The organism is Amycolatopsis sp. cmx-4-61, from assembly GCF_046548775.1.
GTDB lineage: Bacteria > Actinomycetota > Actinomycetes > Mycobacteriales > Pseudonocardiaceae > Amycolatopsis.
On sequence record NZ_JAEBEI010000006.1, the window covers coordinates 56,209 to 111,799 of the forward strand.

At 71.8% G+C, this 55,591-nt stretch carries 58 protein-coding genes (2 of these 58 running past the window's edge); 30 read left to right on the top strand and 28 right to left on the bottom strand.

All coding sequences use genetic code 11. The features are described from left to right. From corA to ACLJOU_RS19190, 3 genes are all read left to right on the top strand, one after another. Window positions 1–136: the 3' portion of a magnesium/cobalt transporter CorA gene (gene corA, locus ACLJOU_RS19180; protein ID WP_410569009.1), read on the top strand. It extends 950 nt beyond the left edge of the window; the window shows 136 of its 1,086 coding nt (coding positions 951–1,086); its start codon lies beyond the left edge, outside the window; it ends in the stop codon at window positions 134–136. Window positions 137–317: 181 nt separating this feature from the next. Further along, complete coding sequence (locus ACLJOU_RS19185; protein ID WP_410569010.1) at window positions 318–965, top strand: metallophosphoesterase family protein; 648 nt, start codon at window positions 318–320, stop codon at window positions 963–965. Continuing rightward, entirely contained in the window at window positions 965–1,804 is an 840-nt protein-coding gene (locus ACLJOU_RS19190) for a chromosome partitioning protein ParB (RefSeq protein ID WP_410569011.1), read from the top strand. Before ACLJOU_RS19185 ends, ACLJOU_RS19190 begins: the two co-directional genes overlap by 1 nt. On the opposite strand, the gene ACLJOU_RS19195 is transcribed toward ACLJOU_RS19190, so the two are convergent. Next, a complete protein-coding gene (locus ACLJOU_RS19195; protein ID WP_410569012.1) occupies window positions 1,773–2,555 on the bottom strand; it encodes a helix-turn-helix transcriptional regulator in 783 nt (260 codons plus the stop codon). The two genes, ACLJOU_RS19190 and ACLJOU_RS19195, sit on opposite strands and share 32 nt — an antisense overlap. Window positions 2,556–2,638: 83 nt before the next feature. On the opposite strand from ACLJOU_RS19195, the gene ACLJOU_RS19200 reads away from it, so the two are divergent. Next, window positions 2,639–3,676: a zinc-binding dehydrogenase gene (locus ACLJOU_RS19200; protein ID WP_410569013.1), complete on the top strand. Its 1,038-nt coding sequence runs from the start codon at window positions 2,639–2,641 to the stop codon at window positions 3,674–3,676. A gap of 183 nt (window positions 3,677–3,859) precedes the next feature. Here ACLJOU_RS19200 and ACLJOU_RS19205 read toward each other — a convergent pair whose 3' ends face one another. Beyond that, complete coding sequence (locus ACLJOU_RS19205) at window positions 3,860–4,600, bottom strand: hypothetical protein (protein ID WP_410569014.1); 741 nt, start codon at window positions 4,598–4,600, stop codon at window positions 3,860–3,862. Beyond that, entirely contained in the window at window positions 4,600–5,088 is a 489-nt protein-coding gene (locus ACLJOU_RS19210; protein ID WP_410569015.1) for a SigE family RNA polymerase sigma factor, read from the bottom strand. Before ACLJOU_RS19210 ends, ACLJOU_RS19205 begins: the two co-directional genes overlap by 1 nt. A 158-nt stretch (window positions 5,089–5,246) precedes the next feature. On the opposite strand from ACLJOU_RS19210, the gene ACLJOU_RS19215 reads away from it, so the two are divergent. From ACLJOU_RS19215 to ACLJOU_RS19225, 3 genes are read left to right on the top strand one after another with little or no spacing between them, the layout of a single operon-like run. After that, window positions 5,247–6,080: a CPBP family intramembrane glutamic endopeptidase gene (locus ACLJOU_RS19215; protein WP_410569016.1), complete on the top strand. Its 834-nt coding sequence runs from the start codon at window positions 5,247–5,249 to the stop codon at window positions 6,078–6,080. Further along, complete coding sequence (locus ACLJOU_RS19220) at window positions 6,077–7,213, top strand: sensor histidine kinase (protein WP_410569017.1); 1,137 nt, start codon at window positions 6,077–6,079, stop codon at window positions 7,211–7,213. Before ACLJOU_RS19215 ends, ACLJOU_RS19220 begins: the two co-directional genes overlap by 4 nt. After that, the gene (locus ACLJOU_RS19225) at window positions 7,210–7,869 is read left to right on the top strand and encodes a response regulator (protein WP_410569018.1); all 660 of its coding nucleotides are present in this window, start codon (window positions 7,210–7,212) and stop codon (window positions 7,867–7,869) included. Before ACLJOU_RS19220 ends, ACLJOU_RS19225 begins: the two co-directional genes overlap by 4 nt. Before the next feature lie 39 nt (window positions 7,870–7,908). Here ACLJOU_RS19225 and ACLJOU_RS19230 read toward each other — a convergent pair whose 3' ends face one another. Then, on the bottom strand, window positions 7,909–9,417 hold the full coding sequence (locus ACLJOU_RS19230; protein ID WP_410569019.1) for an MFS transporter: 1,509 nt from the start codon (window positions 9,415–9,417) through the stop codon (window positions 7,909–7,911). 119 nt (window positions 9,418–9,536) lie between these two features. On the opposite strand from ACLJOU_RS19230, the gene ACLJOU_RS19235 reads away from it, so the two are divergent. Then, window positions 9,537–10,202 carry a TetR/AcrR family transcriptional regulator gene (locus ACLJOU_RS19235; RefSeq protein WP_410569020.1) on the top strand — a complete coding sequence of 222 codons (666 nt, stop codon included), beginning with the start codon at window positions 9,537–9,539 and terminating at the stop codon, window positions 10,200–10,202. Window positions 10,203–10,266: 64 nt separating this feature from the next. On the opposite strand, the gene ACLJOU_RS19240 is transcribed toward ACLJOU_RS19235, so the two are convergent. Then, window positions 10,267–10,464 carry a PspC domain-containing protein gene (locus ACLJOU_RS19240; protein WP_410569021.1) on the bottom strand — a complete coding sequence of 66 codons (198 nt, stop codon included), beginning with the start codon at window positions 10,462–10,464 and terminating at the stop codon, window positions 10,267–10,269. A 277-nt stretch (window positions 10,465–10,741) separates the two neighbouring features. Between ACLJOU_RS19240 and ACLJOU_RS19245 the strand changes: the two genes are divergently transcribed. Continuing rightward, window positions 10,742–11,608 (top strand): hypothetical protein, encoded by an 867-nt coding sequence (locus ACLJOU_RS19245; RefSeq protein WP_410569321.1) that lies wholly within the window; start codon window positions 10,742–10,744, stop codon window positions 11,606–11,608. Between the two features lie 69 nt (window positions 11,609–11,677). On the opposite strand, the gene ACLJOU_RS19250 is transcribed toward ACLJOU_RS19245, so the two are convergent. The 6 genes from ACLJOU_RS19250 to ACLJOU_RS19275 all read right to left on the bottom strand — a co-directional run bounded on the left by ACLJOU_RS19250 (window position 11,678) and on the right by ACLJOU_RS19275 (window position 18,056). After that, window positions 11,678–12,847, bottom strand: coding sequence for an ABC transporter ATP-binding protein (locus ACLJOU_RS19250; RefSeq protein ID WP_410569022.1), 1,170 nt, complete (start codon window positions 12,845–12,847; stop codon window positions 11,678–11,680). Window positions 12,848–12,851: 4 nt separating this feature from the next. After that, window positions 12,852–13,691, bottom strand: coding sequence for a carbohydrate ABC transporter permease (locus tag ACLJOU_RS19255; RefSeq protein WP_410569023.1), 840 nt, complete (start codon window positions 13,689–13,691; stop codon window positions 12,852–12,854). Next, entirely contained in the window at window positions 13,691–14,653 is a 963-nt protein-coding gene (locus ACLJOU_RS19260) for a carbohydrate ABC transporter permease (RefSeq protein WP_410569024.1), read from the bottom strand. The genes ACLJOU_RS19255 and ACLJOU_RS19260 overlap by 1 nt, the downstream gene beginning before the upstream one ends. Next, complete coding sequence (locus tag ACLJOU_RS19265; RefSeq protein WP_410569025.1) at window positions 14,650–15,972, bottom strand: ABC transporter substrate-binding protein; 1,323 nt, start codon at window positions 15,970–15,972, stop codon at window positions 14,650–14,652. The genes ACLJOU_RS19260 and ACLJOU_RS19265 overlap by 4 nt, the downstream gene beginning before the upstream one ends. Before the next feature lie 243 nt (window positions 15,973–16,215). Then, a complete protein-coding gene (locus ACLJOU_RS19270) occupies window positions 16,216–16,737 on the bottom strand; it encodes a general stress protein (RefSeq protein WP_410569026.1) in 522 nt (173 codons plus the stop codon). Between the two features lie 116 nt (window positions 16,738–16,853). Continuing rightward, window positions 16,854–18,056 (bottom strand): acyl-CoA dehydrogenase family protein, encoded by a 1,203-nt coding sequence (locus tag ACLJOU_RS19275; RefSeq protein WP_410569027.1) that lies wholly within the window; start codon window positions 18,054–18,056, stop codon window positions 16,854–16,856. Window positions 18,057–18,196: 140 nt separating this feature from the next. Between ACLJOU_RS19275 and ACLJOU_RS19280 the strand changes: the two genes are divergently transcribed. Both ACLJOU_RS19280 and ACLJOU_RS19285 read left to right on the top strand, forming a co-directional pair. Then, entirely contained in the window at window positions 18,197–18,610 is a 414-nt protein-coding gene (locus ACLJOU_RS19280) for a DUF4190 domain-containing protein (protein WP_410569028.1), read from the top strand. Window positions 18,611–18,719: 109 nt separating this feature from the next. Further along, the gene (locus ACLJOU_RS19285; RefSeq protein ID WP_410569029.1) at window positions 18,720–19,442 is read left to right on the top strand and encodes a DUF4190 domain-containing protein; all 723 of its coding nucleotides are present in this window, start codon (window positions 18,720–18,722) and stop codon (window positions 19,440–19,442) included. On the opposite strand, the gene ACLJOU_RS19290 is transcribed toward ACLJOU_RS19285, so the two are convergent. Then, window positions 19,439–20,347: an SPFH domain-containing protein gene (locus ACLJOU_RS19290; protein ID WP_410569030.1), complete on the bottom strand. Its 909-nt coding sequence runs from the start codon at window positions 20,345–20,347 to the stop codon at window positions 19,439–19,441. The two genes, ACLJOU_RS19285 and ACLJOU_RS19290, sit on opposite strands and share 4 nt — an antisense overlap. 59 nt (window positions 20,348–20,406) lie before the next feature. On the opposite strand from ACLJOU_RS19290, the gene ACLJOU_RS19295 reads away from it, so the two are divergent. From ACLJOU_RS19295 to ACLJOU_RS19310, 4 genes are read left to right on the top strand one after another with little or no spacing between them, the layout of a single operon-like run. Further along, entirely contained in the window at window positions 20,407–21,354 is a 948-nt protein-coding gene (locus ACLJOU_RS19295; RefSeq protein WP_410569031.1) for an aminoglycoside phosphotransferase family protein, read from the top strand. A 10-nt stretch (window positions 21,355–21,364) separates the two neighbouring features. Continuing rightward, entirely contained in the window at window positions 21,365–22,642 is a 1,278-nt protein-coding gene (locus ACLJOU_RS19300; protein WP_410569032.1) for a magnesium transporter MgtE N-terminal domain-containing protein, read from the top strand. After that, window positions 22,635–23,135: a DUF1003 domain-containing protein gene (locus tag ACLJOU_RS19305; protein ID WP_410569033.1), complete on the top strand. Its 501-nt coding sequence runs from the start codon at window positions 22,635–22,637 to the stop codon at window positions 23,133–23,135. Before ACLJOU_RS19300 ends, ACLJOU_RS19305 begins: the two co-directional genes overlap by 8 nt. A gap of 10 nt (window positions 23,136–23,145) precedes the next feature. Further along, the gene (locus ACLJOU_RS19310; protein ID WP_410569034.1) at window positions 23,146–24,291 is read left to right on the top strand and encodes an Mrp/NBP35 family ATP-binding protein; all 1,146 of its coding nucleotides are present in this window, start codon (window positions 23,146–23,148) and stop codon (window positions 24,289–24,291) included. A gap of 479 nt (window positions 24,292–24,770) precedes the next feature. Here ACLJOU_RS19310 and ACLJOU_RS19315 read toward each other — a convergent pair whose 3' ends face one another. The 5 genes from ACLJOU_RS19315 to sigE form a co-directional block, all read right to left on the bottom strand. Further along, the gene (locus tag ACLJOU_RS19315; protein ID WP_410569035.1) at window positions 24,771–25,184 is read right to left on the bottom strand and encodes a GNAT family N-acetyltransferase; all 414 of its coding nucleotides are present in this window, start codon (window positions 25,182–25,184) and stop codon (window positions 24,771–24,773) included. 44 nt (window positions 25,185–25,228) lie between these two features. Then, complete coding sequence (tatB, locus tag ACLJOU_RS19320; protein ID WP_410569036.1) at window positions 25,229–25,639, bottom strand: Sec-independent protein translocase protein TatB; 411 nt, start codon at window positions 25,637–25,639, stop codon at window positions 25,229–25,231. A gap of 78 nt (window positions 25,640–25,717) precedes the next feature. Continuing rightward, a complete protein-coding gene (locus ACLJOU_RS19325; RefSeq protein ID WP_410569037.1) occupies window positions 25,718–27,235 on the bottom strand; it encodes a S1C family serine protease in 1,518 nt (505 codons plus the stop codon). Window positions 27,236–27,810: 575 nt separating this feature from the next. After that, the gene (locus ACLJOU_RS19330) at window positions 27,811–28,464 is read right to left on the bottom strand and encodes an anti-sigma factor family protein (protein WP_410569038.1); all 654 of its coding nucleotides are present in this window, start codon (window positions 28,462–28,464) and stop codon (window positions 27,811–27,813) included. Beyond that, on the bottom strand, window positions 28,461–29,072 hold the full coding sequence (gene sigE, locus ACLJOU_RS19335; RefSeq protein WP_410569039.1) for an RNA polymerase sigma factor SigE: 612 nt from the start codon (window positions 29,070–29,072) through the stop codon (window positions 28,461–28,463). Before sigE ends, ACLJOU_RS19330 begins: the two co-directional genes overlap by 4 nt. A gap of 190 nt (window positions 29,073–29,262) precedes the next feature. Here sigE and ACLJOU_RS19340 point away from each other — a divergent pair, with 190 nt between their 5' ends. Continuing rightward, a complete protein-coding gene (locus ACLJOU_RS19340) occupies window positions 29,263–29,907 on the top strand; it encodes an O-methyltransferase (protein ID WP_308670016.1) in 645 nt (214 codons plus the stop codon). Between the two features lie 6 nt (window positions 29,908–29,913). On the opposite strand, the gene ACLJOU_RS19345 is transcribed toward ACLJOU_RS19340, so the two are convergent. Further along, entirely contained in the window at window positions 29,914–31,101 is a 1,188-nt protein-coding gene (locus tag ACLJOU_RS19345) for an MFS transporter (RefSeq protein ID WP_410569040.1), read from the bottom strand. 62 nt (window positions 31,102–31,163) lie between these two features. Here ACLJOU_RS19345 and ACLJOU_RS19350 point away from each other — a divergent pair, with 62 nt between their 5' ends. Further along, window positions 31,164–32,057, top strand: coding sequence for a LysR family transcriptional regulator (locus tag ACLJOU_RS19350; protein WP_410569041.1), 894 nt, complete (start codon window positions 31,164–31,166; stop codon window positions 32,055–32,057). A 362-nt stretch (window positions 32,058–32,419) separates the two neighbouring features. Here the strand turns inward: ACLJOU_RS19350 and ACLJOU_RS19355 are convergent, their stop codons facing one another. Both ACLJOU_RS19355 and ACLJOU_RS19360 read right to left on the bottom strand, forming a co-directional pair. After that, entirely contained in the window at window positions 32,420–33,883 is a 1,464-nt protein-coding gene (locus tag ACLJOU_RS19355; RefSeq protein ID WP_410569042.1) for a leucyl aminopeptidase family protein, read from the bottom strand. A 90-nt stretch (window positions 33,884–33,973) separates the two neighbouring features. Then, on the bottom strand, window positions 33,974–34,141 hold the full coding sequence (locus ACLJOU_RS19360; protein WP_013222969.1) for a DUF3117 domain-containing protein: 168 nt from the start codon (window positions 34,139–34,141) through the stop codon (window positions 33,974–33,976). A 199-nt stretch (window positions 34,142–34,340) separates the two neighbouring features. On the opposite strand from ACLJOU_RS19360, the gene ACLJOU_RS19365 reads away from it, so the two are divergent. Further along, the gene (locus ACLJOU_RS19365) at window positions 34,341–35,135 is read left to right on the top strand and encodes an enoyl-CoA hydratase-related protein (protein WP_410569043.1); all 795 of its coding nucleotides are present in this window, start codon (window positions 34,341–34,343) and stop codon (window positions 35,133–35,135) included. A gap of 19 nt (window positions 35,136–35,154) precedes the next feature. On the opposite strand, the gene ACLJOU_RS19370 is transcribed toward ACLJOU_RS19365, so the two are convergent. The 5 genes from ACLJOU_RS19370 to ACLJOU_RS19390 are packed head-to-tail and all read right to left on the bottom strand — an operon-like array spanning window position 35,155 to window position 37,468. Then, window positions 35,155–35,718 (bottom strand): DNA-3-methyladenine glycosylase I, encoded by a 564-nt coding sequence (locus ACLJOU_RS19370; protein ID WP_410569044.1) that lies wholly within the window; start codon window positions 35,716–35,718, stop codon window positions 35,155–35,157. Then, complete coding sequence (locus tag ACLJOU_RS19375) at window positions 35,711–36,169, bottom strand: SRPBCC family protein (protein WP_410569045.1); 459 nt, start codon at window positions 36,167–36,169, stop codon at window positions 35,711–35,713. Before ACLJOU_RS19375 ends, ACLJOU_RS19370 begins: the two co-directional genes overlap by 8 nt. Next, complete coding sequence (locus ACLJOU_RS19380; RefSeq protein WP_410569046.1) at window positions 36,166–36,489, bottom strand: DivIVA domain-containing protein; 324 nt, start codon at window positions 36,487–36,489, stop codon at window positions 36,166–36,168. The genes ACLJOU_RS19375 and ACLJOU_RS19380 overlap by 4 nt, the downstream gene beginning before the upstream one ends. Next, window positions 36,486–37,154 carry a permease prefix domain 1-containing protein gene (locus tag ACLJOU_RS19385; RefSeq protein WP_410569047.1) on the bottom strand — a complete coding sequence of 223 codons (669 nt, stop codon included), beginning with the start codon at window positions 37,152–37,154 and terminating at the stop codon, window positions 36,486–36,488. Before ACLJOU_RS19385 ends, ACLJOU_RS19380 begins: the two co-directional genes overlap by 4 nt. Continuing rightward, entirely contained in the window at window positions 37,151–37,468 is a 318-nt protein-coding gene (locus ACLJOU_RS19390) for a helix-turn-helix transcriptional regulator (RefSeq protein WP_410569048.1), read from the bottom strand. The genes ACLJOU_RS19385 and ACLJOU_RS19390 overlap by 4 nt, the downstream gene beginning before the upstream one ends. Window positions 37,469–37,528: 60 nt before the next feature. Between ACLJOU_RS19390 and ACLJOU_RS19395 the strand changes: the two genes are divergently transcribed. The 4 genes from ACLJOU_RS19395 to cydC all read left to right on the top strand — a co-directional run bounded on the left by ACLJOU_RS19395 (window position 37,529) and on the right by cydC (window position 43,231). Next, a complete protein-coding gene (locus ACLJOU_RS19395; RefSeq protein WP_410569049.1) occupies window positions 37,529–38,689 on the top strand; it encodes a cytochrome ubiquinol oxidase subunit I in 1,161 nt (386 codons plus the stop codon). 3 nt (window positions 38,690–38,692) lie between these two features. Next, window positions 38,693–39,661, top strand: a complete 969-nt coding sequence (locus ACLJOU_RS19400; protein ID WP_410569050.1) for a cytochrome d ubiquinol oxidase subunit II — start codon at window positions 38,693–38,695, stop codon at window positions 39,659–39,661. Between the two features lie 9 nt (window positions 39,662–39,670). Continuing rightward, on the top strand, window positions 39,671–41,224 hold the full coding sequence (cydD, locus tag ACLJOU_RS19405; RefSeq protein WP_410569051.1) for a thiol reductant ABC exporter subunit CydD: 1,554 nt from the start codon (window positions 39,671–39,673) through the stop codon (window positions 41,222–41,224). A gap of 414 nt (window positions 41,225–41,638) precedes the next feature. Next, entirely contained in the window at window positions 41,639–43,231 is a 1,593-nt protein-coding gene (cydC, locus tag ACLJOU_RS19410; protein WP_410569052.1) for a thiol reductant ABC exporter subunit CydC, read from the top strand. Here the strand turns inward: cydC and ACLJOU_RS19415 are convergent. Next, window positions 43,167–44,069 (bottom strand): glucosyl-3-phosphoglycerate synthase, encoded by a 903-nt coding sequence (locus ACLJOU_RS19415; protein WP_410569053.1) that lies wholly within the window; start codon window positions 44,067–44,069, stop codon window positions 43,167–43,169. The two genes, cydC and ACLJOU_RS19415, sit on opposite strands and share 65 nt — an antisense overlap. A gap of 51 nt (window positions 44,070–44,120) precedes the next feature. Between ACLJOU_RS19415 and ACLJOU_RS19420 the strand changes: the two genes are divergently transcribed. Next, window positions 44,121–44,795, top strand: a complete 675-nt coding sequence (locus ACLJOU_RS19420; protein ID WP_410569054.1) for a lysophospholipid acyltransferase family protein — start codon at window positions 44,121–44,123, stop codon at window positions 44,793–44,795. A gap of 43 nt (window positions 44,796–44,838) precedes the next feature. On the opposite strand, the gene ACLJOU_RS19425 is transcribed toward ACLJOU_RS19420, so the two are convergent. Together ACLJOU_RS19425 and ACLJOU_RS19430 are read right to left on the bottom strand one after the other, a co-directional pair. Beyond that, window positions 44,839–45,423: a TIGR00730 family Rossman fold protein gene (locus tag ACLJOU_RS19425; protein ID WP_410569322.1), complete on the bottom strand. Its 585-nt coding sequence runs from the start codon at window positions 45,421–45,423 to the stop codon at window positions 44,839–44,841. Further along, window positions 45,423–46,208 (bottom strand): TIGR00730 family Rossman fold protein, encoded by a 786-nt coding sequence (locus ACLJOU_RS19430; RefSeq protein WP_410569055.1) that lies wholly within the window; start codon window positions 46,206–46,208, stop codon window positions 45,423–45,425. The genes ACLJOU_RS19425 and ACLJOU_RS19430 overlap by 1 nt, the downstream gene beginning before the upstream one ends. Window positions 46,209–46,377: 169 nt before the next feature. Between ACLJOU_RS19430 and ACLJOU_RS19435 the strand changes: the two genes are divergently transcribed. The 7 genes from ACLJOU_RS19435 to ACLJOU_RS19465 all read left to right on the top strand — a co-directional run. Next, window positions 46,378–47,346: an alpha/beta hydrolase gene (locus ACLJOU_RS19435; RefSeq protein ID WP_410569056.1), complete on the top strand. Its 969-nt coding sequence runs from the start codon at window positions 46,378–46,380 to the stop codon at window positions 47,344–47,346. Window positions 47,347–47,372: 26 nt separating this feature from the next. Further along, window positions 47,373–47,825, top strand: a complete 453-nt coding sequence (locus tag ACLJOU_RS19440; protein WP_410569057.1) for a GbsR/MarR family transcriptional regulator — start codon at window positions 47,373–47,375, stop codon at window positions 47,823–47,825. A gap of 7 nt (window positions 47,826–47,832) precedes the next feature. Continuing rightward, a complete protein-coding gene (locus ACLJOU_RS19445) occupies window positions 47,833–48,654 on the top strand; it encodes a class I SAM-dependent methyltransferase (protein ID WP_410569058.1) in 822 nt (273 codons plus the stop codon). 127 nt (window positions 48,655–48,781) lie between these two features. Then, a complete protein-coding gene (locus ACLJOU_RS19450; RefSeq protein ID WP_410569059.1) occupies window positions 48,782–50,062 on the top strand; it encodes a tetratricopeptide repeat protein in 1,281 nt (426 codons plus the stop codon). Window positions 50,063–50,313: 251 nt separating this feature from the next. Beyond that, entirely contained in the window at window positions 50,314–52,341 is a 2,028-nt protein-coding gene (locus ACLJOU_RS19455; RefSeq protein WP_410569060.1) for a M4 family metallopeptidase, read from the top strand. Window positions 52,342–52,418: 77 nt separating this feature from the next. Then, window positions 52,419–53,684: a helix-turn-helix domain-containing protein gene (locus tag ACLJOU_RS19460; RefSeq protein WP_410569061.1), complete on the top strand. Its 1,266-nt coding sequence runs from the start codon at window positions 52,419–52,421 to the stop codon at window positions 53,682–53,684. Window positions 53,685–53,994: 310 nt separating this feature from the next. After that, window positions 53,995–55,591 carry the 5' portion of a M4 family metallopeptidase gene (locus ACLJOU_RS19465; RefSeq protein WP_410569062.1) on the top strand. It continues 677 nt past the right edge of the window, so only the first 1,597 of its 2,274 coding nucleotides appear in the window; the start codon lies at window positions 53,995–53,997; its stop codon lies beyond the right edge, outside the window.

Consider the following 55,591-nt stretch of genomic DNA (forward strand, 5'->3'; position numbering starts at 1 on the left):
CGCGGGCATCTACGGGATGAACTTCGACTACCTCCCCGAACTGCACTGGAAGTTCGGGTACCCGCTGGTGATCACGGTGATCCTGGCGATCTGCCTGTTGCTGTACCGAATATTCCGGAAGAACGGCTGGCTGTAGGTCCCCTTCCTTTCCACCGGATTCCTTCGGAGAACTGTCATGTCCAGACTGCTTTCCAACCTCAAGTTCTGGGCGCTCGCGCTCAGCGTGCTGTGGATCGTCGTCATCACGTTCGTCATCGTCGCCGACCCCGGGTTCGCGCACGGCATGAAATAGCGCCGGGGCGTCGTACCCTGGGCGCATGCCGAAAGCGCTGGTCGTCTCCGACGAGGTCGACGAGCGGTTGTGGACCGACGCGGTCCGCGCCGTCTCCGTCGACCTCGTCATCGGCGCCGGCGACCTCCCCTACGACTACCTGGCCTTCCTGGCCGGCGCGCTCGACGTGCCGTGCGTGTTCGTGCCGGGCAACCACGACCCCGACCTGAGCGGCTACACGCGCTACGGCGGGCTGTCCATGAAGGACGGTTTCCCGACGGTCTGGCCCGGACCGGCGGGCGGCATCAACGCCGACGGCCGGGTCGTCGACGTCGCCGGCCTGCGGTTCGCCGGGCTCGGCGGCTCGATCCGCTACAACGAGGGGCCGAACCAGTGGACGCAGCGCCAGCAGGCGCGGCGGGCCCGCGGGCTGGTCCGGCGCGCCCGGTGGCGGCGGTGGCGCGACGGGCGGGACGTCGACATCCTGCTGACGCACTCGCCGCCGCTGCACCTGGGCGACCGCGCGGACCCGCCGCACCGCGGGTTCGCGTGCCTGCACCGGACGATCGAAGCGCTGCGCCCGAAGTGGCTGCTGCACGGGCACATCCACCCCCACGGCGAGCCGGTCCCGGACCGCGTCGCCGGCACGACCCGCATCCGCAACGTGGTGGGCCACCGGATCATGGAGTTCTGATGAAGGAAACGGGATTCCCCCGCGCCGACGCGGAAAACGACTTCCTCCGCGCGCGCCGCGGCCAGGTGCTCTCGCGGCTGTCGACGTGGCTGCGGCGCGAGCCCGACGACGTCAACATCATGCTGCCGTTCCACGAGGTGGTGGAGGCGCTCGGCTACCTCGGCGAGCACCGGATCGGGCTGCGGGTGATCAAGCTGGAGTCGATCGTCGGCACGGTCGACCGCAGCCGCGACTTCGACCGCCGCTTCCGCCCGACGTCGGCGCGCGTGCGCGAGCGCTGGGAACGCCTGGCGCTGGCCGCCCGCCGTGGCGAGGAGATCCCGCCGATCGAGGTCTACCGCGTCGGCGAACTGCACTTCATCATCGACGGCCACCACCGCGTGTCCGTGGCGATCGCCCAGGGACTGTCCACAATAGAGGCGTCGGTGACGGTGGTCCGGACCAAGCTGGCCCCGGGCGGCATCCGCCACCGCGGCGACCTGATCGTCAAGGACTACCGGCGCCTGTTCCTGGAGCGCGTCCCGCTGACCGGCCACGCGCGGGCGTCGGTGATCGTGTCGGACCCGTGGGACTACGCGAGGCTCGGCGAGCACGTGGAGGCGTGGGGGTTCCGCCTGATGCAGGACGAAGGCCGGTTCTGCGACCGGGCGAGCGTGGCCCAGCGCTGGTTCGAGGAGGAGTTCGTGCCGGTGGTGGGCATGCTGCGGCAGGCGGGCCTGATCGGCGACCGCACGGACGCCGAGGCCTACATGTCGTTGGCGGCCGAGCGCTACCGGCTGATCCGCACCCACCGCTGGGACGACGAGGTCATCGAGACGCTGCGGTCCCGGCAGCACTAGGCAGGTGGTAGACCACCAGCGTCTGCTCGGGCCGCTCGGCGACGTGGAACGCCGCGTGCGGCACGGTGAGCACGCCCAGCCGGGGGTGCCGGAGGCGCTTGTGGCCCGCTTGGCTGAACCGGACGTCGTACTGCGCCCACCACTCGCGCACCTCGGGGCTGGCCTCGGTCAGCTCGGCCACGAGCCGCGTCACGCGCGGGTGGCCGGGGTGCTGCCCGGCGATGGCCCGCAGGCGAGCCAGGACCGCACGCGCCTCCTGCGCCCAGTCGACCAGCACCTCGCGGGCGGCCGCCTCGGTGAACAGCCAGCGCACGATGTTGCCGCCCGGCCCGAGGCCCCGGAACAGCTCGCGGGCGGCGTCGTTGCACGCGAGGACGTCGTAGCAGATGCCCGTGACGTACGCGGGGTTGTCGCCCAGCAGCGCCGGGACACCCGCGACCTCGGGCGCGGCTTCTTCGCCGACGCTGTCCCCGGGCACCGCGCCGCCACCGGCGAGGCGGTGCAGGTGCTCCTGCTCGGCACCGGTCAGCCGCAGCGCCCGGGCCAGCGCGTCGAGCACCTGGCCGGAGGGGCGCACGTCACGGCCCTGCTCGAGGTAGGTGAGCCAGGTGGCGCTGATGCCGGCCAGCAGGGCCAGTTCCTCGCGGCGCAGCCCGGGGGTCCGGCGGCGGCCGGTGACCGGCAGGCCGGCGTCGGCCGGGGTCAGCCGCTCGCGGCGGCTGCGCAGGAACGCGCCGAGTTCGGTGCTCACCCTGGAACCTCCAGTACCAGAATAAGGCGATTCTGGATACCAGCTTAACGTCCGGCGAAGCTGGACCCATGCGAGCTTGGACTGTGACTGCGCAAAACGACGACGTCCGCCTTTCCGACGTCCCGGAACCCGTTCTCCAGGGCGGTGGCGTGCTCGTGGAGGTGCTTGCCGCGCACCTCCCGGCGTACACGAAGGCCGTGGTGCGGGGGAACCGCGGCGCCCTGCCGGTGCCCCTGACCCTGGGACCGTCCTGCCTCGGGCGCGTGCTCGACGTCGCCCCGGACGTCTTCCACGTCGCCCCGGGCGACATCGTGGCGGACACGGCGCTGCTCGACGCGGGCGAGGGCGACGAGGTCCTGGTGGGCTGGGTCGGCCTGGGCGGCTCCGGCGCCGGCAGCGAGCGCACGGATCGCCTGCGCGCGCTGTGGCGCAACGGCGTCTTCGCGGAGAAAGCGTTGTGCGCCAAGGAAACCCTGGTCAAGCTGCCCGACGCGGAGGCGTACCCGGACCTGGCCCGGCTGGCGTTCCTGCCGTGGCTGTGCATCGCCGCCTCTGGGGTGCACGCGGCGGGTCCGGTGGCCGGCCGCGACGTCGCGGTGATCGGGGCGACCGGTCAGCTGGGCGGTGCGGCGGTGCTCACGGCGCTGGCGGAGGGCGCGGCGACGGTGACGGCGGTGGGCCGCAACGAGAAAGCGCTCGCCCGGCTGGCCGCGCTCGGCCCGCGGGTGCGCACCCACCGGCTGACCGGCGACCGGGCGGCGGACGCCGCGGGGATCGGCCCGGTGGACGTGGCCGTCGACACGCTCGGCGCGGCGCCGTCGGCGGCAGCGACCATGGCCGCCTACGACAGCCTGCGGGTGCGCGGCACGCTGGTGCTCGTCGGCGGCGTGCGCCAGGACCTGCCCGTCCCGTACGGCGACCTGATGCACCGCAGGCTCACCCTGCGCGGCTCGTGGATGAGCGACGAGCGGACGGTGACGACGGTGTGGAACCTCGTCCGGTCCGGCGTGCTGGACCTCTCCGCGGTCGAGCTGCTGACGACCGGCCTCGACGATCCGGCGGCCGCCCTCGACCTGGCCGAGCGCACGACCGGCCTGGGTTTCGTGGCCCTGACCCCCTGACCGGGCGAGGTCCGGCACCGACAAAGGTCGTCGACGCTCATCGAGCCGGCAGGTCCCGAGCGCCCCAATGTGGCCTTGGTTGCGTCTGACGCACCCAATGTGGCCTTCGGTGCGTCTGACGCACCGAAGGCCACATTGGGGCGCTTGAGCCGGGCGCGGTCAACGAAACTTGGACGCGCGAAGCTAGAGGTCCAGTCCCGGTGTCAGCGCCAGCTGCCGCACCTGGTCGAGCGTCAGCGTCGGCTCCGGGCGCTGCTTCGGCAGCCGGACCCCCGTCTGCTGCAGTACCCCGCTGTTGACCGACCAGAACTGCACGTGCGCGTCCGGCGCCGCCAGGCCCACCCGGTTGGTCACGACGTCACCCGAGCGCAGCGTCGCCAGCCACAGCAAGCCTCGGGGCGTGGTTTCCGTGCGGCAGGTGAGCTCCTCCGGGTCGCCGCACGGCGGGCCGCCCGCGCCGCCGGGCAGGATCAGGAAGTACACCGAGCCCGTGCCCCGGGCGTCGGTCACCCGGACACCCATGTGGAACAGCGCGTCGCGCGGGGCCTTCCCGGCCGGGTCGGCGATCAGGCGGAACGGGTCCGCCGGTGGGGTCTCGCCGGGGATCGTCAACCGCGAGATCTGCGCCTCGGGCGGCAGCAGCGCGCGCACCGCCCGCCCCACGAGGCAGCTCAGGCGGTCGACCAGCGCCGCCCGCGTGTCCGTGGCGCCCGGGCACGCCGGGCCGGCCACCGGAGTGCGGTGCGGCAGCACCACCACCGCCAGCCCGAGGGCCAGCACGACCACGCACACCGCCGCCGCGGCCGTGAGCACGCGCTGCCGACGCACCCGGCGGGCCGCCGCCAGCACCGCGTCGCCGGACAGGCCGATCGGCGGCTCGGCTTCGGTCACGTAGGCCGTCAGCAGGGACCGGACGTCGTCCATCACGCCTCCTCCGTCGTCGGCGCCGGCAGGGCCGCGCGCAGGGCTTCGACCCCGCGGGCCGTCTGGGACTTGACCGTTCCTTCGGCGACCCCCAGCAGCGCCGCCACCTCGCTCACCGGAAGGTCTTCGAGGAACCGCAGGACGACCATCGCGCGCTGCCGGGGCGTCAGCCCGCCCAGCGCGCGCTCGACGTCGAGGCGCAGCGGCGTGTCCCGGCTCGGTGGCGACTCCCGCTCCGGCACCGCCGACGTCACGTACTCGCGGCCGTGCGCCCGCCGCCCGGCCAGGAACAGGTTCAGCAGGATGCGGCGCGCGTAGGCGTCGACGGTGTCCGGCCGCACCCGCCGCCAGCGCCGGTACAGCTGGACGAACATGGTCTGGACCAGGTCTTCGGCCGCGTGCCAGTCGCCGCAGAGCGCGAACGCCACCCGGCGGAACCGCTGGACCCGCGCGGCGAAGTACTCGCTGAATTCGGCGTCTGGAGGCACACCCCTATTAGGGCGCCGGGCCCGCGAAAGGTTCAAGTGTCCCCCGTGCGAGCTACGTGCGGGTGTCCACTCGCTGGTGACGATTCCGGCTCGCCGCCTCCCTAGCGTTCTTCCCAGGCCGCGGGGCTTCCGCCGCGGGTGAGGCGAAGGGGTTTTTCATGAGGGTCGTCTGGCAGCTGCTGGCCGTGGCCGCAGTCGCGTTCGTCGGGCAGCTGGCGGTGTCCGCGGTGGACGGGAATCCGTGGCTCACGCTGATCCTGGGCGCGCTGACCGCCGTGCTCGCCGTGCTGGCGTACCGGTGGGTCGTGCGGAAGACCGAGCAGCGCCCGGTCACCGAGCTCGCCGGGCCCGGTGCCGGGCTCGCGCTCGGCCGGGGGACGCTGATCGGGCTCGCACTGTTCGGGCTCGTCATCGCGAACATCGCCCTCCTCGGGGACTACGACGTCCGGGGCTGGGGCTCCGTGCCCGGCGCCGTGGGGCAGATCGGCTTCATGGCCGCCGCCGCGGTCACCGAGGAGCTGCTGTTCCGCGGGATCCTGTTCCGGTTCGCCGAAAAGTGGACCGGCACGTGGCTCGCGCTGGTGCTGACCGGCGTGCTGTTCGGCCTGATGCACCTGGTCAACCCGCACGCGACCCTGTGGGGCGCGCTCGCCATCGCGATCGAGGCCGGCGGCCTGCTGACCGCCGCGTACGTCGCCACGCGCAAGCTGTGGCTGCCGATCGGCCTGCACTTCGGCTGGAACTTCGCCGCCGCCGGGATCTTCGGCACGGAGGTCTCCGGCAACGGCACCCCGCAGGGCCTGCTCGACGCCGTCACGTCGGGGCCGTCGATCATCACCGGCGGCGACTTCGGCCCGGAAGGCAGCCTCTACTCGGTGCTGTTCTGCGTCCTGGCGGCGAGCGCGTTCCTGTGGGTGGGCCGGCGCCGCGGCCGTCTGGTGCCCCGTCGCCGTGCCGAGCGGGCCGACGCCGTCACTACACTTTCCCGGTGATCGATCACCGGGCGGCCGTGGCGCGGTGGCGCCGGCTCGACGTCGTGGTCCGCGACCTGCCGCTCGGGTTGCTGTTCCTGACGACCGCGTTCCTGCCGGTGCTGCAGAGCCACGGCACGCAGCTGGGCGGCGTGCCGGAACGCCCCTTCGACGCGCTGGCCGTCGTGGTGGTCGCCGTCGAAGGCCTCCCGCTCGCCGTGCGGCGGCGGTGGCCGGCCCTGTGCCTGACGCTGGTGGCGCTCGGCTTCGCCGTCGACCAGCTCCGCGGCTACCACACGGTCGCCGGCACCGCGCTCGGCATCGCGCTGGTGAGCGCCGGCGCCCACCTGGAACGGCGCCGGCGCACCACCGCGCTCGTGTTCTCCTTGGCGTACGCGGCATTGGCGATCGCCTTGGCCCACTTCGGTTCGGAACCGACGTCGGAGTTCGTGACGTTCTTCCTGCTGCTGGTGTTCGCGTGGGGCATCGGGGCCTGGCTGCGCACCACCCGCGCCGCGGAAGCCGGGCAGCGCCGCCGCGTCGCCGACGACACGCGGGCCACCGAGCGCGCCGCCATCGCCCGCGAGCTCCACGACGTCGTCACCCACCACGTGACGGCGATGGTCGTGCAGGCCGAGGCGGCCCGGTACCTCACCGCCGCGCCCGACCGGCTCGACCAGACCCTGACGGCGATCACCGACACGGGCCGGCGGGCCATCACGGATCTGCGGCACCTGCTGGACCTGCTCAACCCCGGCCACGAGCCGCGGACGCCGTCCCCGGGCGGGCTCCGGGCGCTCGTCGAGCAGGCCCGCCAGGCGGGGCAGCCGGTGGAGTTCACCGAGGAGGGCACGCCCGCGGAGTCCGCCGGCAGCGCCGATCTGGTGGCCTACCGGGTCGTGCAGGAAGCCCTGACGAACGCCCTCAAGCACGCCCGAGGCAGCCACACCGCGGTCGAAGTGCACCACGGCGACCGGGAAATCGCCGTCGCGGTCCGCACGAGTGGCGCCGGGAGCGTGTCCCCCGGTGGGAGCGGCCGCGGCCTCGCCGGGCTCCGGGAGCGGGTCGGCGTCCTGGGCGGCGACTTCAGCGCGGGGTCTTCCGGCGGCGGCTTCGTCGTGACCGCCCGGATCCCGACGGGGAACCCGGCGTGAGCGCGCCGATCCGGGTCCTGGTCTGCGACGACCAGATGCTGATCCGCACCGGGCTGGTGACGATCATCGGCGCCCAGCCCGATTTCGAGGTGGTCGGCGAGTGCGGCGACGGGCGCGCCGCGGTCGACCTCGCGGCCCGGCTGCGCCCGGACGTCGTCGTGATGGACGTGCGGATGCCGGTGCTCGACGGCATCGAGGCCACCCGCCTGCTGGCCGGGGCCGGCGTGCCGCACCCGGTCAAGGTGCTCGTGCTGACGACGTTCAACCTCGACGAGTACGTCTACGAGGCCTTGCGCGCGGGTGCGAGCGGGTTCCTGCTCAAGGACGCCCCGCCGGACCGGCTGCTGCACGGCATCCGGACCGTGGCCACGGGCGCGGCCCTGCTGGACCCGGACGTGACGCGGCGGCTGGTGGGTCGCCACGCCGCCCGGATCCGGCCCGCGCCGGACGCCGCCCCGGACGTCCCGCTGACCCCGCGCGAGCTGGAGGTCCTGCGCCTGCTCGCGGACGGCCTCTCCAACAGCGAGATCGCGGAGCGGCTGGTGATCAGCCAGGAGACCGTGAAGACGTTCGTGTCGCGCATCCTGACCAAACTGGACCTGCGCGACCGCGTCCAGGCCGTCGTCTACGCCTACCGCCACGGCCTGGTGACGTGAACGGGCCTCCCGCCGGGAGGCCCGTCCACGCACGAGGAACTACATGTGCACGGCGCCCGGCGCCGCTTCGCCCTTCGGGACGCCCGGGCGCAGCAGCAGGCCGCTGAGCACCGCTCCCGCCACGTAGATCACCGCGGCCCAGGTGAACGCCGTCGTGTAACTCTCGATCGACGCCTCGGCCGCCAGCTGCGGCGTCGGGGCCTTGCCCTCGAGGTAGGCCGCGGCCGCGTTGCCGGCCAGCGTCGACAGCAGTGCCGTGCCGATCGAACCGCCGACCTGCTGCATCGTGTTGACCGCCGCGGACGCGACACCCGCGTCGTGCGCTTCGACGCCGAAGGTCGCGACGCTCATCGCCGGCGCCATCGCGAGCCCGATGCCGAAGCCCATCACCAGGAGCGGGCCGAGGACACCGGAGGCGTACGTGCTGTCGAGGCCGATGCCGCTCAGCCAGAACAAGCCGGCGGCGGCGATCGCCATGCCGGTCGGCACCAGCGGCCGCGGGCCGACCCGCGGCAGCAGCACGGCCGTCGCCGTCGTGGCCGCCAGCATCAGCGTCGCCACCATCGGCAGGAACCCGAAGCCGCTCTGGATCGGCGTGAACCGCAGGTTCTGCTGCACGTAGAACGTCAGGAACAGGAAGATCGCGAACATCCCGATGGCGAGCAGGAACATCGCCAGGTACGAGCCGCCGCGGTCCCGGTCGAGCAGCACGCGCAGCGGCAGCAGCGGGTGCTCGACGCGCTGCTGCAGCCACACGAACACGCCCAGCAGCACCACACCGCCGGCCAGGAAGCCCCACACCGACACCGACGACCAGGAGTCCGACTCGGCGTTGGCGAAGCCGTAGACCAGCGCGAACAGGCCGGCCGACGCCGTCACCGTGCCCGGCAGGTCGAGCTTCGGCCGCGGGCCGGCGTCCTTCTGGTTGCGCAGCAGGACCGAGCTGCCGACGAACGCGACCACCGCGAAGATGATGTTGACGAACATGCACCAGCGCCAGTCGAGGTACTCGGTGAGCACCCCGCCGAGCAGCAGCCCGACCGCCGCGCCGCCACCGCCGATGGCGCCGAACACGCCGAACGCGCGCCCGCGTTCCTTCGGGTCGGTGAACGTCGTGGTCAGCAGCGAAAGCGTGGCGGGCGCCAGCAGCGCGCCGAACACGCCCTGCGCCGCGCGGGCGATGAGCAGCATCTCGATGTTGGTCGCGAAGCCGCCGAGCGCGGACACCGCGGCGAAGCCGGCCAGGCCGACCAGGAGGGTGTTCTTGCGGCCGAAGAGGTCCGCGAGCCGCCCGCCGAGCAGCAGGAGGCTGCCGAACGCGAGTGCGTAGGCCGTCACGACCCACTGCCGGGCGTCGTTGGAGAAGCCCAGGTCGAGCTGGGCGGACGGCAGCGCGATGTTCACGACGGTCGCGTCCAGCACGACCATCAGCTGCGCGATGCCGATCATCACCAGGATCAGCCAGCGTCTGGCGTGGTGCGGGTTTTCGGCGTTGGCGACGGCGCGCGTGTCCCCCGACGGCGCGACGACGAGTGTGGACTCGGGCATGGGGTGTCCTCACAGAAGGTGATCACAAGATTATGTGGAGTAGGTATCTCCCCTTACTCGCCCCAAGGTACACAAGAACCGGAGACGGCGCCTCTACTTCACGGGTTAGACTGGACCCCATGGCACGGGACGCTGGTCCCGCCGCACCGGCGCGGCCGCTGCGGCGTGACGCTGAACTCAACCGCCGTCGCATCCTCGCGTCGGCCCGCGAAGTGTTCGGCCGGCGCGGGCTCGAGGCCACGCTGGACGACATCGCCCACCACGCCGGTCTCGGCGTCGGCACGGTCTACCGCCGCTTCCCCAGCAAGGAACACCTGGTCGAGGCGATGTTCGCGGAGCGGATGGAGGAGATCGGCGACCTCGCCGCGGAGGCGCTGAAGGCCGAGGACGCGTGGCAGGCGTTCGTCGACTTCACGTGGAAAGCGGCCGAACTGCACTCGGGCGACCGCGGCCTGCGCGAGATCATGCTGTCCAACAAGTTCGGCCACGAGCACGTCGCCGAAGAAAAAGCCCGCATGGTGCCGTTGATCACAAAGCTCGTCGAGCGGGCGAAGGCGGCGGGCGGGCTGCGGGCCGACTTCGCCCCGACGGACCTCCCGCTCGTGCACATGATGATCGGCTCGGTGGTGGAGTACACCTGCACGGTGGAGCCGGACCTGTGGCGCCGCTGCCTGGCGATGCTGCTGGACGGCCTGCGCGCCGAACCGGGCCGGGCGTCGGTCCTGCCGCATCCCCCGCTCGACGAGCAGGAGATCGACGAAGCGATGTCCTGCTGGCGCCCCTGACCGCCGGGCGCACGGCAGTGCGCCGGTGATCGCCTCGGATCACCGGCGGCCGACGAGAAAGCCGTTATTCGGCCGGGATGACCGCCCAGAGGATCAGGTAGGCCACGAACTGCGGCCCGGGCAGCAGGCAGGACAGCACGGCCAGCAGCCGCACGGTGCCGGGCTTCATGCCGTACCGCTGGGCCAGGCCCGCGCAGACGCCGCCGATCATGCGGCCGTGGCGCGGGCGGGACAGTGACCTGCCGGTGACCGGTGCGCTCATCGTCGTTTCCCTTTCCTCGAAGTTCCGATATCTCCACTTCACCACCGGAGTACCCGCTTCCGCATCGCTCGCGGGATGGATCGCTCCCTTAGGGGACGACAAATCCGAAAAAGCTTCAACAATCCCGCGGCCGTGCCCCGGAAAGCGCCTGAACTGCCCGTTCGCCGCGAAAAGTGGGGAAGATAGTGAGAGATGTCCCCGTCAGGGCTGGTTTTTCCGCGTGATGTGGTGATACTTGCACCCCGTGTACCCGCGTCCGAAACGCTTGGCCGTCGCGCTGCTCTGCGCCCTCCTCGCCGGCGGCTGCGCCACGACCCGGGCCGAGCCCACGCCGGATCCCGGGCCCACTCCGCTGACCGCGGCCGGCGCGCTCGGCGACTTCGGCACCGTCGACTACTGCAGCCTGCTGAACGTGCCGGCGGTGGCGCCCGGCGCGGTCGCCGTCCCGACGTTCGAAAGCTGCCACGCCGAAGCCGGCCCCCGCACGATCCTCGTCGGGCCGCTGGCGTTCGACTCCGACCCGAACCTCAAGCCCTACGACTACCCCGGCCAGGTGCCCGACGGTGTCGCGATCCAGCAGTCGATGTTCAACGACCGCAGCGCGTGCACCCGCGCCATCACCTTCGCCGACGGCAACCGGCTCGACCTGTCGGTCACCGACGGCACCGACGACCAGGCCGCCCGCTGCGGTGTCGCGGACGCCGCCGTCGGCTCGGCGCTGGCCGCGATCACCACGCACCGGGTCGGGCACCTGACCTTCCCCGACCGGTCGTGGGGCCGGGTGGCGCCCTGCGTCCTGCTCGACGACCACGCCCTCGACGGCGCCGCCGGCCCCGCCAGCCGGCCGGCGACCGGCCTGTCCGGGCACAGCTGCATCCGCGGCAAGGTGAGCCTGAAACTGACGGTGGAGACGGGGGAGACGGTGGAGACCCCGCCCGAAACCCTCAGCGGCCGCGAGGCACGGGTCCGGGTGACCGGCGCGTTCTGCCTGGTCGACACGACGCAGCCGGCCCCGGGCCTGCCGGGGCGCCGCGAACTGGCCGAAATCAGCGTCGTCGAGACCGCCGGCACCGCGGGTGACGCCACGTGCGCCCAGGCCCGCACCGCGGCGAACGCGATCTTCCCCCGCCTCCCGGCGCCGTGAAACCCGGGAAAGCCGGGAAAGCCACCTCGGGGAGCTCAGAGCTCCTCGAGGTGGCCTTCCCGAACCCGGTCAGTCCTCGTAGGTGAGGTTCTTGCCGTTCGAAGGGTCGAACAGCTTGATCTTGTCCGCGTCGTACCAGAACTGCAGGTCCGCGTTATCCTTCGCGGCCGACTCCGCGGAGAGGCGGGCCACGATCTGGGACTCCGCGCCCGGGACGTCCGACGATCCGCTGTCCGCGGCCAGCTCGGCCAGCTCTTCGGACGTCGCCGTCTCGCCTTCCAGCGTGAAGTGGGCGAACTTCTCCGAACCCATCGACTCGAGCACGTCGATGTGCGCGGTGAACGTGGCGCCGGGGGTCTGGACCAGCGCCGCGTCCTCGAAGTGCTCCGGCCGGATGCCGACGATGACGTCGCGGGGCGCGTTCGCCCGCTCCACCAGCTGCCGGACGCGGTCGGTGAGCGGCGTCGTGCCCAGTGCACTGCGCAGCTCGTTGTTCTCCATCGTCGCCGGGACGAAGTTCATCGACGGCGAGCCGATGAACCCGGCCACGAACAGGTTCGCCGGGTTGTCGTAGAGGAACTGCGGCGAGCCGATCTGCTGCACGTACCCGGCCCGCAGCACCACGACCCGGTCGCCCAGCGTCATGGCTTCGGTCTGGTCGTGCGTCACGTACAGCGTCGTCGTCCCGAGCTGCTTCTGGATCTTCGACACCGACGTGCGCATCTGGCCGCGCAGCTTGGCGTCCAGGTTGGACAGCGGCTCGTCCATCAGGAACGCCTTCGGGCTGCGGACGATCGCCCGGCCCATCGCGACGCGCTGGCGCTGGCCACCGGAGAGGTTGGCCGGCTTGCGGTCCAGGTGCGCGGTCAGGTCGAGGATCTTCGCCGCCTCTTCGACCTTCGCCCGCACCGTCTTGTCGTCGACCTTGGCCAGCCGCAGCGGGAAGGCCATGTTCTCCCGGACGCTCATGTGCGGGTAGAGCGCGTAGGACTGGAACACCATGGCGATGTCCCGGTCCTTCGGGGCCTTCTCGTTGACGCGCTGCCCGTCGATCCGCAGCTCGCCGGCGGAGATGTCCTCCAGCCCGGCCACCATGTTCAGCGTCGTCGACTTCCCGCAGCCGGACGGGCCGACCAGGATGATGAACTCGCCGTCGGCGATGGTGATGTCCACTTCGGACACGGCGAGGGCGCCGTCGGGGTACTTCTTCGACACCTTGTCGAGCACGATCTCTGCCATAGCGCTACCCCTTCACCGCACCGGAGGTCAGCCCCGCCACGATGCGACGCTGGAAGAACAACACGAACACAATGATCGGGATGGTGATCACGACCGCGGCCGCGCACACCTGCCCGGTCGGGTCCTCGAACTGCGAGGACCCGGTGAAGAACGACAGCGCCGCCGGCACCGTGCGCGACGCCGTGGTCGACGTCAGCGAGATGGCGAACAGGAAGTCGTTCCAGCAGAAGATGAACACCAGGATCGCCGTGGTGAACACGCCGGGCGCGGCCAGCGGCGCGATCACCCGGCGGAACGCCTGGGCCGGCGTCGCGCCGTCCATCTTCGCCGCCTTCTCCAGCTCCCACGGGATTTCGCGGAAGAACGCCGACAGCGTGTAGATCGACAGCGGCAGTGCGAACGTGATGTAGGGCAGAATCAGCCCCGGCCACGTGTCGAACAGCCCGATGTTCCGCTCGATGTTGAACAGCGGCGTCACCAGTGACACCTGCGGGAACATCGCGATCAGCAGCGACAGCCCGACGAGGGCCTGCTTGCCGGGGAAGTCCAGCCGGGCGACCGCGTACGCGGCCATCGTGCCCAGCACCACCGCGATCACGGTCGAGATGATCGCGATGCCGATGGAGTTGACCAGCGCCAGCAGGAACTCCGACGTCTGGAAGATGTCCGCGTAGTTCTGCCAGGTCCACGACTGCGGGACGAACGACCCGTCGGTGATCGTGTCCTTGGTCTTGAACGACAGCGAAACCACCCAGAGCACCGGCACCAGCGCGAACACCAGCACGAGGATGTCGACGAGGCCCCACCTGACCTTGCGGCCCGTCGTGACGGTTCCCATCGTCATCAGCGCTTACCCCCGTTGTCCGAACCCGGTGCGGCCGTGCCGAACACCTTGATGAAGATGAACGCGATGATCGCCACCGTGATGAAGATCAGCACCGCCATCGTCGACCCGATGCCGAGGTTGAGGCCCTTGACCAGGTTGTCGTAGGTCTGCATGGACACCGACCCGGTGTCCTGCGCGCCGTTGGTGAGCACGTAGATGTTGTCGAAGATGCGGAACGCGTCGAGCGTGCGGAACAGCAGCGCGACCAGGATCGCCGGCTTCATCACCGGCAGCATCACCTTGGTGAACCGCTGCCACGCGCTTGCGCCGTCCATCGCGGCGGCCTTGAGCAGGTCGTCCGGCACCAGCGCCAGACCGGCCATCAGCAGCAGCGCCATGAACGGCGTGGTCTTCCACACCTCGGCGCCGATGATGATGAACAGCGAGGGCCACTGCTCGGTCAGCGGGGCCGCGTCCGAGGCGAGCATGTTCGCCAGGTAACCGGTCTTCGGCGTCCACGCGTAGTACCACGAAAACGCCGCGACGACCGTGACGATGCCGTACGGGATCAGCGCGACGGTGCGGACCAGGCCGCGGCCGACGAGCGTCCGGTGCATGATCAGCGCCAGCGCCATGCCGAGCACGAACTCGATCGCCACCGACACGACGGTCAGGAGCATCGTGGTGCCGAACGCCGTCCACCAGTACGAACTGGACAGCACGGCCGCGTAGTTGTCGAAGCCGACGAACTGCTGCTGCGACGGGAACCGCAGGTCGTACCGCTGCAGCGACAGCCAGATCGAGTAGAGGATCGGGTAGCCGGTGACCGCGATCATCACGATGAACGCGGGTGCGCACAGCCACAGCCCGAGCCGCCGCTCGGCCTTCTTCCCTTCGGAGAGGGCGGGTTTGCCCGGCTTGCGGGTCGTCGCCTCCTCGGCGACGGTGGCCCCGGCCGGGGTCGAGTCCTGGACGGTCACGGGATCACTCCCTTCGACTGGAGCGCGTCACCGAGCTGCTCGCGCAGCTTGGCCGCGGTGGCCTGCGGGTCGATGTCCGACGGCGGCGAAAGGATCTTCGACATGACCGTCGAGGCGTTCTGGTACGCCGGGGTCAGCGGGCGCACCGCGGCGGTCTTCAGCGCCGCGAGGATGGCCTCGCGCATCGGGTACTGGATCGCCATGTTCGGGTTGTCGGCCGACGCCGGCTTGCTCGGATCGAGCGGAACGTCGTTGTGGTACACCGATTCGATGCTCGGCGGCACGCCGTCGTTGATCGCCGAGATCTTCTGGCTTTCCGGGCTGCGCAGGCACAGCGCCGCCTCGAAGGCCTCCGGCTTGTGCTGCGAATAGGTGCTGACGGCCAGGTCGAACCCGCCGATCGTGGTCCGGGCGGGCACACCGGGCGCGGCCGCCGGGTAGACCGCCCACTTGAAGTGCGGCAGGTCCGCCTTCTTGTCCTTGGCGTAGGCGGCGTAGACGTAGGGCCAGTTGAGCTCGAACGCCGCCTGGCCGCGCTGGAACGCCTGCCGGATGTCGTCTTCCTTCATGTTGCTCAGCGACGGGTCGGTGAGCCCGGAGGTCGAGACCTTCTTGAGCAGCTCCAGCGCCTTCACGGCCCCGTCGTCCATCACCACGGACTTGCCGTCGTCGGACAGGATGTGCCCGCCCATCGACGCGACCAGCGTGTTGTAGAAGACCACCAGGCCTTCGTACTGCGCGCCGGTGAACACGATCTGGTAGGGCTTGCCCTGGGACTTGAGCTCCTGGGACTTCTGCATCATCTCGTCCCACGTCGCCGGCGGTTTCGGCGTGACGCGGTCGTCGTACCAGAGCAGCTGCACGTTGGTGTTCTTCGTGGCCGCGTACAGCTTCCCGTTGTGGGTCGCCGTGTCCAGCGGTCCCTGCAGCACGCCCTGCGACGCCTCGGTCTTGTTCTGCCCGGTCCACTCCTCGGCCCAGCCGGCTTCGGCGAACTCCGAAACCCACGTCACGTCGAGGCCCAGGATGTCCATGGCGGTGTCACCCGCCGCCAGCCGGCGCGCCATCTGCAGCCGCTGGTCGTCCGCCCCGCGGGGCAGCTTGTTGTAGATGATCTCGTACTTGCCCGCCGCTTTCTGGTTGCAGCCGTCGACAACCTTCTGGAAGTTGTCCTCGGGCGACATGTAGACGTTGATCTTGAGCCCGGAACTCGTCGCGCAACCGGCGAGCACGCCGGTCACCAATGCCCCTGCCCCCAGCAGGACGGCGGTGCGGCCGGGCGACCGTCCTCGTTTGCCCGCGCCGATCCTCTTCCCCATAAGGCCTCCTCACCCGCGTGCACGCCGGTTACCGCGGGACCCGGTGGGCACCGCGACGCGATGAGGCGAACCGCGCCAGCACCCCGACGTGCTAGTGCTCGGGCGGCCGCGCTTGGTTGGGCGAGGCCGCCCGACTGGTGTCGGCCAACTTATGCCGGGCGATCACACCCCGCAAGCAGTATCGGTAACGATTCAGCCCACCGCGCGTCGAATCGTGATTTTTCCCTGGTAGGAGCGGGGTTTCTACGGGCCCGCCGTCGGCGGCTTGAGGGCCAGCTTGGCCAGCAGTTCCCGGCCCTGTTCGGCCGAGCGCGGCTGGCACAGGACGTCGTAGCGGCCGGCGACGAGCTGGCTCGCCGAGGAGAAGTCCCGGTGGCGGCCCCGCGACATGCTGTACCCGATCGCGGCGAACATCAGCCCGGACAGCACCCCGAGCACGACCCCGGTCAGCACCTGCAACGCGAAGCCCTGGTTGACGAACAACCCCAGCAGCAGCCCCGCGAACAGGCCGAACCACGCGCCGGACACCGCGCCGGTGCCGAGCACGCGGCCCCAGGTGAGCCGCCCGATCACGCGCTCGACGAGCATCAGGTCGACGCCGACGATCGTGACGTCGCCGACGGCGAACTCGTTTTCGGCGAGGAAGTCGACCGCCTGCTGCGCCTCGCCGTAGGTCGCGTACGACCCGATCGGCCAGCCGGTCGGCGGGGTCGGCAGCCGCGGCAGGCCACCGGGCGCCCGCCCCCCGCCAAAGGGACTACTCACATCATCACCTGCGCACTCGTGGGTCCGGGCGTCCATCTTGTCAAGAACGCCCGGACCGTGCGAGCCGCTTAGCCCGAAAGGCCGGGCGGTCGATTGTCGACAGAGCGACAAACGGCTCAGGACCGGGACTTGTACTCCCGCAGCAGGCCGCGGCTGATGATCGTCTTCTGGATCTCGCTGGTGCCCTCGCCGATCAGCAGGAACGGCGCCTCGCGCATCAGCCGCTCGATCTCGTACTCCTTCGAGTACCCGTAACCGCCGTGGATGCGGAACGCGTCCTGCGTGACCTCGGCGCAATATTCGGAAGCGATCAGCTTCGCCATCCCGGCTTCGACGTCGTTGCGCGCGCCGGAGTCCTTGAGCCGGGCGGCGTTCACCATCATCAGGTGCGCCGCCTCGACCTTGGTCGCCATCTCGGCCAGCTTGAACGCCACGGCCTGGTGCTCGGCGATCGCCTTGCCGAACGTCTTGCGCTGCTGGGCGTACTCCACCGCCAGCTCGAACGCGCGGATCGCGATGCCGCAGGCGCGGGCGGCGACGTTCACGCGGCCGACCTCGACACCGTCCATCATGTACGCGAAGCCCTTGCCGGGCGCTTCGCCGAGGACCATGTCCGCGCCGATCTCGTAGCCGTCGAAGACCGCTTCGGTCGTGTCGACGCCCTTGTAGCCCATCTTGTCGATCTTGCCGGGGATGGTGAGGCCCGGCGCGACCTCACCGAAGCCCTCCGGCTTCTCGACCAGGAACGTGGTCAGGTTCTGGTGGGGCTTCTCCGCGCCTTCGTCGGTCTTGACCAGCAGCGCGATCAGGTTGGACGACCCGCCGTTCGTCAGCCACATCTTCGAGCCGTCGATGACGTAGTGAGCACCGTCGTCGGCACGCCTCGCCTTCGTCTTGATCGCGGCGACGTCCGACCCGAGGTCGGGCTCGGACATCGAAAACGAGCCGCGCACCTCGCCGGTGGCCATCCGCGGCAGGAAGTGCTGCTTCTGCGCCTCGGTGCCGTGGCGGGTGATCATGTGCGCCACGATGAAGTGGGTGTTGATCACGCCGGAGACGCTCATCCAGCCCCGCGCGATCTCCTCGACGACCAGCGCGTAGGTCAGCAGCGATTCGCCGAGCCCGCCGTACTCCTCCGGGATGGTGATCCCGAACAGGCCCATTTCCTTCATCCCCGCGACGATGTCGGCGGGGTAGGTGTCGGCGTGCTCGAGCTCCTGCGCGTGCGGGATGACCTCCTTGTCCACGAACTGGCGGACGGTCGCGAGGATCTCCGACTGCACGTCGGTCAGGCCGGCGGTCTGGGCGAGACGGGCCATCACGGCTCCCTTTCCGGAGTACGACGCCGCTCCCGGCGCTGGGTTACCGGTGAGTATGACCCGAAAGCCGCAACGCTGCTATGAGGGCGCTCACGCTCGGCCGCTCCGGCCCCGTAAAGTGCGACGGGAGGGGAGAGATCATGACTTATCCGCAGGACCCGAACAACCCGTACGGCCAGCAGCCGCCGTCGGGCGGCTACCAGCAGCCCGGCTACCAGCAGCCCGGTTACGGCCAGCCGGGTTACGGCCAGCAGTACCCGACCGGCGGGTATCCGCAGTACCCCGGCTACCCCGGCATGCCGGGCCCGCCGCGCGAAGGTTCGGGCCTCGCGGTCGGCGCGCTCGTCTGCTCGATCCTCGGCTTCGTCCTGTGCTTCCTGATCGGCATCGCGGGCATCATCATGGGCCACATCGCCCACGGCAAGGCCAAGCGCGGCGAAGCGGAAGGCCAGGGCGTCGCGCTCGCGGCGATCATCGTGGGGTACGGCGGGATCGCGCTCAACATCGCGTTCTTCGCGCTCGGGATCGCCCTCGGCTACCTCGGCTACGCGTGACCCGGGCGCCGGGGCGCCCCCCGTTTTCCACGCTACCGGCGACCACCGACAATTCCGTCGCGCCGGCGGCAGCCACGTCGGCCTCCCATCCGCACCGAGGGGACCCGTCATGACCGACCCGTCCGGGGACAAGGACCGCCCGGCCGCCGACCCGACCGCGGCGTACGAAACGCCGGCGGCCGGCCCCGCGCCGTACGAGCCGGAGAACTACGACCCGCCCTCGGCCGACGCCACGCTCGCCTCGGCACCGCCGTCGGACACCCCGGCCGCCGAACCGCCCGTCCCCGAAGCCGCGGCCACCGAAGTCCCGGACACCGAGGTCCAGGCCACCGAAGTCCCAGCCGCCGAAGTCCCGGCCGGCGGGGACGCGACCGTCGCCGCCGAGCAGCCGGGTCAGCTGCCGCCCGGGGCGTACGAAACGCCGGCGGCCTACATCCCCGGCACGCCGTACGCACCGCCGCCGCCCGGACAGCCGATCCCGCAGGCCTACCAGCAGCAGCCGTACCCGCCCGCCTACGGTCAGCCCTACGCGTCACCGGCGCCGTACGGGCAGCCGTACGGGCAGGCCTACGCGACGCCGCCGCGCAGCCAGGACAACGCACTGGCGATCGGCGCCCTCGTGTGCTCGATCCTGGGCTTCTGCTCCGGGATCACCGCGCTGGCCGGGATCGTCATGGGCCACATCGCGCTGAGCAAGACCAACCGCGGCGAAGGGGGCGGCCGCGGGCTGGCCACGGCCGCCGTGATCGTCGGCTACGTCGTGGTCGCGCTGTGGGTCGGGTTCTTCACCACCCTGATCATCCTGGGCACGAACGGCTACCTGGGCAGCTAGTCCGCCGACGGCAGCACCGCGTCGCCGGGGCTGCGCGGCGACGGCGTCGCGTGGCCGTTCACCTCCGGCTTCGCCTCGACCGACTCCGGCTGTGACTCCGACTGCAACTCCGGCTGCGGTTCGGGTGCGGCCGTCGGAGCCGGAGCGGCCGGCTTCGGTGTCTGCGCGTCGAGGAACCGCAGCAGCTCCACCGGGAACGGCAGCACGAGCGTCGAGTTCTTCTCCGACGACACCTGCACGACGGTCTCGAGCAGCCGCAGCTGCAACGCCGCCGGGGTGTCGGCCATCTGCGCGGCCGCCTGCGAGAGCTTGTACGACGCCTGCAGCTCACCGTCGGCGGAGATGACGCGCGCGCGCCGTTCCCGCTCCGCCTCGGCTTGGCGCGACATCGAGCGCTTCATCGCCTCCGGCAAGGCGACGTCCTTGATCTCGACGCGGTCGATGTGGATGCCCCAGTCCAGCGCCGGGCTGTCGATCATCAGCTCCAGGCCCTCGTTGAGGCGCTCGCGGTTGGAGAGCAGGTCGTCGAGGTCGCTCTTGCCGATGATCGAACGCAGCGACGTCTGCGCGACCTGGCCGACCGCCGACCGGTAGTCCTGCACGTTGACCGCCGCGACGACCGGGTCGATGACCTTGAAGTAGACGACGGCGTCGACGCGGACCGTGACGTTGTCGCGGGTGATGCCGTCCTGGGCGGGCACGGGCAGCGTCACGATCTGCATGTTGACCTTCTGCAGCCGGTCCGCGAACGGCATCAGCAGGGCCAGCCCGGGCTCCTGGACCCGCGACCGCACCCGCCCGAACCGGTAGACCAGTCCGCGTTCGTACTGCTTGACGACGCGCACGCTCGACGCGAGCCAGGCTCCACCCGCGATGACGACGGCGCTGAGGATCTCCACCAGCATGGCTGCCTCCGGGGGTCTTGGGTTACCCCTCGAAAACCCAGCGTACGCCCGCGACGACCATGACGAAACGCGCTGGACCCGGCGGCCAGACTGGGGTGGTGACCGATTTCCGCGTCCCGCCGCTGTTCGCTTCCCGCGCGCCGAAGGTGCTCGGGCCCGAGGCCGTTGCGTGGCTCGCCGCCCTGCCGGAACTCGCCGCGGAGTACGCCCGGAAGTGGGGCCTGAGTTTCGAGGGCGCGGCGATGCACGGCTACGTCGGCGTGGTGCAGCCCGCGCGGCTGCCCGACGGCACGCCGGTGGTGCTGAAGCTGGGCTGGCGGGACGCCGAATCCGCCGACGAACCACTCGCACTGTCCACATGGGCCGGTCGGGCTGCGGTGCTGCTGCTGGCTTCCGCGCCGGACGACGGCGTCCTGCTGCTCGAACGGCTCGACCCCGGGCGCACCCTCGACGACCTCCCGCTGCGCTCGGCGGTCCCGCTCATCGGCGGCCTGGCCCGACGCTTGGCCGTCCCGGCACCGGCGGCGCTGCGCCGGCACCTGCGGGCCGAGGCCGCGCGGCTGGCCGAGGAACTCCCCCGCCGCTGGGCCGAGCTCGGCGAGCCGTTCGACGAGCGGCTCGTCACCGACGCCGTCGCGATCTGCCGCGAACTCGGGCCGTCGGCGGGTGAACTGCTGGTGAACGAGGACCTGCACTTCCAGAACGTCCTCGCGGGCACCCGCGAGCCGTGGCTCGTCATCGACCCCAAGCCGCTGGCCGGCGACCTCGAGTGGGGTGTCATCCCGCTGCTCTGGAACCGCTTCACCGAGTCCACACTGGACGAACGGTTCGCGCTGATCGTCGCGTCGCAGGAGCTGGACGCGGCGAAGGCCCGCGCCTGGACGCTCGTGCGGGCGGTGCAGAACTGGATCTGGATGCTCGAGGAGTACGAAGCGACCGGTGACGACAGCGACGACCCGGCCTTTCTCACAGTGCCGGAAATCGCTGTCTGGGCAGCCAGCCGATAGTGTCAGCGGCATGGCCGGGGTCAACAGGGTTTTCGCAGCTCAGCTGTCCGGGTTGCCGGTTTTCGGCCCCGACGGCGAGTCGATCGGCCGGGTTCGCGACCTGGTCGCCGGGCTGCGGCTGGACGCGCAGCCACCGCGGATCCTCGGGCTGGTCGTCGAACTGAGTACCCGGCGGCGCGTCTTCGTCCCGATGCTGCGGGTCACCTCGATCGAGCCGACCGCCGTCACACTCGCCACCGGCTCGGTCAACATGCGCCAGTTCAACCAGCGGCCCAACGAGGTCCTGGTGCTCGGCCAGCTGCTCGACGCGCACGCCACGCTGGCCGGCTCGGGCACCCGGATCACCGTCGTCGACGCCGGCATGGAGCCGACCCGCACCCGCGACTGGTTCCTGGCCAAGCTCGCCATCCGCGAGCGGCGGCTCGGGCTGGGCCGCCGCCGTTCGACGATGCAGGTGCTGCCGTGGTCGGAGGTGGCCGGGCTGGGCCTGGCCGACCTCGCGCGCCAGCCCCAGGGCGCCGGGCAGCTGCTGATGCTGTTCGACACGATGCGCCCGGCCGACATCGCCGCGACCGTGCGCGACCTGCCGCTCAAGCGGCGGCACGAAATCGCCGACGCCATGGACGACGAGCGCCTCGCCGACGTCATCGAGGAACTGCCGGACGACGACCAGAAGGAACTGCTGGCCTACCTGGCCGAGGAGCGCGCCGCCGACGTCCTGGAGGCGATGAACCCCGACGACGCGGCCGACCTGCTGGCCGAGCTCGCCCCGGCCGAGCAGAGCCGGCTGCTGGAGCTGATGGAGCCGGAGGAGTCCGCACCGGTCAGGCGGCTGCTGGAGTACTCGTCGGACACCGCGGGCGGCCTGATGACCCCGGAGCCGGTGGTGCTGACCCCGGACACGACGATCGCCGAGGCGCTGGCCCACATCCGCAACGCCGAGCTGCCGCCGGCGCTGGCCAGCATGGTGTTCGTCTGCCGGCCGCCGACCGCGACGCCGACCGGGCGCTACGTCGGCGTCGTCCACTTCCAGCGTCTCCTGCGCGAGCCGCCGGCGGAACTGGTGGCCAGCGCCGTGGACACCGGGCTGCCGCCGCTGAAACCGGGGGCCCCGCTGGCCGAGGTCACGCGGTACTTCGCGGCCTACAACCTGACCTGCGGGCCGGTCGTCGACACCGAGGACCACCTGATCGGCGCGGTGACCGTCGACGACGTCCTCGACCACCTGCTGCCCGAGGACTGGCGCGAGACCGGTCTGCACGACACCTTGGAGGAAGACCGTGCCTGAGCTGACTTCGGGACGGCGGCTCGACCAGCCCCGCGGCCAGAACCGGTTCAGGCTGAACATCGACCCGGACACGTTCGGCAGGCTGTCCGAGCGGCTGGCCCGGTTCCTCGGCACCGGGAAGTACCTGTTCTGGCAGACCCTGATCGTCATCGTGTGGATCGTGCTGAACATCACGGCGGTCTCGCTGCAGTGGGACCCGTACCCGTTCATCCTGCTCAACCTGGCGTTTTCGACGCAGGCGGCGTACGCGGCGCCGCTGATCCTGCTGGCGCAGAACCGGCAGGACGACCGCGACCGCGTCTCCCTGGAGGAGGACCGGAACCGGGCGGCCCAGACGAAGGCCGACACGGAGTACCTGGCCAGGGAGCTGGCGGCGCTGCGGCTGGCGATCGGCGAGGTGGCCACGCGCGACTACCTCCGCAGCGAGCTCGACCGGCTGCGCGAGGACCTGGAGGTCAAGCCCAGGAAATCCCGGACCCCTACCAGTACGTAACATGGACGGGGTGACCAGCACCCAGCAGCTCCCCAGCGTCGACGACGTCCGCAGCGCGCTGAAGAGCGTGCAAGACCCGGAGATCCGGAAACCCATCACGGACCTGGGGATGGTTAAGGACGTGGCCGTCGGCGCCGACGGCGTCGTGACGGTCGGCATCTACCTGACGGTGGCGGGCTGCCCGCTGAAGGCGACGCTGACCAACGACACGCAGGCGGCCGTCTCGAAGCTCCCCGGCGTGACCGACGTGCGGGTCGAGCTGGACGTGATGAGCGACGAGCAGCGGTCGGAGCTGCGGAAGTCCCTGCGCGGCGACGCGGCGGAGCCGGTGATCCCGTTCGCGCAGCCGGGTTCGATGACCCGGGTGTACTGCGTGGCGTCGGGCAAGGGCGGCGTGGGCAAGTCGTCGGTGACGGTGAACCTGGCGGCGGCGATGGCCGCGCGCGGGCTGTCGGTGGGCGTGGTCGACGCGGACATCTACGGCCACTCGATCCCCCGCATGCTGGGCGCGCGCGAGAAGCCGACCAAGGTCGACACGATGATCATGCCGCCGCAGGCCCACGGCGTGAAGGTGATCTCGATCGGCATGTTCACCCCGGGCAACACCCCGGTGGTCTGGCGCGGCCCGATGCTGCACCGGGCGCTGCAGCAGTTCCTGGCCGACGTGTTCTGGGGCGACCTGGACATCCTGCTGCTGGACCTGCCCCCGGGCACGGGCGACATCGCGATTTCGGTCGCCCAGCTGATCCCCAACGCGGAGATCCTGGTGGTGACCACCCCCCAGCAGGCGGCGGCCGAGGTGGCGGAGCGGGCCGGGGCGATCGCCCTGCAGACGCGCCAGCGCGTGGCGGGGGTCATCGAGAACATGTCCTGGCTGGAGACGCCGTCCGGAGAGCGCATGGAGCTGTTCGGTTCCGGCGGCGGCCGGACGGTGGCCGATTCGCTGACGAAGTCGATCGGGTCGGAGGTCCCGCTGCTGGGCCAGGTCCCGATGGACCCCCGGATGGTGTCCCAGGGCGACGCGGGAACACCGCTGGTCCTGACCGATCCGGAGGCCCCGGCCTCGGTGGTGCTGAAGGAAGCGGCGAAGAAGCTGACGGTCCGGGCGCGCGGGCTGGCGGGGATGATGCTGAACGTGACCCCGGCGGGCCGCTGACCGGTCTTGGACTGTCCGCACTGGATGCAGTAGCCCACGAACATCCCGGCCGACGTGATCTTGAGGCAGGCCCGCCGGGCGGCGGGCGGCGTGGGCTGGTAGGTCCCGGCGGGTTGCTGGTTGCGGTCCCGGCTGATCGTCAAACCGGGCGGCCCAGCTCGGCAGGGCCGAGGCGAAGCGAGACTCCGGGCGGGCCCGGTCGGCGATCTGGCTCGGGTCTTCCAGACTCAAGAACCGCGCCGGCACCTCCGCCGACACTGCCTCTGCCCGGCCGCCTCGGCGCGCCAGCGTTCCGTCGTCCGGTAATTGACCCCACCCGCCGGCCGACGGCCAGAACAGCCGCCGTTTTTTGCGGGCCACCAGCCACCAAGACCCCCGGAAACTCCCCCACCCTCTCCGGGGGGCGTCCCCAGGTCCATTCTATCGAGACCCCCCGACGAAAAGGCCGAAACGGCCGCCGGCCGCCCCGCTTGTCCACATCACGGCCGCCCTGTGGACGGCCGTCCCTCGCGTCGGTAGCCGTAGTGGATCAAGCCCGGGTGGAGCTTCCCCACCTGGTCGTACAGCGCGCGAGCCGGTGCGTCTTCCAGCGTGTTCCAGTACAACCCCGGGTACCCCTGCTCCTCGGCGTCCCGCGCGACCCACTCGATCATCGCCCGCGCGACACCCCGCCGGCGGGCCCCGGCATCCACGAACAAGTCCGCCAGGTAGCACTTCCCCGCGTACCAGACACTCGCGTGGAACACGTAGTGCGCGAACCCCACCAGCTCAGCGTCCAGCCGGGCGCCGATCCCGCGGATCCGCTCGTCGTCGAACAGGCGCCGCCAGGTTCGTTCGTAGGCGTCGTCGCTGCGGGAGACGTCGAAGTGCGAATCCTTGCCGCGGGCCAGCACTTCCCAGCGGGCGCGGTCGGACTCGGTGAGGAAACCGATGTCGGCTATGTCGCGTCCGGGTCGATCGGCGGGCGCTCGCCCGGCTTGAGCGGCTCAGGCGCCGGCGCCGGCTGGGTCTGGCCGCCCGAGTAGCCGTTCGCCGGCGTGCTGCTGCCGTTCGTGATGCCCTTGAGGCCGAGCGGGTCGGCGTCACCGTCGAACAGGTGCTGCGTCACGACCCGCTTCGGGTCGAAGTTCCGCAGTCCGCGCAGGTCCTCCAGCGGCTTGCGCAGCTGGTCGAACTCCGGGCCCATCTCCTCGCGAAGCTGCTCCTTCGCGCCGGTCGCGAACTCGCGGACCTTGCGCACGCTCTTCGCCAGCCAGGACGCCGCCTCCGGCAGCCGTTCCGGGCCGAGGATGAACAGACCGGCGATGATGAGGACGAGGATTTCGCCCCACCCGACGCTGTCGAACACCAGTCAACCTCCGCAGAAGAACCTACCCGCCCAGGGTACCCGCCACCCGCCGCGCTCCGGCAGGCCGAACGCGGGAACTCAGTCGGAAGCCAGGGTTACGTCCACGACGAAGCTGGCGCCGTCGCGGGCCAGCTGCACCGGGACCACTTCGCCGACGTCGTGCGCGCGGACCGCAACCGTCAGCTCCGCGGAGTCGCGGACGAGCCGGTTGCCGATCTTCGTGATGACGTCGCCTTCCTTGATGCCCGCGTTCGCCGCCGGGCCGCCGGGCGCGACGTTCTTCACCTGGGCGCCCATCGTGGACGACCCGGCCACCGTCGACGACGCGTTGATGCCGATGTCGGCGTGGCGGACCTTGCCGTCCTTGATCAGCGCCTTCGCGATCTTGATCGCGTAGTCGCTCGGGATGGCGAAGCCGATGCCGATGCTGCCGCCGTCCGCGCCCGCCGAGCGGATCGACGAGTTGATCCCGACGAGCGCGCCGGTGGAGTCGACGAGCGCGCCGCCCGAGTTGCCGTGGTTGATGGCGGCGTCGGTCTGGATGGCTTCGTAGGTGACCGGCGGGGCGCCGTTGTCGCCGCCCGCGGTGATCGGCCGGTTCAGCGCGCTGACGATGCCGGCGGTCACCGAGTTCTGCAGCGCCAGCGGCGAGCCGATCGCCATCACGGTGTCGCCGACCTGCAGGTCCGCGGACCTGCCGACCTGCAGCACGGTCGGGTTGGTGACGTTGACCTTCACGACGGCGAGGTCGGTCTTCTGGTCGGCGCCGACCAGTCTGGCCTCGGTGCGGGTGCCGTCGATGAAGACGGCGGTGATCTTGACGCCCGGATCCGCGGCGGCGGAGGCGATGACGTGTTCGTTGGTGAGGATGTAGCCCTGCGGGTCGATCATGACGCCGGAGCCCTGCTCGCCGGATTCGGCACCGGGCTTGAAGACCTCGAGCGAGACGACGGCGGGCGCGACGCGCTTGGCGATTTCGGCGACGGACCCGGCGGGGCGTTCCTTGACGGCCTCGGCTTCGGCGATGGTCGCCGAGCCGGTGAGCTCGGTGCCGGTGTCGGCGACCCACCAGCCGACGAAACCGCCGGCGGCGCCGATGAGCAGCGCGACGACGCCGAGCAGGACGAGCGCCTTCGGCTGCACGCGCCGCCCGAAGAGCACCTCGGGCAGGCTGAGCAGCGCACCGGGCGGCCGTTTGGCGGGCTTTTCCTCGTCTTCGGCGGCCACGGCGGGCCCGGCGAGCACGGCGGCGGCGCCGGGATCACGCCAGGGATCGCGGGTGCCGGTCCACAGGGGCGGCTCGGTTTCGGGCACGTCACCGGTGGCTTCACGCGGCCGTTCGAGCAGGACGCCCTCGGCACCGGGCGGCCGCCGGAAGGCCTCGGCGAGCGACTCGGGCGGCGGCGGGGCGAGGTTGACGCCGTTGGATTTCTGCGGGGAGTAGAGCTTGTCGAACGCCCCGTCGACCCCCTGCGGCCTGCCGAACACGGCGGCCTGCGCCGGATCGACGGCGGGCCGCGCGAGCGGCCGCGGGCCCAGCCGGTCGGCATCACGCGCGCCGGGCTGCTCGGGATTCACGTTCGGCTCGGTCATCATTCCCCGGTGCAGAAGATCAGGTGGCTGGGCGTGACGATACCCAAGCCCAGTGCTCCGAGTCTGCCGGTCCAGGGGTGAAGTGGCTGTTTCTTGGACCGCTCATCCACAGCCCGGCCGTGATGTGGACAAAACGGCGTCCAGGGGCTTTGAGCGGCGGTTTTCGTCGGGGGGTGGCGATAGGCTGGACATGGGCACGCCCCCCTAGGGAGGGCGGGGGCTGCGCTGCGGGGCTGTCGTTTCGTGTGGGCTGCTGGACTTTGCTTGATCTGCCACCCCGAAGCCTGATTGTGACTACGGACGGTGGTACCGCGTCCAAGGCGGGAAAGCGTGCCTTGACCCGGCACCACCGTCCGTGTTCTCGGCTTCGTATCGGGGTGGGCGGGGAGGTCTGGGTGGGGACGCCCGTCGTGCCTCAGCGTGCCGTTCACGCTCTGGAAAGGCACTGGCTTTGCCCAGGGCGGGGCTGCATCGGACCACCTGCGGGCAGCGCTGCCGCGAGGATCAGACCACCGAGCGGCTCCGGACACACCGAAGGCCGCCGCGAACGGGATTCGCAGCGGCCTTCAAACCTTCGCTCAGCGGATGCCCGCGGGGACCGCCACCGGTGTCGTGCGCGCCGGTGTCGAAACCGGTGCCACCGGCTGCTGGGGCACCGCCATCTGGGCCGGCAGGAGGTTCGCCGGCTGGGGCGTGCCGCCGCCCGTCTCAGGGGCTCCGTCGCCGTCCGCCGAGGTTCCCACCAAGGCCAATGCGCTCAGCACCAGGCCCGACACGACCACGCCCGCCCCCTGTGCGGCGCGGCGCTTGAACCGGCCGCCGCCGAGGACGTTCGGGGACTGGCCCAGCGGGGCCGATGAGCCCAACGGCGCCACACCACCCAGCACGCCCGAATCGCGCAGGCCCGCGACCCGTTCGGGGCGCTGGACCGCGACCAGCTGACCGTCCGCCGTGATCGCCAGGTTGTCCGGGGTGCTCGGCAGCTCCGTGTGCTGCGGGATCGACTGGAGGCTCGCCAGGAACCCGGCCGACATCGACGGCGCGCCCGCGCGGCGGATCGCCTCGACCGTCTGGCGCTGCGCCTGGACCTCGGCCGCGCACGCCGGGCAGCGGGTGATGTGCGACGCCGCGCGGTCGCGTGCGCCGTGGGAAAGCTCGCCGTCGACGAACGCCACCACTACGTCCGGCAGCAGGTGCGACTCGGGAAGTGCCCAGCCTCGCGGTGCGGTCATACCGTCACCTTCGCAGACTGCGGTGCGTGAGCGCGACGACGCTCGAGCGACGCGCGCAGCGCCTGGCGCCCGCGGTGGATGCGGCTGCGGACCGTGCCCAGCTTGACGTTCAGCGTCGCGCCGATCTCCTCGTACGACAGGCCTTCGACGTCGCACAGCACCACCGCGGCGCGGAACTCCGGGGGCAGCTCGTCGAGCGCCGCCTGCAGGTCCGGGTCCAGGTGGGTGTCCGAGTAGACCTGCTCGGGGCTGGGGTCGTCGCCCACGATGCGGTCGGTGTCCTCGGGCAGGCCTTCCATCCGCACGCGCGAGCGGCGGCGGGCCATGTCCAGGAACAGGTTGGTGGTGATCCGGTGCAGCCAGCCCTCGAACGTGCCGGGCTTGTAGGACGCCAGCGAGCGGAAGACCCGGATGAAGGTCTCCTGCGTGAGGTCCTCGGCGTCGTGGGTGTTGCCGGTCAGGCGGTAGGCGAGCCGGTAGACCCGGTCGCCGTGTTCACGGACGACCTCGTCCCAGGACGGCGGCGTCCAGGCCACCTCGTCCAGGGTCACCGGCTCGGCCCCGGTGTCAGCAACGGCGTTCTGCATCGCGGGAGCAGGCACCTCCATCAGCGTTTCTCCTGTCTGCTCCACCCAACGCGGGCCCTCGGCACGGTGTTCCCGTGTGTTCGGATTTCAGTCTCTCGGGGTTCCTTATGGTTCTAGTGAGACTGGACTGAGAGCAGCCTGAGAACTTCTTCCCGGGTGCTTACCCGGGAGCCTGCGCGGATTTATCGACAACCAACGCTAACCTCCGTGCGTGAACACGCCCACCCCTGCGGCCGCACCGGCCGATTCCGGGTTCGTCGACGGGTACCTGCCCGACGACGAGGTGCTGTCTTCGGCGCGGGCGCGGGCCGAGGACCTGGGCTGCACCCCGCTCAGCGCGGGTGCGGGCGCGACGCTGCGCTTCCTGGCCGCGACGCTGTGCGCGAAGGCCGTCGTCGAGGTCGGCACGGGCGCGGGCGTGAGCGGGCTGAGCCTGCTGCGCGGCATGGCGCCCGACGGCGTCCTGACCTCGATCGACGTCGAGCCGGAGTACCAGCGGGCGGCCCGCGCGACGTTCCGCGAGGCGGGCTTCGCACCCGGCCGGACGCGCCTGATCATCGGCCGTGCCCTCGACGTGCTGCAGCGGCTCACCCCCGGCGGCTACGACCTGGTGTTCGTCGATTCGGCGCACATCGAGTACCCCGGCTGCTACGAGCTGGGCGTGTCGCTGCTGCGGCGCGGCGGGATCATCGCGTTCCACAACGTGCTGGCGGGCGGCCGGGTGATCGACCCCGCCCACCGTGATCCGGAGACGCTGGCGCTGCGCGAGGTGGCGCGGGCGTTCCGGGAGGACGAACGGCTGGTCCCGGCGCTGCTCCCGGTGGGCGGCGGACTGCTGGTCGGCGCGGCTACCTGACCGGCCTCAGGCCACCTCGGCCAGCTCACGCCGTTCGCCACGGACCCGCGTTCCGACCCCCACCGCCGCCACCGCCAGCAGCAGCCACACCGTCACCGCGGCGATCAGCCACGGCCAGCCCGCGTGCCCGTACACCCACGCCCCGGCGGCCCCGCCGACGCTGCTGCCCAGGTAGTACGTCGCCGTGTACGTGCCGCCCACCTGGCCGCGGGCGCTTTCCGGGGCGTCGGCCGCCGCCCAGCCGTTCGCCACCGCGTGGGCCGCGAAGAACGCGCACGTCAGCACCAAGAACCCGGCGATCACCAGCGGCAGCGAGTCCGGCAGCGTCAGCGCCGCGCCGGCCGCGGTCAGCAGCAGCGCTCCGATCAGTGCCCGGCGGCGGCCCACCCGGGCCACCAGCCGTCCGGCCGCCGCCGAGGACACCGAGCCCGTTGCGTACGCCAGGAACACCAGCGACGCGATCGCCGGCGACAGGCCCAGCGGCTCGCCGGTCAGGCGGAACCCCGCAGCGTTGTAGAGGGCGACGAACGAGCCCATCGCCAGCAGCGCCACCGCGTACTGCGCCAGCAGCACCGGCTTGCTCAGCGCCGTCACCAACCCCCGCGTGACGTCCTGCAGCCGCGCGTTGCCCGACGGGCGGGTGCCCGGTGGCAGCGTCACGACCGTCACCGCCGAGCACACCGCGCCCACCAGAGCCACGATCAGCAGCGCGCCGCGCCAGCCGAGCGGACCGGCCGTGAACCCGCTGGCCAGCCGGCCGAGCATGCCGCCGACCGTGTTGCCCGCGATCATCGCCCCGACCGCGGCCGCGACGCCGGCTCGGCCGAGGCGTTCGGCCAGGTAAGCCGCGGCCACGCCGGGGAAGCCGGCGATCGCGACGCCCTGCAGCGCGCGCAGGACGAGCAGCGCCGGGTACGTCGGCATCAACGGCAGCAACAGGCCGAACACGACCGACGCGATGACCGACGTCAGGATCACCGGACGGCGGCCGACCACTTCGGACAGCGCCGCGATGGGCAGGACCGCGATGGCGAGCGCGCCGGTCGCGACGCTGATCGCCAAAGCCGCGCCGCCGGGATCCAGGTGGTACTGCGCGGCGAGCTGCGGCAACACCGGCTGCGGCGCGTAGAGCAGCGCGAAGGAGGAGATCCCGGCCGCGGCGACGGCGGTCTTGACTCGGCGGGTGGAGGTCACCTCCCGAAAGTAAGCAGACCTAACCAATACGTCCAATGCACCTGCCTGGCAGGATTGATGCGGTGACGTATGACTCGCTGTCCGCCCAGGTCGCGCCGCACTTGCCGCTGCTCGCCGCGCTGCGGGAGACGAGGAACGTCACACGAGCGGCCGAACTGCTCGGCGTGCCGCAGCCGACCGTGAGCCGGCGGCTGGCGGCGTTGGCGGACGTGCTGGGTGCGCCGCTGACGGTCCCGGACGGCCGCGGCATCCGGCTGACGCGCGCGGCGGAACTGCTGGCCGAGGCGGCCGAGCGGGGGCTGGCGGCGCTGGAGACCGGCGTCCGGCTGGCGCGCGAGGAGGTGTCGCCGGAGTCGGGGCACGTCGTGCTGGGGTTCCTGCACCTGCTCGGGCGGTCACTGGTGCCTTCGCTGCTGCGCGGGTACCGGGCGCGGTACCCGCGGGTGCGGTTTACGCTGGTCCAGGGCTCACGGCAGGAGATGGTCGACCGGCTGGCGGGCGGCGAGCTGGACCTGGCACTGGTGGCGCCGCTGCCGGACGTCCCGGCGCTGGCCTGCGCGGGCTTGGTGGACGAGGAGATCCTGCTGTCGGTGCCGGCCGGCCACCGCTTGGCGGGCCGGCAGTCGGTGCGGGTGGCGGAGCTGGCTTCGGAGGAGTTCGTGCTGCTCGAGCAGGGGTACGGCGTCCGGACGCTGACGGACGAGCTCTGCGCGGCGGCGGGCTTCACACCGCGGATCGCGTTCGAGGGTCAGGAGTCGGACACGGTGCGCGGCCTGGTGGCGGCGGGGCTGGGGGTGGCGCTGTTGCCGCGGTTCGGCCCGGGCAGCCCGGCGGGGGTGGCGGAGGTGCCGCTCTCGCCGCGGCCGTACCGGACGATCGGGCTGGTGTGGCGGGCGGAGGAACCGATGACGCCGGCGGTGACAGGGTTCCGGGATCACGTGCTGGCGACGGCCTGACCACCGCCTCTTCTCCGGGAGGGAATCCGGCGAAGCCCTGTTGTGCGGTCCTTCCACCCCGAAGCCGGATTGTGACTACGGACGGTGGTACCGCGTCAAGGCGGGAAAGCGTGCCTTGACCCGGCACCACCGTCCGTGTTTCTGGCTTCGTATCGGGGTGGGCGGGGAGGTCTGGGCGGGACGCCAGTCAGGCTTCAGCGCGCCGGTCACGCATGAAAGGCCTCAGAAAGGGCGCCCCGCGGCCTTTCCCAGCCCCCGCCCTCTCCGGGGGGCGTCCCCGGTTCCATTCTATCGGCTCCCACCGACAAAACCGTCTTGACCAGCGACTTGTCCACAGCCCAGCCCGACTGTGGACAACGCCGTCAGGCCAGGGAAGCCGCCAGCTCCACCAGCGTCCGGGCCGCGAAGCCCGTTGCTCCCGGGACCACTTCCTCGTAGTTCTTCTCCGACCTCGCCGGGCCCGCGATGTCCAGGTGCGCCCACGGCAAGCCGGCCGTGAACTCCCTCAAGAACAACGCCGCCGTTATGCCTCCCGGGCCGCTGGGGGTCTGGCGGACGTCGCCGAACTCGCCGCGGACGTTCTCCGCGTAGTCCTCCACCAGCGGCATCCGCCACCACGCCTCGCCCACCCGGGCGCCCGCCGCGCTCACCAGGGACGCCAGTGTGTCGTCCGAGGCGAACAGGCCGCCCGTGCGCAGGCCCAGTGACACCTTCATCGCGCCCGTCAGGGTGGCCGCGTCCACCACGTAGTCCGGGGCGAACCGCTTGATCCCGTAGACCAGCGCGTCCGCCAGGACCATCCGGCCCTCCGCGTCCGTGTTGCCCACCTCGGTCGTCTTGCCGCCGTAGTGGCGGACGATGTCGCCCGGGCGGTAGGACGAGCCCGACACGTGGTTCTCCGCGCACGGCACCAGCGCCGTCACGCGGACCGCCGGCCCCAGGGCCGCGATGCCGCGGATCGCCGCGATCACCGCCGCGCCGCCCGCCATGTCCGTGCGCATCAGGTGCATGCCGTCGGCCGGCTTGATCGACAGGCCGCCCGTGTCGAACGTGATGCCCTTGCCGACCAGCAGCAGGTGCCGGGAAGCGCCCGCCGGCTTGTACGCCAGCTCGACTAGCCGCGGCGGCCGCGCGGAACCGCCGCCGACGGCCAGGACACCGCCGAAGCCCTCCGCCGCCAGCCACTTCTCGTCCCGCACCGTCACCTCGACGCGCGGACCGGCCACGCGGGCTGCCGTGTCGGCCAGCCACGCCGGCGTCTTCACGTTGGACGGCGTGTTCGCGAGGTCGCGCGTCAGCGCCGTCGCCGCGGCCAGCACCGAAGCCCGCTCCACCAGCGACGGCAGCGCGGGGTCGTGGCCGGCCAACCGCACCGTCCGGACCGACGGCGACGGGTCCTCACCGGTCACCTTGAACCGGTAGCCGCCCAGCAGCAGCCCCAGCACGAGCTCGGTGACGTGCTCGGGCGACGCCTCCTCGGGCAGCTCCAGCTGGACCGCGCGGAACGCCTTGCCGCCGTGCGCCACGTCGCCCGCCAGCGCCGCGTTCACCGCCCGGACCAGCGCCGCGCCCGTCCTGCGGTACTCCTTCGGCTCGCCGCCGCCGAGACCCGCGACCCAGCGGGGCCCGCCGCCGGGCACCGTCTGGACGTCGCCCGCCTTGCCGGTGATCCGGACGCCCTCGATCTCCAAGGGCTCGACGTCATCGTTGTTGGGATCACTGTCGGGCGCGGCCACCAGCCGGGCTGTCGGGACGCCGCGGCGGAGCTCCGCAGCGACCTCGATGTCGAGGAGAGTAGCCGGAACGGGCGGTAGCGGATTACGCACAGTGAGCAACCTTCGGGCGCTGAGGAACCGCAACCCCGGCCTCCGAAGGGAGACCGGGGTGCGACGGAAGGAGAGTTCGGGAAGGCAGGCTCAGCCGGTGACCTCCGCCAGTGCGGCGCCGAGGTCCTTCGCTTCTTCCGCGGAGAGTTCGACGACGAGTCGCCCACCACCCTCGAGCGGTACGCGCATCACGAGGCCCCGCCCCTCCTTAGTCACTTCGAGGGGACCATCTCCGGTCCGGGGCTTCATGGCCGCCATAGCGTGCTCCCTCCGTCTCAACCGGCGCGCCCGGGTCGCGCTCGCGTGAAAGCCAGCCGGGTCTGCTGTCCATTGTCCCTCATCAGCGGCCGGGCGCATCAGCGGAGGGGATCTTTTGCCGCCGTATCGGTGCTGGTATGCGGCCCGCGCGAGGTGAAAGACTCTCGGCCGACCGAAGTTTTCCGCGCAAGGAGAAGACGTGACCACATCCGACGTCCTGTTGACCGCCGACGCCGACGGGGTGCGCACCCTCACCCTCAACCGGCCGCAGGCGTACAACTCGCTGACCGTGGAGCTGAAGGAAGCACTGCTCGCGGCGCTGCGCGAGGCGTCCGGCGACGAAGCCGTCCGCGCGGTCGTGCTGACCGGTTCCGGCAAGGCGTTCTGCGCCGGGCAGGACCTGAAGGAGCACGTCGGGCTGCTGCAAGCGGGTGACCCCGCCCCGCTACAGACCGTGAAGGAGCACTACAACCCCATCGTCAAGGCGATCGTGTCGATGGAGAAGCCGGTGATCGCGGCGGTCAACGGCACCGCCGCCGGCGCCGGGGCCGCCTTCGCCTACGCCAGCGACCTGCGGATCGCCGCCGAATCGTCGTCGTTCCTGATGGCCTTCGCCAACGTCGGGCTCGGCCCGGACTCGGGGGCGTCGTGGACGCTGCAGCGGCTGGTCGGGTACGGACGCGCCGCCGAGCTGATGCTGCTGGCCCGGAGCGTCGACGCGGCCGAGGCGCTGCGGCTCGGCCTGGTCGGCGAGGTCGTGCCGGACGGGGAGCTCGCGGCCCGCGCCCAGCAGGTCGCGGCGAAGCTCGCGGCCGGGCCGACTGTCGCCTACGCGAAGATCAAGGGCGTGCTCAACCTCGCCGCGCAGTCGACGTTCGAGGAGGCCCTCGACGCCGAGGACGCGGCCCAGACGGCGCTCGGCGCAACCGCCGACCACACCGAGGCCGTCGAGGCCTTCGTCAGCAAGCGCAAGCCGTCCTTCCAGGGCAGGTGACGTCCGGCTGCTTCCGGGCTCAGCCCGCCCGGAAGCAGCCGGCGACGTGGTCGTCGACCATGCCGGTGGCCTGCATCAGGGCGTAGCAGGTCGTCGGGCCGAGGAAGACGAAGCCGCGCTTCTTCAGCTCCTTCGCCATCGCCTTGGACTCGTCGGTGATGGCCGGGACGTCGGCCATGGTCGCCGGGCGCGGGTGCGAAGCGGGCGCGAACGACCACAACAGGTCGTCCAGCGGCGTGTCCAGGGACGCGATCGCCTGGGCGTTCTTGATCGCCGCCAGGATCTTCGCCCGGTTCCGCACGATCGAAGCGTCCTGCATCAGCCGCTCGACGTCGGCCTCGCCGAACTTCGCCACCTTCGCCGGCTTGAACTGCTTGAACGCCTTCCGGAAGCCTTCGCGCTTGCGCAGGATCGTGATCCACGACAGGCCCGACTGGAACGACTCGAGGCAGAGCCGCTCGTACAGCTCGTCCTGCCCGTGCAGCGGCGTGCCCCACTCCTTGTCGTGGTACTCCGCGTAGTCCGGGGTCGAATTGCCCCAGCTGCACCGCGCGACGCCGTCGGCGCCGACCAGCTCACTCATCCCCACCCACCGAATAGTCCTCCGCGAACCGCGCGAACCGCCGCAGCGACTGGCGCACCCCCAGCGCGAACGCCGGCCGCACGACCGGCCAGCCGAGCCTGCCCAGCGGCCCGAACGGCAGCCGCAGGTGCTCGGCCCAGACGAACGTCGAGCGCGCCGCGCCCTTCGGCACCACCTGGAAGGTGCCGGTGCCCTGCACGAAGCTGCCCAGGTGCCGGACCGCGCACCGCACCGGCGGCTCCCAGCTGGTGATCTCCATGGTGTCGGTGAAGCCGAGGCCGGCCACGCCGGTGAACGCCGAGAGCCGCGAGCCGACGCTGCGGCCGTTGCCCTCGACCACCTCGACCTCGGTGCCGAGCATCCACTCGCCCTGGCGCGCCCAGTCGGTCAGCGCGAGCCAGGTCGTGCCCGCCGGCGCGCGGACGTCGACCGAGAGGACCAGGTCCGTCACGGGGACGCCTCGGGCGAGCTCTCCGGCTCGCGTTCGCGCTGCTCCAGCTCGGCGACGCGGGCACGCAGCCCGTCGATCTCGACGCCGAGCCGCCGCACCACCCAGTCCACTTCGGACATCTTGTAGCCGCGGAACACCAGCTGGAACCGGACGTCGGCCAGGTCCTCGCCGGTGATGTCCTCGGCGGGCAGCCGCGTGGGCGAGCTGCCCGGCGGCAGCGGGGCGAGCTCCTCACCCCGGCCGAACACCACCGCGGCGAGCAGGAACACCACGGCCGCCACCAGCAGCATGACTACGAGGTAGATCAGCGCGGTCGTCACGCGACGATCGTGGCATACCCACCCCAGGATCGTCTCGCGAGCACGACGAGCCGGACGGAAAGTGCCACCCAAGCGAGCATGAGGAGCACGCACGGGACGCTGAGGAACAGCCTGGAGACGTCGACGACGCCGGTCGCGCCGATCAGCAGCCCGACGGAGGCGAGGTTGACGCCGACGGCGAAGGCGATCAGCACCCCGCAGAGCCGGGACAGCCGGACGCCGTCGAGGCGGCGGCTCAGCCAGCGCGTGCCGAGCAGCGCGAGCACGCCGACCACCGGCACGACGAACACCGCGCCGTGGGAGGCGTGCGCGACGACCTTGTACCACCCGGGGGTCGGCGTCGACAGCTTCGTCCAGTCGCCGAAGGTGAGGATCCGCGCGTAGTCCCACAGGATCTGCATCGCCGGGACCCCGATGACGAGCTTCCACAGCGTGCGGACGCCGCTGAGCATGCCCAGTTCGGCCTGGTAGCCGCGGGCGACGACGGCGGCCGGGCCGAAGTCGGCGACGGCGCGGCGCTCGGCCTCTTCGCCGGGCCACCCGCCGGCGCGGTAGGCGTCGGCGGCGTCGTGGAGGCCGTCGCGGGCCTCCGCCAGCAGGTCGGCCTTGAACCGGCCGCAGCCGTGCAGCCGCCGGTCGAGGTCGGCCAGGTATTCGTCGATCATGCTTCCAGCACTCCCCCGATGACGGCGGTGAACTCCCGCCACTCCGCGCGTTCGGCGGCCAGTGCCTGCTGGCCGGAGCGGGTGAGCCGGTAGGTGCGCCGCTTCCGGCCGGACACCGTGTCCCATTCGCTGGCCAGCCAGCCGGCCCGCTCGAGCCGGCGCAGCGCGGGGTAGACCGTGCCGGTCGGCAGGTCGAGCGCGCCGTCGCTGCGCAGCTGGAGCGCCTCGATGATCGCGTAGCCGTGCAGTTTCCGGCCGTCGAGCACGGCCAGCAGCAACGCGTCGAGGTGGCCGCGCAGGGTGTCCGCCTTCATGGGTACGCAGTCTACACATCGGCTCGCTACATGTAGGCAGACTATGTGTAGCCTGTCTACATGAACGCTCTCCCGGTCGCGAGACTCCAGTTCGCGACGACGACTTCGTTCCACTTCCTATTCGTGCTGCTCACGCTGGGGTTGGTCACGCTGGTGGCCGTGATGCAGACGCGCTGGACGCTCGGGGGCAAGCCCGAACTCCTGCGGATGACGCGGTTCTGGGGCCGCCTGTACGTGATCAACTACGCGCTCGGGATCGCCACCGGGATCGTGATGGAGTTCCAGTTCGGGCTGACCTGGACCGGGCTTTCCGCCTTCGCCGGCGACGTCTTCGGCGCGCCGCTGGCCATCGAGACGCTGGTCGCGTTCTTCCTCGAGTCGACCTTCCTCGGCCTGTGGATCTTCGGTTTCGACCGCATGCCCAAGGGGCTGCACCTGGCGCTGATCTGGCTGGTCACGCTCACGGCGTACGCGTCGGCGCTGTTCATCATGGTGGCCAACTCGTTCCTGCAGAACCCGGTCGGCAGCCACGTCGAGAACGGCACGCTGCGCCTGGACGACTTCGGTGCGCTGTTTTCGAACCCGGCGCTGGTCGCGTCCCTGCCGCACGTCCTCAGCGCTGCGCTGGTGACCGGCGGGTTCTTCGTCGTCGGCGTCAGCGCGTGGCACTTCGTCAAGCGCACCGCCGAGGTCGAGTTCTTCCGCCGGTCGATGCGGATCGGCGTGGTGGCCTCGCTCGCCGGCTCGATCTTCGTGGTCAACCAGGGCTTCGCGCAGTTCGGCCGGCTCAAGACCTACCAGCCGGACAAGCTGGACGAGAGCGTCGTCGGGATGCCGCTGGGCGCCATGATCGGGCTCGGGTTCCTGATGTTCGCCTGTGCGCTCGTCGGCACGCTGCTGCTGTTCCGGAACTGGGTCACGAAGGCGCGGTTCCTGCACTACCTGATGGTCGCGGCGATCCCGCTGCCGTTCCTCGCGGCGATCATGGGCTGGCTGGTGCGCGAACTCGGCCGCCAGCCGTGGCTGGTCTGGGGGAAGCTGCGCACCGCCGACGCCGTCGCGGGCGTCCCCGCCGGCCAGATCCTGTTCTCCTTCATCGCCTTCACACTGCTGTTCGCCGCGCTCGCGGTGGCCGACTGGGTGCTCATGGCGCGTGTCGCCAAGCGCGGCCCGGACCCGGTCGAAGCGCCCGCCGAACGGCCCGTCCTGAGCGGAGTCTGACCGATGACGACCTTCTGGTGGTCCGTGCTGGGCCTGCTGACCTGCGGGTACTTCGCGCTGGCGGGGTACGACTACGGCGTCGGCATGCTCCTGCCCGGGTTCGAGGCCGGCGAGCGGCGGCGACGCCAGACGCTCGGCGCGCTCGGGCCGTTCTTCCTGGCCAACGAGGTGTGGCTGGTGGCGGCCGTCGGCCTGCTGTTCGGGGCGTTCCCGCACCTGGAGGGCAAGGTGTTCGCCGGGGCGTACGTCCCGGTCGTGACGCTGCTGCTGGGCCTGGTGACGTTCACGGCGTCGATGCAGCTGCGCAGCCGCCGCCCGGACGCCCGCCGCGGCGCCTGGACGGCGGGCATCGTCGGCGGCGCGCTGGTGACGGCGCTGTCGTGGGGCCTGTTCCTCGGCAACCTGGTCATCGGGCTGCCGCCGGTCGACGACGTGTTCGCGCTCTTCAACCCCTACGCGGTGCTGTGGGCGCTCGGGTTCGTCGCGGTGTTCTGCCTGCAGGGTGCGGTGTTCCTGGCCGTGCGGGCGCCGGCCGAGCTGACCGGCCGCGCGGTCCGGCTGGCCCGCGCGTTCTCGGCCCCGGTGCTGGCTTTCCTCGTGATCGCCTCGGGCTGGGGTTACTTCGCGCTCGACGACGCTTCGGTGTTCGGCGCGGTGGTGGCGGCGCTGGCCTTCGCGGCGTTCGCCGTCACTCGCCTCGGGCTGGCGGGGCGGCGGTACCGGGTCGCGCTCGTGGGGTCGATGGTGCTTTCGGCGTGCCCGGCGCTGCTCGCCGGGACGCTGCGGTTCCCGACCGTGCTGGTTTCTTCGGGATATGCCTTGCCGCTCGGCCAGGCGGCGGCCGCGCCGGAGACGTTCGCGGTGCTGGCCTGGTTCACCCCGCCGTCGCTGCTGGTGCTGCTGGTGGTGCAGTGGCTGACCTGGCGTGCGCACCGCCGTCCCCTCGACCAGCACTCGCTGCTGCACTTCTAGGGGGACGCCGTGCCTGCTCTGCCCGGACTCCGGCGGTACCTGGCCGGTTTGGCTCTGCTCGGGGTGCTGACCGCGTTGTCGGTGCTTCTCCAGGCCGAAGGTCTGGCCACCCTGCTGACCGGTGGCGGCCTCTCGGTGGTGCTGGTCGCGGCCGTGGCCGCACGGTTCCTGCTTTCCTGGGGTCACGGCGTCCTGAGTGGACGGGTCGCGGCGTCGGCCCGCGCGTTCCTGCGCCGGCGGCTGCTTTCGTCCACTTCGGACCGTGCGGGCGTCGTCGCCACGCAGGTCACACGCGGGGTCGACGCGACGGACAGCTACCTCACCGGGTACCTGCCTGCTCTGGTCGTGTCGGTGGTGGTGCCGGTCGCGGTGATCGTGCGGCTGTTCGCGACGGATCTCGCCTCGGCGCTGGTCGTGGTCGTGACCTTGCCGCTGATCCCGGTGTTCGCGATCCTGATCGGGAAGCACGCGCAGGCGTCGGCCCAGTGGGAGCTGCTGACCAAGCTGGGCGGGCACTTCCTGGACGTCGTCCGCGGGCTGGGGACGCTGAAGGTGTTCGGCCGGGCGGCGGAGCAGGCGGCGACGGTGCGGTCGATGGCCTCGGCCCACGCGGACGCGACCATGAAGACGCTGCGGGTGGCGTTCCTGTCGGCGCTGGTGCTGGAGCTGGTGGCGACGTTGTCCGTGGCCCTGGTCGCGGTGCCGATCGGCTTCCGGTTGCTTTCGGGCGGCCTGGCGGCACGACCGGCGTTGCTGATCCTGCTGCTGACGCCCGAGGCGTACCTGCCCCTGCGGGCGGCGGGCGCGAAGTTCCACGCGGCGGCGGAGGGACTGACGGCGCTGCGGGAGGCGCTTTCGGTGCCGGTGGTTGCGGCGGCGTCCGGGGCCCGGTGTCGTCGGCGGGGTGCCCCTTCTCTCGTCCTGGAGCGGGTTTCGGTTTCCTACGACGGAGTTCCCGCCTTGTCCGAAGTGGACCTTTCGGTGCCTGCCGGGTCACGGGTGGCTCTGGTGGGGCCGAGCGGGTCGGGCAAGAGCACGGTGCTGGCGGTGCTGATGGGTTTCGTGACGCCTTCTTCGGGACGGGTCCTGGTGGACGGGGTGGACCTGCGTTCACTGTCTACGGCGGACTGGCTGGCCGACGTGGCGTGGGTACCGCAGCGGCCGACGTTGTTCCGGGGCACGCTTGCGTCGAACATCGCCTTGGGTGCCTCGGCCGACGTTCCCGCGGCGGCCCGAGCGGCGGCGCTGGACGCGGTGGCCGCGGGGTTGCCCGACGGGCTCGACACGCCGGTCGGCGAACTGGGCGAGGTGCTGTCGGCGGGCCAGCGGCAGCGGGTCGGTTTGGCCCGCGCGTTGGCGCGCACTTCGGCGGGCCTGGTGTTGCTCGACGAACCGACGGCCCGGCTCGATTCCCGCACGGAGTCCGCGGTGCTGTCGGCGACGCGGCGGCTGCTGCCGGACCGGACGGCGGTTCTGGTGGCCCACCGGCCGGCGATGGTGGCGCTGGCGGACCGGGTGATCGAGCTGCGGGACGGCCGGGTTTGTACGGGAGTGAGGGTGTGATGTCAAATCCGGTATCCACAGGGGCGGAGTTGTCCACAGATCGCCGAGCGGCCCTTGTTTCCGGGGTGGGGGCGGTAGGATGGGATCGGGGACGCCCCCCGGGAAGGGTGGGGGCTGCTCTGGGGTCCCGGGGGGTGTCCACAAAGGACCTCATCCGTGCCGCTCTTCTCGGGGCGGCCGCCGAACTTTCCGCCCTCGGACTCATGGCCACCGCCGCTCGACGAGTCCGCGGCCTGACCGGACTCGGCTACAACGACACCCGCCGCGCCGCCGGTCGAACGCCGACGGCCGGCCGACACCGCGTCCCGGCCATCCTGCGCCACCCGCGCCTACATCACCGGCACTGCAGACCGACCGCTCACAGGATCACCTCATGACCAGAACGAACGCCCTTGCCGGAATCGAAGTGACGGCGTGAACACCTGGGCGCTGTCCACAAAGGACCTTCTCCGTCTCTTCCGTGCCGCTCTTCTCGGGGCCGCTGCCGAACTTTCCGCCCTCGGCCTCATGGCCACCGCTGCCTGGCTGCTGCTGCGCGCCGCCGAGCGGCCTCCCCTGGCCGCCCTCACCGTTGCCATCGTGGCCGTCCGGACCCTCGCCCTCCTCCGCGGCGGCCTCCGGTACGCCGAACGGCTCGCCGGGCACGATGTCGTCCTGCGGTGGCTCGGCGAGCTGCGGACCCGCCTCTACCAAGCCCTCCTGCCCGGCACCCGGTACTCCGGCGGGGACCTCGTCACCCGGCTCGTGTCCGATGTGGACGCCCAGCAGGACGCTGTCCTGCGGTGGGTGCTGCCCGCCGGGGTTGCCGCCATCGTGGGGGCCGCCGCCGTCGCCACCGCCGCCACTGCGTCGGCGCAGGCGGCCGCCGTGCTCGCCGGTGGGCTGCTCGTCGCCGGGGGGTTGCTGCCCTGGGTGGTCATCCTCCTCACCGCGGGAGCCGCCCGGGAGAGCGCACCCGAGCGAGCCGAACTCGCCGAACGGACCGTCGAGCTCGTCACCGGCCACCGGGAACTCGTCGCCGCCGGGGTCCTCGGCGAACACCGGCGACGAGCCGCGGACGTCGTCCACGCGATCGCCGCGCGCGAGCGGGCGACCGCGGGCAAAACCGCCCTGCTCACCGGCGCCGGAGTGCTCGTGCAGCTGGTCACCGCCGTCGGCGTCGGGCTGCTCTGCCACGCCTCCGTGCCCTGGACCGCCGCCCTCACCCTCGCCGCCCTCACCGCCTTCGAAACCGTGCTCCCCCTCATCGGCGCCGCCCGCCGCGTCCCGGAGATCCGGGCCTCCGCCGCCCGCCTCCGTGCCGTGCTGGCCCAAGAACCCGCTCCCATCGGCACCCGGACCACGGCAACAGGCCACTTCCGGCTGGAGAAGGCCGGCGTCCGCCACCCCGGCCGGGCGCCGGCGCTGCGGGACGTCGATCTCGACCTGCCGCCCGGCAAGCGCGTCGGCATCCTCGGCCCCAGCGGCGCCGGGAAGACCACCCTCCTGCGCCTGCTCCTCGGCAGCCTGCCGCCCACGGACGGCCGGGTCACCCTCGACGGCCATCCGCTCGGCGAGTACGCCGACCTGGCGAAGACCATCTCGGGCGCCGAAGCCGACGCCCACGTCTTCCACACGACCGTGCGCGAGAACCTCCTGCTCGCCAAGCCCGGCGCGACCGACGAGGAACTCCGGGAAGCCTGCGACACCGCCGGGTTCGACCTGGACCTCGACCGCGACACCGGCCCGGACGGCGACGCGCTGTCCGGCGGTCAGCGGCAGCGACTGATCCTTGCCCGGGCCGTCCTGGCCGCACCGGCGGTCCTCGTCCTCGACGAGCCCGTCGAAGGCCTCGACCCCGCCCACGGCGACGCCGTCCTCGCCGCGGTCCTCGCGAAGGCGAAAGGCAGCGTCGTGCTGGTCACCCACCGCCCCGAGCACCTCGACGGCTTCGACGAGGTGCTCACCCTCGAGGACGGGCGAGCACTTCCCGCATCGGCGGCCGGTCGGCGACGCGGACCTCCGTGACGTCCGGCAGCCACTCCCCGGCCACCGGCACGAACTGCGTGAACGGCGCGTCCGCGGCCGGGACGCCGCAGCGCTCCAGCGCGGTGCCGAGGATCTGGCGGGACATCACCCCGAGCTGGCGCAGCGACCGGTTCCGGTGCTTGCGGACCCCCAGGTTCACCTGCGCCAGCCCGTCGAGGCCGTACCGCGCTTCGGCGTCGAGCAGCAGCCCGATCTCGACGCCGTAGCCGGCGGCGAACGGCACCGACTCGAGGAACTCGCGGGTGCCCGCGTACTCGCCGCCCAGTGGCTGGATCAGCCCGCCGAGCGCCGGCCGCAGCGCCGAGAGCACCGGCCGCGCCAGCAGCTCGGTGACGCGGCCGCCGCCGCTGCTCTCCAGGCGCAGCGGACGGCGGTAGAAGCCCTTGACCAGGTGGACGCCGGGTTCCGACACCAGCGGCCCGAGCAGCGACGGCACGAACGCCGGGTCGGGGTCGACCAGGTCGGAGTCGAGGAAGACGACGAAGTCGCCGCTGGTCGCGGCCAGCGAGCGCCACAGCACCTCACCCTTGCCGGGGACCGGCGGCAGGTCGGGCAGGACGTCCTCGCGGCGGACCACCCGCGCCCCCGCGGCCTCGGCCACCCGAGCGGTGGCGTCGGCCGAGCCGGAGTCCACGACGACCAGTTCGTCGACGACCGAGCCGACCAGCGGCCGGACCGACGCGACGACGTCACCCACGGTCCGCTCTTCGTCCAGGGCCGGTAGCACGACCGAAACCGTCCGGTCACCCTTCGCGGCCACGATGTCCCCGGGCGTCCACCCCGGCTCCTGCCACGTACGCCGCTCGAACCAACTCACGAGTAACGATCGTGCCATGCTGGGGGCACCGCCACCGAGGAGGAGGACCACTTGATCGCGCTGCTTGTCCGGTTCGTGCTGGGACCGCTGGCCAGGGCGGTGTACCGGCCGGAAGTGCACGGCGTGGAGAACGTGCCGCTCAGCGGCCCGGTGCTCCTGGCGGCCAACCACCGCGCCGCGCTCGACACCGGCGTGATCACGTTCGCGACGCCGCGGCAGGTCAAGTTCCTGGGCAAGGCGGAGTACTTCGTCGGCAAGGGGCTCAAGGGCAAGGCGCTGGCCGGCTTCCTCGGCGGCCTCGGGTACGTCCCGGTCGAGCGCGGCAACGCCCAGGCGGGGCTCGCCGCCCTGGAGGCGGCCCGCAAGGTGCTCGACGCGGGCGGCGTCTTCGCGATCTACCCGGAGGGCACGCGCTCCCTGGACGGCCGGCTGCACCGCGGCCACACCGGCGTCGCGGCACTGGCCCTGGCGACCGGGGCGAAGGTGGTGCCGGTCGCCCTGACCGGCACCGAGAACCTCCAGCCCGACGGGGCGAAGATCCCCCGCCCGGCCAAGATCGGCATCACGTTCGGCAAGCCGCTGGACTTCTCGCGCTACGAGGGCCAGGACTACTCACCGGCCATCCGGCGGTCGGTCACCGACGAGGTGATGTACGCGATCCTGGAGATCTCGGGGCAGGAGTACGTGGACACCTACCACAAGCGGCCGAGCGAGGGCGTGGCCTGAGGCGGCCGGTGCCACCCCGGCCCGCGCCCACGGGTTCACCGGCTCAGATGCCCGGCGTTTCCTTCGCCCACTTCGGCGGCGCCGGGGGTTCGTAGCTCTCGAACCGGTCCAGCAGCGCCGCCGGGTCGGCGTCCGTCAGCAGCAGCCGGCGGTAGCCCTCCTGCACGAAACCTTCGGTCACCATGTGGTCGGCGAACGCCATCAGGGGCGCGTAGTACCCGTCGACGTCGACCAGGCCGATCGGCTTGCCGTGCAGGCCGAGCTGGGCCCACGTCCAGACCTCGAACAGCTCCTCCAGGGTGCCCGCGCCGCCCGGGAGCGCCACGAACCCGTCGGACAGGGCCGCCATCTTGGCCTTGCGCTCGTGCATGTCGGCGACCACGTGCAGTTCCGAGAGGCCCGCGTGCGCGATCTCCACCGACGAGAGCGCCTCCGGGATCACGCCGATCACCTCGCCGCCCGCGGCCAGGGCCGCGTCGGCGACCACGCCCATCGTGCCGACGCTCGCGCCGCCGTACACCAGGCCGATGCCGCGCTGGGCCAGCAGCTTGCCGAGCGCCGCCGCCTGCTCGGCGTAGCGCGGCGAGAAGCCCATCGACGAGCCGCAGAAGACGCAGATCCGCCGCATCAGTGCGAGTCCTCCCACGCCTTGTAGGACTCCTGCACCACGCGGACGGCGTCGTCGATGTCGTCGGTCAGGTGCAGCAGGTCCAGGTCGGCCGGGCTGATCTTGCCTTCGGCCATCGCCGAGTTCTTGATCCAGTCGTAGAGGCCGCCCCAGTAGTCGCTGCCGAAGAGCACCACCGGGAACTTCGTGACCTTCTTCGTCTGCACCAGGGTCAGCGCCTCGAACAGCTCGTCGAGCGTGCCGAACCCGCCGGGCAGGCAGATGAAGGCCTGCGAATACTTGATGAACATCGTCTTCCGGGCGAAGAAGTACCGGAAGTTGACGCCGAGGTCGACCCACGGGTTCAGGCCCTGCTCGAACGGCAGCTCGATGCCGAGCCCGACGGAGAAGCCGCCGGCCTCGGCCGCGCCGCGGTTGACCGCCTCCATCGCGCCCGGGCCGCCGCCGGTCATCACCGCGAACCCGGCGTTGGCCAGCGCGCCGCCGATCTTGCGGCCGAGCTCGTACTCCGGGTCGTCGCGCTTGGTGCGGGCCGAGCCGAACACCGTGACCGCGCGCGGCACCTCGGCGAGCGCGCCGAAACCCTCGACGAACTCGGCCTGGATCCGCAGCACGCGCCAGGGGTCGGTGTGCACCCAGTCGCTCGGGCCCCGCGAGTCGAGCAGCCGCTGGTCGGTCGTGCTGCCCTGGTCACGGCGGTCGCCGCGCAGCACGACCGGGCCCTTCTGGCGCTCCACCGGGCGTTCGGGGTACTGGCCGTCCGGCCATTCAGACTGTTCGCTCACTACGCCATGTTACGGCCTGACCGCCGGCGGAAAGGGCGGCAACGCCGTGGCGGCGAAGCCCGGTGGCGGGCGGGTTACCAGCCCGTGAACCGGGTCGTGGCGCCGTCCCGAACCGTTCACGCAGGACTCCGCAGTGGACAGAACCGATCAGTGGCTATACATTTCAGTCGTGACTGAAACTAGTAGCAACGGCGTAAAGCCGGAACCCGTGTTCTTCACCAGCCTGGGCACCCGCTGCGCGGGCGACCTCTACGTGCCCGCCGAGGTGTCCGCGGACTCACCGGCCCCCGCGCTGGTGCTCGGGCACAGCGGCGTGATGGTGAAGGAGGCGCTGGCCTACTTCGCGCCCTACTTCGTGGCGGCCGGCTTCGTCGTGCTGGCCATCGACTACCGCACCGTCGGGTCGAGCGAGGGCGAGCCGCGCGGGCTGGACTACCCGGAGCGGCAGGTGGAGGACTTCCGCAGCGCGATCTCCTACCTCCAGACCCGGCCGGAGGTCCAGCCGGACCGCATCGGCCTGTGGGGCGTCAGCATCGGCGGCTCGGTCGCCGTCCAGGCCGCCGTGCTCGACCGGCGCGCCCGGTGCGTCGTCGTGCAGAGCCCGAGCGTGTGGAACGGCTGGCGGTACCTGGAACGGCTGCTCGGCCGGAACGGGCTGCACGCACTGCGGGAGCGGCTCGACGAGGACTGGCAACGCCGCTACGAGACCGGCGAGAGCGCCCGGGTTCCGCACCTGAGCCTGGACCACGAGAACGCCAAGGGCGCCCAGGACCTGTCCCTCGAGCTGTACCCCACCTACCGCAACGAAAAGACGCTCGACTCCACCGAGCACCTGCTCACCTTCGCTCCGGAGAACGTCATCGACCGGCTCGCGCCGACCCCGCTGCTGATGATCGCCAACGGCGGCCACGACCCGTACCACATGCTCGAGGAAGCCCAGACGGCCTTCGCCAGGGCCGGGGAGCCCAAGCGGCTGGCCGTCCTGCCCTACGACGTCCTCGGCCTCTACACCGGCCCCGGGCTCGAGGAGGCCATGGGCCTGGCCGTCGAGTGGTTCGACCGCTACCTGCGCCGGACCCGGCTCGCGACTCCCACCCCGGCGCTCACGCGAGAATCCGTGGCCGCTATGAAACGGTGAGCAGCGGACACAGGGAGTGAGGCGTCATGGGCGACGAACGGCAGGACCGGCTCATGCGGTGGGTGGAACGGGTGGCCACCTTCTGCGTCGAGGAGTGGGGGCTGCCCCCGATCACCGGGCGGGTCCTCGGCTGGCTCATGATCTGCGATCCCCCCGAGCAGTCCGCGGGCGCGATCGCCGACACGATCCAGGCCAGCCGGGCGTCGCTGACGTCCAACATGCGCCTGCTCACCACCATCGGGCTGGTGCGCAAGGTCCGCCGCCCCGGCGACCGCACCGCCTACTACCGCATCGAGGACGACGCCTGGCACAAGGTCGTCCAACGCAAACTCGACGGCCTCAGCGCGTTCGGCGACATCGCCGAGGAGGGCTTCGCACTGACCGGCCACGAAGGCCCCGGCACCGAACGCATCAAGGCGGCCCGGGAATCCCTGACCTGGCTGCGGGACATCGCCGCCCGCAACCCCCCGAAGCACTAGGAACCCCATGCCATCCCCGCTCCGCCTGGACCCGGTCCAGGAAACCCTGCTGCTCACCCTGTACGCACGAGCCCTCGACAGCAAGGCGCCGCACCCGATCCTCGGCGACACGCGGTCCGCGGCGGTCGCCGACCGGATCGCCGCGGACACCGGCTACGACTTCGCGAAGCTCAAGCTGAAGCCGAGTCTGGTCACCAGTACCGCGCTGCGCGCCAGGAAGCTCGACGACGTCGTCCGCCGGTTCGTCGCCGCGCATCCGGACGCGGTCGTCGTCGACCTGGGCTGCGGCCTCGACACCCGGTGGGCCCGCTGCAGCCCACCGGAGGGCGTCGACTGGTACGACGTCGACTATCCCGCGGTCACCGAACTGCGGCGGCAGTACGTTTCGGACCCGACGCACGCGGTGGCCGCCGACGTCACCGAGCCCGGCTGGGCCGAGACCCTGCCCGGTGACCGGCCCGCCGTGATCGTGGCCGACGGCGTCCTGCCGTTCCTGCCCGGCGACTCGTTCCGGGCCACGGTCCGCCGGCTGACCGCGCAGCTGCCGGCCGGCGAACTCGCGCTGAACGGCTACACCCGCTTCGCCGCCTGGGCGATGAAGTACCACCCCTCGATCAAGGCCCTCGGCATCGCCGCCGCCCAGGGCTTCGACGACCCCCACGAGCCGGAACACTGGGACGCCGGCCTCACCCTCGCCGAGGAGCAGCTCCTCACCCGCGCCCCGGAAGTGGCCGCGTTCCCGCAGCCCCTGCGGGCCCTCACCCGGCTGGTGGCGCGCAGCACCGCGCTGTCCCGCCAGGGCACGCGCATCCTCCGCTACCGGTTCTGACCGCCGCCCCGGCCGGGTGGCCCGGGGCAGCGGGAGTCCATCCGGCAGAAAGCGCTGTCCCGGAGGACCCGCGGCCGGCGCTCTGTCCGTCTCCGCGGCCGCCGGGCCGATGACCTACCGTGGGGAGATGACCAGCGCCCCCGCCGAACCGCTCGGCGCGCGGATCCGGCGGCTGCGCACCGGCCGCGGCTGGACCCAGCGCGAGCTGGCCGAGCCGGGCTACGACCGGGGTTTCCTGGCGAAGGTCGAGACCGGCAGCCGCCCGCCGTCGGAGGAGATGCTGGCCTACCTGGCGCAGCGGCTCGGGCTGACGGTCGACGAGCTGCGGTTCGGCCGGCCGCCCGGCGTCGCCGACGAGCTGCGCGCGGCGCTGGACGAGGGCTACCGCGACCTGGAGCAGGGCCGGATCGCCGCCGCGGAAGCGCGGTTCGCCGCCGTGCGCGAGCAGGCGGCGGGCTACCACCTCGGCGACGTCGAGTGCTACGCCCGGTTCTGCCAGGCCGAGGTGAAGTGGCAGCTCTTCGACGTCTCGGGAGCGCAGCGGGCGCTGGAACACGCCGACGAGCTGGCCGGCGCGGCGCCGCCGTGGCTGCGGGCCATGATCGTGCACCGGTGGGCGGGCTGCCGGTTCCAGAGCGGCGACCCGGGCCCGGCGATCGCGCGGATCGAGGCCGAACTGGCGGCGCGGCCGGCCGACCCGGACGCCGAGTTGTGCCTGCTCACCGCGTTGATCCACCCCCTGATGGAGATGGGCGGCCTGCACCGGGCTCGGCGTGCGGCCGAGGACGGGCGGCGGCTGGCGCGGGCGGCGACGCGGCCGGACTTCGTCGCGCGGTTCCACCGGCAGGCGTCGCAGGTGTGGCAGGCGATCGGCCGCGCGGACCGGGCCGACGAGGACCTGACCGAGGCGTGCCGGCTGTTCGCCTCGGCCGGGTTCGACCGGGACGCGGCCCGCTGCCGCTGGGCCCGCGGCTACCTGCTGCGCCACCTGGGCCGCCTCGACGAGGCCCGGGCGGAGCTGACGGCGGCCCGCGACCAGCTGGCGGCGATCGGCGCCGAGGAAGGCTTCGCCGGGGCGACGCTCGAGCTCGCCGAGGTCCGGCTCCGGCAGGGCGCCCCGGAGGAGGCCGCGGAGCTGGTCACCGGGGTCCGCGAGCTGCTGTCCCGCGACGTCGAGTCGCTGGGCGAAGCGACGAGCCTGCTCGGGCAGGTCGCCCGGACCCGGGGCGACCTCGAAACGGCGACCCGGCTGCTGCGCGAAGCGTTCGAAATCCAGACCGGGGCGTCCCTGCACGGCGCGGCGGTTTCGACGGCCCTGCGGCTCGGCGACGCGCTCCGACAACGTGGTCATCTCGACGAAGCGATCGAGGCGTACCGGCGCGGCCTGGACTCGGCGGCCACCGAATAGCGGACCAGTGGGCTCGGTGGTCCGGACCAAAAGCAACTTTCCTACGAAAGTCTGTTAATTGGTTCAGACCAGTCGACACAAGGGTCCCCACCTGCGGCTTTGCTCGATTCCCGATGATCTTCCCGGTGCCGTGCTGCTCCGTTCGGCCCATTGACCCGTCCGCGGGCGGAACCTTTACTCGGACGCGTCCGGCGCAATAACACCAGTTATTCCACCGGGCACATTGCTCACGGTCCCCGGAAAGGTTCCCCATGAGATCCCCACGTGGGCTGGCGGCGATCGCCGGCCTGGCCCTGACGTTCGCGGTGCCGGCGATCCCGGCCGCCGCCGCTCCCGCACCTCCCGCCGCCACCCCGCCCGAGGCGCTCGCCGCCCGCGCCGCCGATCAGGCCGCCCTCAGCGGCGCCGACCGGCTCGCGAAAGGCGCCGGGGAGGCCTTCGTCCGCACCGGGGTCACCCCGGGTGGCGGCGGGCTCTACTACGCCTCCTACCAGCGCACCTACCACGGCCTGCCGGTCGTCGGCGGGGACGCGGTGGTCGTCGCCGACGGCGCCGGGAACGTCCGCGGCACCGAAGCCGCGCGCACCGCCCCGATCACCGTCGGCACGCAGGCGGCGCTGAAGGCCGAGCAGGCCACGAAGATCGCCGCGGCCAAGGTGTCCAAGGTGGACAAGACCGAGGCGCCGAAGCTGGTCGTGCTGGCCGGGGACGCCCCGAAGCTCGCCTACGAGGTCGTCGTCAGCGGCCGGGACCACGGCAAGCCCACCCACCTGCACGTCTTCGTCGACAGCGTGACCGGCGCCGTCCTCGACACGCGCGACGACGTCCGCGAAGCCGGCACCGGCAACTCCTACTACGCCGGGACCGTCTCGATCGACACCTCCGGCTCCGGCGGTTCGTACTCGATGACCGACCCCGTCCACCGCGGCATCGCCTGCGGCCGCGAGGGCGGCGCGATCTTCACCAAGAGCTCCAACACCTGGGGCAACGGCTCGGGCACCGACCTGGAAACCGCTTGCGTCGATGCGCTCTACAGCGTCCAGACCGAGTGGAAGATGCTCGGCGACTGGCTCGGCCGCAACGGCATCGACGGCGCGGGCGGCGGCTTCCGCGCCAGCGTCGGCCTCAACGACGTCAACGCGTACTGGGACGGCTCCTCGACGCACTTCGGGCACTCCCAGGACAACCGCCGCCAGGCCACGCCGATGGACGTCGTCGGCCACGAGTTCGGTCACGCGATCTTCCAGACCACACCGGGCGGCGCCGGTTCGGGCAACGAGAACGGCGGCCTCAACGAGTCCACCGGCGACATCTTCGGCGCGCTGACCGAGTTCTACGCCAACAACCCGGTCGACACCCCGGACTTCTCCGTCGGCGAGGGCGTCAACCTCGTCGGCAACGGCCCGATCCGCTACATGTACAACCCGTCGCAGGAGGGCGACCCGAACTGCTACTCGGCCTCCATCCCGAGCACCGAGGTGCACGCCGCCGCGGGCCCGCAGAACCACTGGTTCTACCTGCTCTCCCAGGGCAGCAACGCCTCGCCGGCCAGCCCGACCTGCAACGGGTCGAGCGTCACCGGCATCGGCATCCAGAAGGCCGGCAAGATCTTCTACAACGGCCTGCTGAAGAAGACCTCGTCGTGGAACCACAAGGCCGCTCGCAAGGCCACGCTGGAAGCCGCGGCCGCGCTCTTCCCGGGCAGCTGCACCGAGTTCAACGCCACCAAAGCCGCCTGGGACGCCGTGAGCGTCACGGCCGTCAGCGGGGAGCCGACCTGCACCGGCCAGCCGCCCGCGGGCAACGACTACTCGCTGACGCTGTCGCCGACGTCGGCGACCGTCCAACCCGGACAGACGGCGACCACCACGGTGACCACCCGGATCACCTCGGGCAACGCCCAGACCGTGTCGCTGGTCGCGACCGGCCTGCCCGCGGGCGCGAAGGCGACGATCAGCCCGTCGAGCATCTCCTCCGGCGGCACGGCGACGCTGACCATCACCACTTCGGCCACCACGCCGCAGGGCACCAGCCAGGTGACGGTCACCGGTGACGGCACCGACGCCGACCACTCCGCGCAGTTCTCCCTGACCGTCGGCACCGGCACCCCGCCGACCGGCTGCGCCGGACTCGCCGAGTGGGACTCCGCCAAGGCGTACGCGCCCAACGACGTCGTGGGCCACAACGGTCACAAGTGGACCTCGCTGTGGTACTCGACCGGAGCCGAGCCCGGGGCGCCCGGCTCGTGGGCCGTGTGGAGTGACAGCGGCGCCTGCTGAATCCCGGCCGCGCGGTGGTGGACCACACACACCACCGCGCGGCTTACCCTTGGACGACTCCGGCGAAAGGCACCTGTGTGAGCGAGACCGTCGGCGAACGCCTGCGTGAGCTGCGCACCGAACGCGGCCTCACGCAACGCGAACTCGCCGGGCCGCAGTACTCGGCGGCGTACGTGTCGTCGGTCGAGACCGGCGCGCGGACGCCGTCGGGCGACGCGCTGCGGTTCTTCGCCCAGCAGCTCGGCATCGACCCCGACGAACTGCTGGGCGGCCGGTCCCCGCGCGAGCTGCTCGAACTCGACCTCGAACTGATCGAGACGGCGGACCGGTTCCTGGCCGGCGACGCCCGCCGCGCGACCCCGCGGATGCAGCGGATCCGGCGCCGCGCCGAGCGCCTGGACCGGCCGCGGCAGGCCGGGATCGCGCTGCTGTGGCTGGCCGGGTACTCGACCGGGGACGTCCGCACGAAGTACGTCTCGGACGCCGAAACGGCGCTGTCGGGTGAGCCGCCGCCGGTGCGGGCGATGGTCGTGCCGCTGCGCGCGGCCGTGCTGACCGCCTGGGGTGAGGTCCAGTATTCGGTGCACCTGCTGGAAACCTGCCACGCCGAGCTGCTGCGCGACGGCTACCCGCAGCCGACGATGCTGCTGACGCTGCGGGCCTGCCTGGCCGAGCGGCACCTGCGGCAAGGGGACCTCGAACGGGCGGCCGAGTACGCCGATTCCGCGCTGCGGCTGGCCCGCGGCGGCCCCGGGTTGCTCGCCGAGCTGACCCGCAGCCACGTCGAGGTGGGCCGCAGCCACCTGGCGGCGGACCGGTTCGCCGACGCGGCCGCCTCGGTCGCCGCGGCCTACGACCTCATGCAGGAACGGGCGCTGCACCCGGCGATGGCGTACTGCCTGCTGGCCAGGGCCCGGGTCCGCGGCCGCTCGGGGGACGTCGAGGGCGCGCTGGCCGACCTCGGCGCGGCGCGGGAGACGGCGTGGCCGGACGACGTCCCGGCGATCACCGTCGAGCTCGCCGCGGAGTACCTCGCGGCGGGCCGGCTGGAGACGGCGGCGGCGCTGCTCGACCAGGTCCGCCCGGCCGTCGTGGCGGGCACGCCGCTGGCCGCGGAGCTGCGGCTGCAGCTGGGCTCGCTGGCCCGCGCCCGTGGCGACGCCCGCCGCGCGGCCGAGGACCTGCGGGCCGCCGTCGAGCTCGCCACCGGGCTCGGGGCGCGCGGGGTGCTGGTCCGCGCGCTGCGGCCGTTGAGCGAACTGCTCGGCGAGAGCGGGAAGCGGGCGGAGGCGGCGGACGTGCTGCGGAACGGGCTGCTGGCCCTGGGCGCGGAAGCCGACTGAAGCGATTCACCAGCCGCAGCAACGAATCCCGGTGATCGAGATCGTCCGGCGTTCGGAGGGTGTCACCGACAATCCCTACGAAAGTCGTTCCGGCGCGGAACGCGGGGAGAATCCCCTGCTGCGGCGGGGTTTGTACGAATTGATTCGATAATCCGGAACGCACCCTTGGTCCGTTCGGCGCATTGACGCCCGGATCGGCTGATCCTTTACTCGGATGCGTCCGGACGCATACCTGCTGCTGGCCTCCCGGACAGTCTCCCCCATTCCCCTTACCGGACCTCGATTCTGCCTTCGTGGAAGGAAGACCTCGATGACCCATCGTGGGTTCAGCACGGGCCTGGCGGCCGCCGCCGGGCTCGCCATGACGCTCGCGTTACCGGTGACCCCGGCGAGCGCAGCGTCCACCGCGTCCACCGCACAGCCCGCCGCCCCGGAAGCTGCGGCCGCCCGCGCCGCCGACCAGGCGGCCGCCAGTGGCCTCGACGCCCTGCGCCGCGGCCCGGCCGAGTCCTTCCGGCGCGTCGGCCTCACCGCCGGCGGCGGTGGCCTCTTCTACGGCGCCTACCAGCGCACCTACCAGGGCCTGCGGGTCGTGGGCGGGGACGCGGTCGTCGTCGCCGACGGCGCCGGGCGCGTCCGCGGCACCAGCGCGGCCGAGACCGCGGCCATCACCGTCGGGACGCAGGCGTCCCTCGACGCGGCGAAGGCCGCCGCCACCGCGCGCGCCCAACTGCCCACTGTGGACAGTGTGAGCACGCCGGAGAAGGTGGTGCTGGCCGGGACGAGCCCGAAGCTGGCCTACGAAGTCGTCGTCACCGGGCGCACCGCCACGGCCCCGAGCGCCCTGCACGTGTTCGTCGACGCGGCGACCGGCGCGGTGCTCGACAAGCGGGACGACGTCAAGACGTTCGGCTCGGGAGCCGAGCGCCAGGCCCGGCCGTCGACCGTGGACGTGGCCGGCACCGGCAACAGCTACTACGTCGGCAACGTCGCCATCGACACGACGCAGTCCGGCAGCACCTACACCCTGCGCGACCCGGGCCGCACCGGCATCAGCTGCGGCCGCGAGGGCGGTTCCGTCTACAGCGGACCGGACAACAACTGGGGCAACGGCAGCGGCACGGACCTCGAGACCGGCTGCGTCGACGTGCTCTACAGCGTGCAGACCGAGTGGAAGATGCTCGCCGACTGGCTCGGCCGCAACGGCATCAACGGCAGCGGCACCGGCTACCCGGCCAGCGTCGGCCTGGCTGACGTCAACGCCTACTGGAACGGGTCCTCGACGCACTTCGGCCACTCGCAGGACAACCAGCGCCAGGCCACCTCGATGGACGTCGTCGGCCACGAGTTCGGCCACGGCATCTTCCAGTTCACCCCGGGCGGTGCCGGTTCCGGCAACGAGAACGGCGGCATGAACGAGTCGACCGGCGACATCTTCGGCGCGCTGACCGAGGCGTACGCGAACAACGCCAAGGACACCCCGGACTACGAGGTCGGCGAGGGCGTCAACCTGGTCGGCCAGGGCCCGATCCGCTACATGTACAACCCGTCGAAGGTCGGCGACCCGAACTGCTACTCCTCGTCGATCCCGAGCACCGAGGTGCACGCGGCGGCCGGCCCGCAGAACCACTGGTTCTACCTGCTGGCCGAGGGCTCGAACCCGGGCGGCGGCAAGCCGGCCAGCCCGACCTGCAACAGCTCTTCGGTGACCGGCGTCGGCATCCAGAAGGCCGGCAAGATCTTCTACAACGGCCTGCTGAAGAAGACCTCGTCGTGGAACCACAAGGCCGCCCGCAAGGCGACCCTCGAAGCCGCGATCGCGCTCTTCCCCGGCAGCTGCACCGAGTACAACGCCACCAAGGCCGCGTGGGACGCCGTCTCCGTCACCACCGTCAGCGGTGAGCCGG

Coding starts and splice junctions, on each gene's coding strand:
- ACLJOU_RS19185 (WP_410569010.1), top strand. CDS start 318: ATGCCGAAAGCGCTGGTCGTCTCCGACGAGGTCGACGAGCGGTTGTGG.
- ACLJOU_RS19190 (WP_410569011.1), top strand. CDS start 965: ATGAAGGAAACGGGATTCCCCCGCGCCGACGCGGAAAACGACTTCCTC.
- ACLJOU_RS19205 (WP_410569014.1), bottom strand. CDS start 4,600: ATGGACGACGTCCGGTCCCTGCTGACGGCCTACGTGACCGAAGCCGAG.
- ACLJOU_RS19215 (WP_410569016.1), top strand. CDS start 5,247: ATGAGGGTCGTCTGGCAGCTGCTGGCCGTGGCCGCAGTCGCGTTCGTC.
- ACLJOU_RS19230 (WP_410569019.1), bottom strand. CDS start 9,417: ATGCCCGAGTCCACACTCGTCGTCGCGCCGTCGGGGGACACGCGCGCC.
- ACLJOU_RS19235 (WP_410569020.1), top strand. CDS start 9,537: ATGGCACGGGACGCTGGTCCCGCCGCACCGGCGCGGCCGCTGCGGCGT.
- ACLJOU_RS19240 (WP_410569021.1), bottom strand. CDS start 10,464: ATGAGCGCACCGGTCACCGGCAGGTCACTGTCCCGCCCGCGCCACGGC.
- ACLJOU_RS19250 (WP_410569022.1), bottom strand. CDS start 12,847: ATGGCAGAGATCGTGCTCGACAAGGTGTCGAAGAAGTACCCCGACGGC.
- ACLJOU_RS19255 (WP_410569023.1), bottom strand. CDS start 13,691: ATGACGATGGGAACCGTCACGACGGGCCGCAAGGTCAGGTGGGGCCTC.
- ACLJOU_RS19265 (WP_410569025.1), bottom strand. CDS start 15,972: ATGGGGAAGAGGATCGGCGCGGGCAAACGAGGACGGTCGCCCGGCCGC.
- ACLJOU_RS19275 (WP_410569027.1), bottom strand. CDS start 18,056: ATGGCCCGTCTCGCCCAGACCGCCGGCCTGACCGACGTGCAGTCGGAG.
- ACLJOU_RS19280 (WP_410569028.1), top strand. CDS start 18,197: ATGACTTATCCGCAGGACCCGAACAACCCGTACGGCCAGCAGCCGCCG.
- ACLJOU_RS19285 (WP_410569029.1), top strand. CDS start 18,720: ATGACCGACCCGTCCGGGGACAAGGACCGCCCGGCCGCCGACCCGACC.
- ACLJOU_RS19290 (WP_410569030.1), bottom strand. CDS start 20,347: ATGCTGGTGGAGATCCTCAGCGCCGTCGTCATCGCGGGTGGAGCCTGG.
- ACLJOU_RS19295 (WP_410569031.1), top strand. CDS start 20,407: ATGACGAAACGCGCTGGACCCGGCGGCCAGACTGGGGTGGTGACCGAT.
- ACLJOU_RS19300 (WP_410569032.1), top strand. CDS start 21,365: ATGGCCGGGGTCAACAGGGTTTTCGCAGCTCAGCTGTCCGGGTTGCCG.
- ACLJOU_RS19325 (WP_410569037.1), bottom strand. CDS start 27,235: ATGATGACCGAGCCGAACGTGAATCCCGAGCAGCCCGGCGCGCGTGAT.
- ACLJOU_RS19330 (WP_410569038.1), bottom strand. CDS start 28,464: ATGACCGCACCGCGAGGCTGGGCACTTCCCGAGTCGCACCTGCTGCCG.
- sigE (WP_410569039.1), bottom strand. CDS start 29,072: ATGGAGGTGCCTGCTCCCGCGATGCAGAACGCCGTTGCTGACACCGGG.
- ACLJOU_RS19360 (WP_013222969.1), bottom strand. CDS start 34,141: ATGGCGGCCATGAAGCCCCGGACCGGAGATGGTCCCCTCGAAGTGACT.
- ACLJOU_RS19370 (WP_410569044.1), bottom strand. CDS start 35,718: ATGAGTGAGCTGGTCGGCGCCGACGGCGTCGCGCGGTGCAGCTGGGGC.
- ACLJOU_RS19385 (WP_410569047.1), bottom strand. CDS start 37,154: ATGATCGACGAATACCTGGCCGACCTCGACCGGCGGCTGCACGGCTGC.
- ACLJOU_RS19390 (WP_410569048.1), bottom strand. CDS start 37,468: ATGAAGGCGGACACCCTGCGCGGCCACCTCGACGCGTTGCTGCTGGCC.
- ACLJOU_RS19395 (WP_410569049.1), top strand. CDS start 37,529: ATGAACGCTCTCCCGGTCGCGAGACTCCAGTTCGCGACGACGACTTCG.
- ACLJOU_RS19400 (WP_410569050.1), top strand. CDS start 38,693: ATGACGACCTTCTGGTGGTCCGTGCTGGGCCTGCTGACCTGCGGGTAC.
- ACLJOU_RS19425 (WP_410569322.1), bottom strand. CDS start 45,423: ATGCGGCGGATCTGCGTCTTCTGCGGCTCGTCGATGGGCTTCTCGCCG.
- ACLJOU_RS19440 (WP_410569057.1), top strand. CDS start 47,373: ATGGGCGACGAACGGCAGGACCGGCTCATGCGGTGGGTGGAACGGGTG.
- ACLJOU_RS19445 (WP_410569058.1), top strand. CDS start 47,833: ATGCCATCCCCGCTCCGCCTGGACCCGGTCCAGGAAACCCTGCTGCTC.
- ACLJOU_RS19450 (WP_410569059.1), top strand. CDS start 48,782: ATGACCAGCGCCCCCGCCGAACCGCTCGGCGCGCGGATCCGGCGGCTG.
- ACLJOU_RS19455 (WP_410569060.1), top strand. CDS start 50,314: ATGAGATCCCCACGTGGGCTGGCGGCGATCGCCGGCCTGGCCCTGACG.